55 protein-coding genes, 1 other RNA gene and 16 pseudogenes (2 of these 72 running past the window's edge) are annotated in these 55,346 nt (G+C 69.2%); 12 read left to right on the forward strand and 60 right to left on the reverse strand.

The window, feature by feature from the left end:
- Positions 1–390: the 3' portion of a DUF4916 domain-containing protein gene (locus QQK48_RS03685; protein ID WP_348523426.1), read on the forward strand. The gene continues 102 nt to the left of window position 1, outside the view; only the last 390 of its 492 coding nucleotides appear in the window; its start codon lies beyond the left edge, outside the window; the stop codon is at positions 388–390.
- 34 nt (positions 391–424) lie between these two features.
- On the opposite strand, the gene QQK48_RS03690 is transcribed toward QQK48_RS03685, so the two are convergent.
- The 14 genes and pseudogenes from QQK48_RS03690 to QQK48_RS03760 form a co-directional block, all read right to left on the reverse strand.
- Complete coding sequence (locus tag QQK48_RS03690) at positions 425–679, reverse strand: helix-turn-helix transcriptional regulator (RefSeq protein ID WP_284327514.1); 255 nt, start codon at positions 677–679, stop codon at positions 425–427.
- 13 nt (positions 680–692) lie between these two features.
- Entirely contained in the window at positions 693–1,541 is an 849-nt protein-coding gene (locus QQK48_RS03695; RefSeq protein ID WP_284327515.1) for an ABC transporter permease, read from the reverse strand.
- On the reverse strand, positions 1,538–2,344 hold the full coding sequence (locus QQK48_RS03700) for an ABC transporter ATP-binding protein (protein WP_284329298.1): 807 nt from the start codon (positions 2,342–2,344) through the stop codon (positions 1,538–1,540). The genes QQK48_RS03695 and QQK48_RS03700 overlap by 4 nt, the downstream gene beginning before the upstream one ends.
- A gap of 160 nt (positions 2,345–2,504) precedes the next feature.
- A pseudogene (gene rdgB, locus QQK48_RS03705) lies at positions 2,505–3,120 on the reverse strand (RdgB/HAM1 family non-canonical purine NTP pyrophosphatase).
- Entirely contained in the window at positions 3,117–3,848 is a 732-nt protein-coding gene (gene rph, locus QQK48_RS03710) for a ribonuclease PH (protein ID WP_284327516.1), read from the reverse strand. Before rph ends, rdgB begins: the two are co-directional and overlap by 4 nt.
- An 18-nt stretch (positions 3,849–3,866) precedes the next feature.
- Positions 3,867–4,670, reverse strand: a complete 804-nt coding sequence (locus QQK48_RS21170) for an MBL fold metallo-hydrolase (RefSeq protein ID WP_488798416.1) — start codon at positions 4,668–4,670, stop codon at positions 3,867–3,869.
- Positions 4,667–5,480: pseudogene (gene murI / locus QQK48_RS03725) on the reverse strand (glutamate racemase). Before murI ends, QQK48_RS21170 begins: the two are co-directional and overlap by 4 nt.
- Positions 5,473–6,033, reverse strand: coding sequence for a DUF2017 family protein (locus QQK48_RS03730; protein ID WP_284327518.1), 561 nt, complete (start codon positions 6,031–6,033; stop codon positions 5,473–5,475). The pseudogene murI and the gene QQK48_RS03730 overlap by 8 nt, the downstream one beginning before the upstream one ends.
- Positions 6,034–6,114: 81 nt before the next feature.
- Positions 6,115–6,382, reverse strand: a pseudogene (gene clpS / locus QQK48_RS03735) (ATP-dependent Clp protease adapter ClpS).
- 63 nt (positions 6,383–6,445) lie between these two features.
- Positions 6,446–6,734, reverse strand: a pseudogene (locus tag QQK48_RS03740) (DUF3039 domain-containing protein).
- Between the two features lie 98 nt (positions 6,735–6,832).
- Positions 6,833–8,410, reverse strand: coding sequence for a hypothetical protein (locus QQK48_RS03745; protein WP_284327519.1), 1,578 nt, complete (start codon positions 8,408–8,410; stop codon positions 6,833–6,835).
- Positions 8,411–8,427: 17 nt separating this feature from the next.
- Positions 8,428–9,210 (reverse strand): ABC transporter ATP-binding protein, encoded by a 783-nt coding sequence (locus tag QQK48_RS03750; RefSeq protein WP_284327520.1) that lies wholly within the window; start codon positions 9,208–9,210, stop codon positions 8,428–8,430.
- Positions 9,211–9,267: 57 nt separating this feature from the next.
- Positions 9,268–9,708, reverse strand: coding sequence for a sodium:calcium antiporter (locus QQK48_RS03755; RefSeq protein ID WP_284329299.1), 441 nt, complete (start codon positions 9,706–9,708; stop codon positions 9,268–9,270).
- Positions 9,630–10,232: pseudogene (locus QQK48_RS03760) on the reverse strand (sodium:calcium antiporter); the annotation flags it as partial. The gene QQK48_RS03755 and the pseudogene QQK48_RS03760, both read right to left, overlap by 79 nt.
- A gap of 147 nt (positions 10,233–10,379) precedes the next feature.
- Here QQK48_RS03760 and QQK48_RS03765 point away from each other — a divergent pair.
- Positions 10,380–11,446, forward strand: a pseudogene (locus QQK48_RS03765) (fatty acid desaturase family protein).
- 121 nt (positions 11,447–11,567) lie between these two features.
- Here QQK48_RS03765 and araA read toward each other — a convergent pair.
- The 7 genes and pseudogenes from araA to QQK48_RS03795 form a co-directional block, all read right to left on the reverse strand.
- Positions 11,568–13,096 (reverse strand): annotated as a pseudogene (araA, locus tag QQK48_RS03770) (L-arabinose isomerase).
- Positions 13,093–13,815 carry an L-ribulose-5-phosphate 4-epimerase gene (locus QQK48_RS03775; protein WP_284327521.1) on the reverse strand — a complete coding sequence of 241 codons (723 nt, stop codon included), beginning with the start codon at positions 13,813–13,815 and terminating at the stop codon, positions 13,093–13,095. Before QQK48_RS03775 ends, araA begins: the two are co-directional and overlap by 4 nt.
- The gene (locus QQK48_RS03780) at positions 13,812–13,937 is read right to left on the reverse strand and encodes a hypothetical protein (protein WP_284327522.1); all 126 of its coding nucleotides are present in this window, start codon (positions 13,935–13,937) and stop codon (positions 13,812–13,814) included. Before QQK48_RS03780 ends, QQK48_RS03775 begins: the two co-directional genes overlap by 4 nt.
- 165 nt (positions 13,938–14,102) lie before the next feature.
- Positions 14,103–14,567, reverse strand: coding sequence for an aldo/keto reductase (locus tag QQK48_RS18980; RefSeq protein ID WP_348523427.1), 465 nt, complete (start codon positions 14,565–14,567; stop codon positions 14,103–14,105).
- 4 nt (positions 14,568–14,571) lie between these two features.
- Positions 14,572–15,060 (reverse strand): aldo/keto reductase, encoded by a 489-nt coding sequence (locus QQK48_RS18985; protein ID WP_348523428.1) that lies wholly within the window; start codon positions 15,058–15,060, stop codon positions 14,572–14,574.
- An 87-nt stretch (positions 15,061–15,147) separates the two neighbouring features.
- Positions 15,148–15,515: a transfer-messenger RNA gene (gene ssrA, locus QQK48_RS03790) on the reverse strand.
- Positions 15,516–15,584: 69 nt separating this feature from the next.
- Positions 15,585–16,130 carry a TetR/AcrR family transcriptional regulator gene (locus tag QQK48_RS03795; protein WP_284327523.1) on the reverse strand — a complete coding sequence of 182 codons (546 nt, stop codon included), beginning with the start codon at positions 16,128–16,130 and terminating at the stop codon, positions 15,585–15,587.
- Positions 16,131–16,272: 142 nt separating this feature from the next.
- On the opposite strand from QQK48_RS03795, the pseudogene QQK48_RS21175 reads away from it, so the two are divergent.
- Together QQK48_RS21175 and QQK48_RS03805 are read left to right on the forward strand one after the other, a co-directional pair.
- Positions 16,273–18,842, forward strand: a pseudogene (locus QQK48_RS21175) (MMPL family transporter).
- A 113-nt stretch (positions 18,843–18,955) separates the two neighbouring features.
- Positions 18,956–20,005: a serine hydrolase domain-containing protein gene (locus QQK48_RS03805; protein WP_284327524.1), complete on the forward strand. Its 1,050-nt coding sequence runs from the start codon at positions 18,956–18,958 to the stop codon at positions 20,003–20,005.
- On the opposite strand, the gene QQK48_RS03810 is transcribed toward QQK48_RS03805, so the two are convergent.
- On the reverse strand, positions 19,998–20,597 hold the full coding sequence (locus QQK48_RS03810; RefSeq protein WP_348523431.1) for a formate/nitrite transporter family protein: 600 nt from the start codon (positions 20,595–20,597) through the stop codon (positions 19,998–20,000). The two genes, QQK48_RS03805 and QQK48_RS03810, sit on opposite strands and share 8 nt — an antisense overlap.
- Before the next feature lie 416 nt (positions 20,598–21,013).
- Here QQK48_RS03810 and QQK48_RS03815 point away from each other — a divergent pair, with 416 nt between their 5' ends.
- A complete protein-coding gene (locus QQK48_RS03815; protein ID WP_284327525.1) occupies positions 21,014–23,047 on the forward strand; it encodes an HNH endonuclease in 2,034 nt (677 codons plus the stop codon).
- A gap of 69 nt (positions 23,048–23,116) precedes the next feature.
- Here QQK48_RS03815 and smpB read toward each other — a convergent pair whose 3' ends face one another.
- From smpB to prfB, 9 genes are all read right to left on the reverse strand, one after another.
- Positions 23,117–23,581: an SsrA-binding protein SmpB gene (smpB, locus tag QQK48_RS03820; protein WP_284327526.1), complete on the reverse strand. Its 465-nt coding sequence runs from the start codon at positions 23,579–23,581 to the stop codon at positions 23,117–23,119.
- A gap of 132 nt (positions 23,582–23,713) precedes the next feature.
- Entirely contained in the window at positions 23,714–23,986 is a 273-nt protein-coding gene (locus QQK48_RS03825) for a M23 family metallopeptidase (RefSeq protein ID WP_284329301.1), read from the reverse strand.
- A gap of 172 nt (positions 23,987–24,158) precedes the next feature.
- Positions 24,159–24,716: a coiled-coil domain-containing protein gene (locus QQK48_RS03830; protein ID WP_284327527.1), complete on the reverse strand. Its 558-nt coding sequence runs from the start codon at positions 24,714–24,716 to the stop codon at positions 24,159–24,161.
- Complete coding sequence (locus tag QQK48_RS03835; protein WP_284327528.1) at positions 24,697–25,074, reverse strand: hypothetical protein; 378 nt, start codon at positions 25,072–25,074, stop codon at positions 24,697–24,699. Before QQK48_RS03835 ends, QQK48_RS03830 begins: the two co-directional genes overlap by 20 nt.
- A 22-nt stretch (positions 25,075–25,096) precedes the next feature.
- Positions 25,097–25,585, reverse strand: coding sequence for a permease-like cell division protein FtsX (locus QQK48_RS19005; protein WP_348523432.1), 489 nt, complete (start codon positions 25,583–25,585; stop codon positions 25,097–25,099).
- Positions 25,509–25,811, reverse strand: coding sequence for a hypothetical protein (locus QQK48_RS19010; protein WP_348523433.1), 303 nt, complete (start codon positions 25,809–25,811; stop codon positions 25,509–25,511). Before QQK48_RS19010 ends, QQK48_RS19005 begins: the two co-directional genes overlap by 77 nt.
- 1 nt (position 25,812) lies before the next feature.
- Positions 25,813–25,983, reverse strand: coding sequence for a hypothetical protein (locus tag QQK48_RS19015; RefSeq protein WP_348523434.1), 171 nt, complete (start codon positions 25,981–25,983; stop codon positions 25,813–25,815).
- Complete coding sequence (ftsE, locus tag QQK48_RS03845) at positions 25,983–26,675, reverse strand: cell division ATP-binding protein FtsE (RefSeq protein WP_084078805.1); 693 nt, start codon at positions 26,673–26,675, stop codon at positions 25,983–25,985. The genes QQK48_RS19015 and ftsE overlap by 1 nt, the downstream gene beginning before the upstream one ends.
- A gap of 140 nt (positions 26,676–26,815) precedes the next feature.
- Positions 26,816–27,929, reverse strand: a protein-coding gene (prfB, locus tag QQK48_RS03850) for a peptide chain release factor 2 (protein ID WP_284327529.1) whose coding sequence is annotated in 2 segments (ribosomal slippage) — positions 26,816–27,841 and positions 27,843–27,929 — 1,113 coding nt in all. Because the reading frame shifts where the segments join, the coding sequence is not laid out codon by codon here.
- Between the two features lie 194 nt (positions 27,930–28,123).
- Between prfB and QQK48_RS03855 the strand changes: the two are divergent.
- The 4 genes and pseudogenes from QQK48_RS03855 to QQK48_RS03870 all read left to right on the forward strand — a co-directional run.
- Positions 28,124–28,516: pseudogene (locus tag QQK48_RS03855) on the forward strand (chloride channel protein); the annotation flags it as partial.
- A gap of 181 nt (positions 28,517–28,697) precedes the next feature.
- A complete protein-coding gene (locus tag QQK48_RS03860; protein ID WP_284327530.1) occupies positions 28,698–29,309 on the forward strand; it encodes a chloride channel protein in 612 nt (203 codons plus the stop codon).
- A gap of 32 nt (positions 29,310–29,341) precedes the next feature.
- Entirely contained in the window at positions 29,342–29,992 is a 651-nt protein-coding gene (locus tag QQK48_RS03865) for an amidohydrolase family protein (protein WP_284327531.1), read from the forward strand.
- Positions 29,874–30,512: an amidohydrolase family protein gene (locus QQK48_RS03870; protein WP_348523435.1), complete on the forward strand. Its 639-nt coding sequence runs from the start codon at positions 29,874–29,876 to the stop codon at positions 30,510–30,512. Before QQK48_RS03865 ends, QQK48_RS03870 begins: the two co-directional genes overlap by 119 nt.
- 90 nt (positions 30,513–30,602) lie before the next feature.
- Here QQK48_RS03870 and QQK48_RS03875 read toward each other — a convergent pair whose 3' ends face one another.
- The 21 genes and pseudogenes from QQK48_RS03875 to QQK48_RS03965 all read right to left on the reverse strand — a co-directional run.
- Complete coding sequence (locus QQK48_RS03875) at positions 30,603–31,979, reverse strand: MFS transporter (protein ID WP_284327532.1); 1,377 nt, start codon at positions 31,977–31,979, stop codon at positions 30,603–30,605.
- Complete coding sequence (locus tag QQK48_RS03880) at positions 31,904–32,839, reverse strand: MFS transporter (protein ID WP_284327533.1); 936 nt, start codon at positions 32,837–32,839, stop codon at positions 31,904–31,906. The genes QQK48_RS03875 and QQK48_RS03880 overlap by 76 nt, the downstream gene beginning before the upstream one ends.
- A 300-nt stretch (positions 32,840–33,139) precedes the next feature.
- Complete coding sequence (locus QQK48_RS03885; protein WP_284327534.1) at positions 33,140–33,625, reverse strand: cysteine hydrolase family protein; 486 nt, start codon at positions 33,623–33,625, stop codon at positions 33,140–33,142.
- On the reverse strand, positions 33,510–33,749 hold the full coding sequence (locus QQK48_RS03890; protein WP_284327535.1) for a cysteine hydrolase family protein: 240 nt from the start codon (positions 33,747–33,749) through the stop codon (positions 33,510–33,512). Before QQK48_RS03890 ends, QQK48_RS03885 begins: the two co-directional genes overlap by 116 nt.
- Positions 33,746–33,892, reverse strand: a complete 147-nt coding sequence (locus QQK48_RS03895; RefSeq protein ID WP_284327536.1) for a hypothetical protein — start codon at positions 33,890–33,892, stop codon at positions 33,746–33,748. Before QQK48_RS03895 ends, QQK48_RS03890 begins: the two co-directional genes overlap by 4 nt.
- Positions 33,825–34,100 (reverse strand): cysteine hydrolase family protein, encoded by a 276-nt coding sequence (locus QQK48_RS21180; RefSeq protein WP_431308396.1) that lies wholly within the window; start codon positions 34,098–34,100, stop codon positions 33,825–33,827. Before QQK48_RS21180 ends, QQK48_RS03895 begins: the two co-directional genes overlap by 68 nt.
- Positions 34,084–34,395: a hypothetical protein gene (locus tag QQK48_RS03900; RefSeq protein WP_284327537.1), complete on the reverse strand. Its 312-nt coding sequence runs from the start codon at positions 34,393–34,395 to the stop codon at positions 34,084–34,086. The genes QQK48_RS21180 and QQK48_RS03900 overlap by 17 nt, the downstream gene beginning before the upstream one ends.
- A gap of 34 nt (positions 34,396–34,429) precedes the next feature.
- A complete protein-coding gene (locus tag QQK48_RS03905) occupies positions 34,430–35,365 on the reverse strand; it encodes an ABC transporter permease (RefSeq protein ID WP_284327538.1) in 936 nt (311 codons plus the stop codon).
- Positions 35,292–36,071 (reverse strand): ABC transporter permease, encoded by a 780-nt coding sequence (locus tag QQK48_RS03910; RefSeq protein ID WP_284329302.1) that lies wholly within the window; start codon positions 36,069–36,071, stop codon positions 35,292–35,294. The genes QQK48_RS03905 and QQK48_RS03910 overlap by 74 nt, the downstream gene beginning before the upstream one ends.
- Positions 36,072–36,294: 223 nt before the next feature.
- The gene (locus QQK48_RS03915; protein ID WP_431308287.1) at positions 36,295–36,639 is read right to left on the reverse strand and encodes an ATP-binding cassette domain-containing protein; all 345 of its coding nucleotides are present in this window, start codon (positions 36,637–36,639) and stop codon (positions 36,295–36,297) included.
- Entirely contained in the window at positions 36,542–37,558 is a 1,017-nt protein-coding gene (locus QQK48_RS03920) for an ATP-binding cassette domain-containing protein (protein WP_284327540.1), read from the reverse strand. Before QQK48_RS03920 ends, QQK48_RS03915 begins: the two co-directional genes overlap by 98 nt.
- Positions 37,494–38,018 (reverse strand): ATP-binding cassette domain-containing protein, encoded by a 525-nt coding sequence (locus QQK48_RS03925; RefSeq protein ID WP_284327541.1) that lies wholly within the window; start codon positions 38,016–38,018, stop codon positions 37,494–37,496. The genes QQK48_RS03920 and QQK48_RS03925 overlap by 65 nt, the downstream gene beginning before the upstream one ends.
- Positions 37,994–38,878, reverse strand: a complete 885-nt coding sequence (locus tag QQK48_RS03930; protein ID WP_284327542.1) for a periplasmic substrate-binding domain-containing protein — start codon at positions 38,876–38,878, stop codon at positions 37,994–37,996. The genes QQK48_RS03925 and QQK48_RS03930 overlap by 25 nt, the downstream gene beginning before the upstream one ends.
- 34 nt (positions 38,879–38,912) lie before the next feature.
- Positions 38,913–39,134: an ABC transporter substrate-binding protein gene (locus QQK48_RS19020; RefSeq protein WP_348523749.1), complete on the reverse strand. Its 222-nt coding sequence runs from the start codon at positions 39,132–39,134 to the stop codon at positions 38,913–38,915.
- On the reverse strand, positions 39,029–39,685 hold the full coding sequence (locus QQK48_RS03935) for an ABC transporter substrate-binding protein (protein WP_284327543.1): 657 nt from the start codon (positions 39,683–39,685) through the stop codon (positions 39,029–39,031). The genes QQK48_RS19020 and QQK48_RS03935 overlap by 106 nt, the downstream gene beginning before the upstream one ends.
- A gap of 91 nt (positions 39,686–39,776) precedes the next feature.
- On the reverse strand, positions 39,777–40,118 hold the full coding sequence (locus QQK48_RS03940; protein WP_284327544.1) for an allophanate hydrolase-related protein: 342 nt from the start codon (positions 40,116–40,118) through the stop codon (positions 39,777–39,779).
- Positions 40,033–40,788, reverse strand: a complete 756-nt coding sequence (locus QQK48_RS03945; RefSeq protein ID WP_284329303.1) for an amidase — start codon at positions 40,786–40,788, stop codon at positions 40,033–40,035. The genes QQK48_RS03940 and QQK48_RS03945 overlap by 86 nt, the downstream gene beginning before the upstream one ends.
- A 130-nt stretch (positions 40,789–40,918) precedes the next feature.
- Positions 40,919–41,584: pseudogene (locus QQK48_RS21185) on the reverse strand (amidase family protein); the annotation flags it as partial.
- Positions 41,524–42,129: an urea amidolyase associated protein UAAP2 gene (locus QQK48_RS03955; RefSeq protein ID WP_284329304.1), complete on the reverse strand. Its 606-nt coding sequence runs from the start codon at positions 42,127–42,129 to the stop codon at positions 41,524–41,526. The gene QQK48_RS03955 and the pseudogene QQK48_RS21185, both read right to left, overlap by 61 nt.
- Entirely contained in the window at positions 42,041–42,604 is a 564-nt protein-coding gene (locus QQK48_RS03960; RefSeq protein ID WP_284327545.1) for a DUF1989 domain-containing protein, read from the reverse strand. Before QQK48_RS03960 ends, QQK48_RS03955 begins: the two co-directional genes overlap by 89 nt.
- Before the next feature lie 31 nt (positions 42,605–42,635).
- Positions 42,636–43,061, reverse strand: a pseudogene (locus QQK48_RS03965) (DUF1989 domain-containing protein); the annotation flags it as partial.
- Positions 43,062–43,187: 126 nt separating this feature from the next.
- On the opposite strand from QQK48_RS03965, the gene QQK48_RS03970 reads away from it, so the two are divergent.
- The 3 genes from QQK48_RS03970 to QQK48_RS03980 are packed head-to-tail and all read left to right on the forward strand — an operon-like array spanning position 43,188 to position 43,829.
- The gene (locus QQK48_RS03970) at positions 43,188–43,508 is read left to right on the forward strand and encodes a helix-turn-helix domain-containing protein (protein WP_284327546.1); all 321 of its coding nucleotides are present in this window, start codon (positions 43,188–43,190) and stop codon (positions 43,506–43,508) included.
- Complete coding sequence (locus QQK48_RS03975; RefSeq protein ID WP_284327547.1) at positions 43,481–43,678, forward strand: hypothetical protein; 198 nt, start codon at positions 43,481–43,483, stop codon at positions 43,676–43,678. Before QQK48_RS03970 ends, QQK48_RS03975 begins: the two co-directional genes overlap by 28 nt.
- Entirely contained in the window at positions 43,626–43,829 is a 204-nt protein-coding gene (locus QQK48_RS03980; RefSeq protein ID WP_284327548.1) for a hypothetical protein, read from the forward strand. Before QQK48_RS03975 ends, QQK48_RS03980 begins: the two co-directional genes overlap by 53 nt.
- Here QQK48_RS03980 and QQK48_RS03985 read toward each other — a convergent pair whose 3' ends face one another.
- The 8 genes and pseudogenes from QQK48_RS03985 to pflB form a co-directional block, all read right to left on the reverse strand.
- Positions 43,830–44,645, reverse strand: a complete 816-nt coding sequence (locus QQK48_RS03985) for an N-acyl homoserine lactonase family protein (protein WP_284327549.1) — start codon at positions 44,643–44,645, stop codon at positions 43,830–43,832.
- Positions 44,642–46,750, reverse strand: coding sequence for a carboxyltransferase domain-containing protein (locus tag QQK48_RS03990; protein ID WP_284327550.1), 2,109 nt, complete (start codon positions 46,748–46,750; stop codon positions 44,642–44,644). The genes QQK48_RS03985 and QQK48_RS03990 overlap by 4 nt, the downstream gene beginning before the upstream one ends.
- A gap of 163 nt (positions 46,751–46,913) precedes the next feature.
- Positions 46,914–47,189, reverse strand: a pseudogene (locus QQK48_RS03995) (acetyl/propionyl-CoA carboxylase subunit alpha); the annotation flags it as partial.
- 97 nt (positions 47,190–47,286) lie between these two features.
- Positions 47,287–48,192: pseudogene (locus QQK48_RS04000) on the reverse strand (ATP-binding protein); the annotation flags it as partial.
- A 188-nt stretch (positions 48,193–48,380) separates the two neighbouring features.
- Positions 48,381–51,108 (reverse strand): annotated as a pseudogene (gene adhE / locus QQK48_RS04005) (bifunctional acetaldehyde-CoA/alcohol dehydrogenase).
- A 144-nt stretch (positions 51,109–51,252) separates the two neighbouring features.
- On the reverse strand, positions 51,253–52,434 hold the full coding sequence (locus tag QQK48_RS04010; protein WP_284327551.1) for a GGDEF domain-containing protein: 1,182 nt from the start codon (positions 52,432–52,434) through the stop codon (positions 51,253–51,255).
- Positions 52,435–52,544: 110 nt separating this feature from the next.
- Positions 52,545–53,324: pseudogene (gene pflA, locus QQK48_RS04015) on the reverse strand (pyruvate formate-lyase-activating protein).
- Positions 53,325–53,491: 167 nt separating this feature from the next.
- A pseudogene (pflB, locus tag QQK48_RS04020) lies at positions 53,492–55,346 on the reverse strand (formate C-acetyltransferase); it runs 420 nt beyond the window's last position.

Below are 55,346 nucleotides of genomic sequence, written 5' to 3' on the forward strand. Positions count from 1 at the left end.
CTGCGTGCGGACGACGACGCCATCTCGCGAGCGCTGATCGCCGGCCGGGTGCTCTATCACGAGCGGATCAGGGACGCCCTGATCCGCAACATCGAGAAGGACCTTGGCGGCGTCGCGCTCCCCCGCATCCCCGCCTCGCCCGTGCCGTTCGCGGTGGCGGAGTACTTCCCCACCAAGGGCGTCACGCCGTTCCACGACACGCGCCAGCACGCGGTCGCGCTCGCCTATGTGGTGCCCGTTGACGGCGACTGCGAGCCCAGCCAGAACGCCCTCGATATCGTCTGGCTCAGCCCCGAGGAGGCCGGCAGCGAGGAGGTCGCCTCGGACATGCTCGGCGGTCAGCACACGCTCTTGCGCCAGGCGCTCGCGCACTGCGGGCTCATCGCTTAGCAGCCTCCTGCATCGGCCGATGCTGGAGCGCCTCTCAGTGACCCTGGTCCCCCACCTGGGGAAACGGCCGCAGCGAGAACAAGGCTTCCACGGGCAAGTCAAACATCTCTGCCGCCCTCAGGGCTAGCGCGAGCGATGGGCTGTACTCCCCACGCTCGAGGTATCCCACGGTCTGGTAGTGGATTCCCAACGCGGAGGCCAGGTCGCGCCGCGAGATGCCTCGCTCGATCCGCGCTTGGCGCAACCGCGAAAAGACCTCATCTGACCGATCCCCTGCCGCCGGGGTCACGCGGCCGTTCCCGTCATCGGACAGCCGCCTGCGCGACGTCGTCCCGCGCGCGCGCCACTGCCGATCCGGACTGATGAGCGGCTACGTGTCGCAGGGCGAGGCGCGCGGCAATTACGGAAGCCACAGCCCACACGGCGAGCACGGCCACCGCAGCCACGGGGCGCCACTGACCCCCGACCTCGACGGAGGCAGCCTCGTCAGGCAACAGCGACCAGCGCATGCCGTGACCGAGCCAGTACAGGGGTAGCGATTGTGCGATCGGCTGCAGCCAGCCCCAGAGGTTCTGGACAGGGTTGAAGACGCCAGACACGACCATCATCAGGACCACCGGGATGAGCCCCCACGTGGCCGCTCGCCGCGCATCGGGAACCAAGCACCCCAGCGCGATGCCAAGCGACAGGAGCACCACGGCACCGAGCACAAGGAACCCCGCCGCGGCGATCCAGCCGACGGCACCATGCGCCGACTGCGCACCGAGAAATCCAACCGCGGGGACGATGAGCACCACCAGCATGGGCACCGCGCCAAGGATATTGAGGAAGACTTGCGCCGTGAGGTAGACGCTGAGGCCCCGCGGCGCGTTGCGCATGCGAAGCACCGTGCCATCCTCCCGTTCCTGTGCGATCGCGAACATGGGCCCCATGGTGAAGCCCATCGCAGCGATCATGGTCAAAATGGCGGGCATCGCGACCGACGCGTAGGCGATGTCGAGTCCCGCCACGTCTCGGTCGCGCCCCGTCCACAAGAATCCCAGTGCCACCAGCGCACCGATCAGATAGAACGTCTGATCCTGGGAGCCTTCGTGGCTCAGAATGAACTCTCTCCAGGCCCGATTCCAGGCGTGGGCATACACGGCGCTCATGCCGCCTCCTCCGTCGTGATCGACGCCTCGAGCGCCGAGTCGACCAGGGCGAGGTAACTGTCCTCGAGCGAGGGCCTGCGCACCTCGAGCCCGCCAATACGACTCCCCTCGGGCCCATTGAGCAGATCCCGCACAAAACGCGTCGCGGCGTGTGTCGCATGAACGTGAACGTGCCCGTCGAGGGACCACCGCACTTGCGTTTCACGGCCAAGGGTGTCGGCGAGGGCATCCGCGGTGGCATCGGCCACGATGCGCCCTCCGGCGAGGATGACCACCCGGTCCGCCAACCGCTCCGCCTCGCCAAGGTCATGCGTCGTCAGCAGCACCGTGGTCTCCTCCTCGTCCACCAGGGCATGAATGAGTTCGTGAAACCCGCGCCGGGCGTCTGGGTCGAGCCCCGCGGTGGGCTCATCGAGGAAGAGCACTTCCGGACGCCCGACGATCCCGACCGCGACATCGAGCCGGCGCCGCTGACCCCCGGACAGGGTGCGGATCTTCGCGTCCGCCTTGTCGGCGAGGCCCACGAGGTCGAGCAACGTGTCGGCGTCGCGCGGCCGCGGCCGTGCAACGGTCCCGTACTCCGAGTAAAGGCTGCCCATGAACGCGAGGAGATCCCGTGGACTCCAGCGAGCATGATCTCGCCACGACTGCATCACGATCCCCACCCGGGCACGCCACGCGTCCCCTGCGCGGAGGGGGTCCGACCCCAGGACGTCGACGCTCCCTGCCGATGGCCGTCGCATTCCCTCGAGGATCTCGATCGTGGTGGTCTTGCCTGCCCCGTTCGGCCCCAGCAAGGTCACGACCTCGCCACGCCCCACGGACAGATCAACGCCGTCGAGGACGGTGAGTTCGCCGTAGGCTCATGCGCAGTCCCTGCGCGCGGATCACGGGCTCCAGTGCGGTCGACGTCGCCATGTAGCATTTGTACTACATTTGTAGCATCTCTGCTACATCGCGATGTCAGCCGTCGAGCAACTGCGCCACGTGGGGTGCGAGCGCCCGGAAGGCGGCGCCACGATGCGACACCGCGTTCTTCGCGTCCGCGTCGAGCCTCGGCGTTCGAGAGGGTCTGCCCCTCGCCCATGAAGATGGGGTCATAGCCGAACCCGTGCTCACCCTGCGCGGCGCGCAGCAGTCGGCCTGGCTGGCGTCCCTCACACACGATCTCGCGGCCATCCGGCGTCACCAGGACGGCGGCGCACACGAAGGCGGCGGCACGGTGCCCGTCGGGGATGTCTTCCATCTGTGCCAGCAGCAGGTCGAGGTTTTCCTGGTCGGCGCCGTGACGGCCCGACCACAGCGCGGAGAAGATGCCCGGCGCGCCGCCCATGACGTCCACGGCGATGCCCGAATCGTCCGCGATCGCGGGCAGCCCGGTCGACGCGGCCAGCGCCCGCGCCTTGATGAGCGCGTTTCCGGCAAACGAGGTCCCGTCCTCGACGGGGCTCGGGGCGCCGGGCTCCTTGGCCGATGCCACGTCCTCCCTGGTCAGGCCAGGGACCTCGGGCGCGAGGATGGCCCAGATCTCGCCCACCTTGTGGGCGTTGTGGGTGGCGATTGCGAGACGAGCGGTCATCGGACCGGCCCGTCGGTGGCGTCGAGCGCGGCGTTCTGCAGGCGCGTCGCCTCCGCATTGCCTGCGGTCGCGAGCGCCAGGAGGGCGTCGAGCTCAGTCTTCGAGAACGGCTTGCCCTCGGCGGTGCCCTGCACCTCGACGAAGCCGCCGTCGCCGGTCATCACGACGTTCATGTCCGTCTCGGCGCGCACGTCCTCGACGTAGGGCAGGTCGAGCATCGGCGTGCCGTCGATGATGCCGACCGAGATGGCGGACACCGAGCCGGTCAGGGGGCTGCGACCGGGCTTGATGAAGCCCTGGGCTCGCCCGTAGGCCACCGCGTCCGCGAGCGCCACGTAGGCACCGGTAATGGCGGCGGTGCGGGTGCCACCGTCGGCGTCCAGCACGTCGCAGTCGAGCACGATGGTGTTCTCGCCGAGCGCCTTCACGTCCACGATGGCGCGCAGGGAGCGGCCGATGAGACGCGAGATCTCCATGGTGCGGCCGCCGATCTTGCCGCGCACGGACTCGCGGTCGTTGCGGGTGTGGGTGGCGCGCGGCAGCATCGCGTACTCGGCGGTCACCCAACCCTCGCCGGAACCCTTCTTCCAGCGCGGCACGCCCTCCGTGAACGACGCGGAGCACAGCACGCGCGTGCCTCCAAAGGTGACGAGGCAGGACCCCTCGGCGCTGCGCTGGAAGCCGCGCTCAAACGAGACGGGACGGAGCCTGGTCGGGGGTGCGCCCATCGGCGCGGGTGATGTCGCTCATGCGACGAGCCTAACGGCGAGGCTCAGGCCTCGATGCGCATCCCCGGACGGGCCAGGGCGATGTCTCCAGAAAAGCCCCGTGCCGCCTCCGCCTCGATGCTCGGACAGTCGGCCCACGGCGGAAGGTGCGTGAGGATGAGCCGCCCCACCTGGGCACGCTCCGCGACCTGACCGGCGGCGAGGCCCGTGAGGTGAATCCCCGGCGGGGCGTTCTCGGAGGTGAGGAACGAGGCTTCGCTCAGCAAGACGTCGGCGCCTGCGGCGGCCACGTCGAGGCCGTCGCATTCGTCGGTGTCGCCGGTGTACGTGAGGATGGCCGATGCCCTGGCACGGTGCTCGCTGGGGCCCTCGATACGCATCGCGTAGGCGGGGACGGGATGGTGGACGGCCTCCACGGTCACCGTCAGCGGGCCGATGCGGGTCTCGCCCGATGCCTGCCACACGGTGCAGGGCAGGCTTGTCGGTGACGTCATCCGCGCCAGCCATCTGTGCGATGCGGCCCGCGGTGCCGAAGGGTCCGTACACCGGCACGGGATCGAACGGGCCCTCGGGGTGGTACTTGAGATAGGTGTCGAGGTGGGCCAGGTCCGCGCAGTGGTCGGGGTGAAGGTGGCTGAGGAGGACCGCGTCGAGGTCGCGTGGGTCGCAGTAGCGCTGGAGCGCCCCCATCGCGCCTGCCCCCATGTCCAGGACCACCCTCCAGGTCCGGCCGGCCACGTCATCGGCCTCAAGGAGGTAGCAGGACGATGCCGAGGCCGGGCCGGGCACCGAGCCCGAGCAGCCGACGACCGTGAGCCTCATCGGGTCACGCCGAGCGAGTCGACAGACGTGACGACCGGGCCGAGGAACCGCTGCGCGAGCGCCTCGAATCGTGCGGTCTCCCCCGTCGCCGAGAAGCGGTGCTCGGCGAGCGAGCCCGTGTCGCGGGCCAGGCCGTGGCGGGTCAACGACCGGAACACGTCGATCGCCGTCTCGGTCGCGGAATCCACCAGCGTGACGTCCGGTCCCATGACATAGCCGATGGCGCCGGCGAGCATCGGATAGTGGGTGCAGCCCAGGATGAGGGTGTCGACATCGGCCGCCTGCAACGGTGCGAGGTACTCGCGTGCCACGTCGATGACCTCGGGGCCGGAGGTGACGCCCGCCTCGACGAGGCTCCACGAACCGGGGGCAGGCCTGCGAGAACACCTCGACGCCGGGGGCTGCGGCGAGGGCGTCGTCGTAGGCGCCGCTCGTGATGGTCGCGGCGGTGCCGATGACGCCGACGCGCCCCGACTTGGTCAGCGTCGCCGCGCGGCGCACCGCGGGCACGATGACCTCCACGACCGGCACCCCGCGCTCCCGCGCGAACCGCTCACGGGCGTCACGAAGGACGGCGGCAGAGGCGGTGTTGCAGGCGATGACGAGCATCTTGACGCCGTCGGCGACGAGGCCATCCATGATGTCGAGGGCGTGGGCGCGGACCTCCGAGATGGGGAGCGGACCGTAGGGGCCGAACGCGGTGTCTCCGACGTAGTGCACGGACTCGTGAGGAAGCATGTCCATGATCTCGCGGGCGACCGTGAGGCCGCCCACTCCCGAGTCGAACACCCCGATGGGCGCGTCAGACATCCTGCTCCTCTTCTCCGGTCATGAGGCAGTGCAGGAGGGATTCCTGCAGCCAGGTGAGGGCCTGATACAGCATGCCGAGCCACACTCGCTCGGGGTCCACACCCAGGTCCTCGTGGGCGTCGGTATCCATCGCATGGCTCGCGAGGTCGATCTCTGCGTGGAGCCTCTCGGCGTCCTCGTCCGTCTCGAGGCGCAGGCGCGCCGCGAGCACCAGACGCACATCTGTCAGGGCCGATGCGGTCGCGAGCGCCTCGTCGAGGCGCACGTGCCACTCGGCTCCCTCATCGCTCAACTGCTCCCACATCGTCCTGAGGCGCGCAACCTTGAGAGAGCGCAGGTCGGGCTCGGTGAGGCGGCGGAACTCGTCGGCGATCTCGTGGTCGTCACGCGAAGCGGAGGGCAGGACACGCCGGACGGCGGGGTCGCTGGGCTCCGCGAGGGACTCCTCGAGGCCCGCGAGCGCCCGGAACACATCATCGACGTGGTCGCGCGCGTCGCGGTCGAGCTCGGCTGGCGCCGCGAAGTCGTCGGCCCCCAGGAGCCTGGCCGACATCCGCGACGATGCGCGCGATGACCACGCGCTCCTCCGCCTCGAGCGTGGCGACCGCGTGGCCGTCGCGCGTCTCGAACGCCCTCACTCGCCGCTCCGCTGCAGGGTGGCCCACAGGCCGTAGCCGTGCATCGCCTGCACGTCGACCTCCATGCGCTCACGGCCGCCGGTGCTCATGACCGCCCGGCCTTGTTCGTGCACTTCGCGCATCTTGACCTCGGCCTGATCGCGGGTGAGCGCGAAGTACGTCTGGAACACGTGAGTGACATACCATGAGGTTGACGGGGTCATTCCACACGATGGTGACCCAGGCGTCGTCGAGGCGGGTCGCGACGGCACCTTCACGCTCCAGCCTGCTCCTCGGTAGACACGTGTCTAGCCTAGGCTCGCGCGGAGGCGAACCGTGGGAGGTGCGTCAGTCGTCGCCGTCCTCCGGACCAAACCGACCGTCGATGATCTCCTTGCACGCGGGACACACGGGGAATCGCTGCGGATCGCGTCCGGGGACCCACACCTTGCCGCACAGGGCGATCACGGGTTCGCCGGACAGTGCCGACTCCATGATCTTTTCCTTGCGCACGTAGTGGGCGAAGCGCTCCGCGTCACCGGGCTCGCTCAGGCTCGCGCTGCTCGACGCGCTCGATGGTCGTGGTGCCACCCTGGGGGGCGCCGGTGTCGGGCTGCGGCTCGAGGGTCTCGCTCATGCGGCCCATCCTACGTCGCCTCTCCCCCGCCCTCCCACTAATGGATTTTGGTCAATCAAGGGGCCTTCGTTGACCGAAATCCACCAGTCGGGCGGAGGTTAGGCAACGCGGGCGAGCAGGCGACCCGAGCGGGCGTCGTACAGCGCGCCCGCGAGCCGTGTCCCGCCCCACAGCAGCGTCGCGCCCAACCCAAGGCCGGTCACGAGGGCGACCCAGCCCCACCCCGTGTGCACGGTCAGCGCCAGCACCAGGGGCACCGTGACGAACGGCAGCACCAGCAGCGTCGCGGCCGAGGACAGCAACTGAGACCCGAGGGAGGCGCCCAGCGACCCCACCTCCGCGCCAAAGGGGTTCTCTCCCGGCGCCGGTGCACGGTAGGGCAAGAGAACGGACGCCACCGAGGCGACTCCCAGCGTCGCGCCGAGGGTGCCGAGCGTTGCGCCCAGCAGGCCCGGCGCGGCGGCCCACCTACCCGACCACGCGAGGATTCCGCACGCCGCGAGCACGCAGGCGGGCGCGGCCCACACCAAGGTCGCCTGCGCACGGCCCACCATGATCTGACGGCCGAGTCGCCCCGAGACGAGGTCGAGCCACAACGCGGTGTGGTCGTAGGCCACGTCGTTGTGGCGGCCCCAACCGATGGACGCGGCGAGCATCACGGGCGCGACGAAGGCCCAGCGGGTGTCGAGGCCAAGGATCGGCATCGCGATCGCGAAGAAGATGACGGGCAGCGCGACCACGCCCGATGCCGCCACCAGGTAGCGCGCATCGGTCCCCCACGACACGAGGAGGCGTGACCGGATCGCCCTGGTGGGGGCATCGGCCGTCCACCAGGACAGCAAGGGGACACGGCCGGACCCGTCGCCTGCCCCGGCGAGGACCGCATCGGCCCCCGGCGCCTGCCGCCGCCCCGATGTACCGGGTGCACGAGCGCATGCGCGATCGAGTCGCGCCACGCCAGCGCCAGCACGACGGCAGTGCCAGCCATGAGCACCAGCCGCCACGTCACCGACCACCACCGCCCGTACGCCGCGCCCTCGGCCGCCGCCATGCCCGCGCCGATCGGCGTGCGCCCGAGCCACTCCATGACCACTTGGCCCTCGTACTGGAGCGCGGAGTCGATGCCGTCGCGCAGCGCGAGCCACGCCACCGAGGCCAGCACCGCCGCGGCCAGTCCGATCGCGAGCAGCAGGACGCCACGGGCGCGGCGATCGTTGACCGCACGCGCCGCCCACGCCACCGCGACCCGTGCGCCGAGAACCATCACCATGAGCGTCAGCACCGCCCCGGCGAGCCCCACGGCAACGGCCGCGCCCCCGGCCGCCCTCCAGCCTGGCCGCGAGGACCACGAAGACGCCCGCGAAGAACAGTGCGGGAACCGTGAGGAAACCCGCGACGATGAGGCCGGGCGCAATCTGGCGCGCGGAAACCCCGAAGGTCGCGAACCGCCCCGGGTCGAGGGTGTCCTCGAGCCCCGTCACCAGCAGCGGGACCGTGATCCAGCCGCCGATGCAGATGGCAGCGACGACGACCAGGATGTCGGCGCGGACATCGGGCGTCTCGTCGAGCAGTCGATGACTCGCCCAGAACACCGCTGGGACCAGCGACAACGACCAGACCGCGCCGCCGATGAGGAGCAGTGCTCGCCACCATTCGCGCGCCAACTGATGACGCACGGTGGCGTATTTCAGCCTTAGGACTGTCGCAACCACGTGAGGTCCCGCTGATCCTCGATGTCGCCCACGAGTCCCACGAAGCGCGCCTCGAGGTCCTCACCGCCGCGCACCTCGTCAAGCGTGCCCGCGGCGAGGATTCGTCCGTGCCCCACCACCGCCACGTGATCGCAGAGCCTCTCCACGAGCGCCATCACGTGACTCGACATGACGACGGTGCCGCCGCTGGCGACGAACTCCTGAAGGATTCGTCGAATGGCGCCAGCGGAGACGGGGTCAACGGCCTCGAAGGGCTCGTCAAGCACCAGCACCCGTGGCGCATGCACCAGGGCACACGCGAGGCCGATCTTCTTGGTCATGCCCGCGCTGTAGTCCGTCACCAGGGTGGAGCCGGCCGCGTCGAGGTCGAGAGCGGCGAGAAGGTCATCCCGACGCTCGCGCACGGTCTCGCGCGGCAGTCCCCGCATGAGACCCGCGTAGGAGATCAACTCGCCACCCGTGAGGCGGTCGAAGCTGTGCAGCCCGTCGGGAAGCACTCCCACCATGGCCTTCGCGGCGGCCGGGTCGCGCCACATGTCGACGCCGTGAATCAGAGCATGCCCCGCATCGGGCTGCAGGAGCCCCGTCGCCATGGACAGCGTGGTGGTCTTGCCAGCACCGTTGGGACCCACCACGCCGTAAAACGAATGCGTGGGGATATCGAGATCCACGCGGTCGACGGCCAGCGTGGCGCCGAACCGCTTGGTGAGGCCCCTCAGCGACAGCGCGATGGCGCGCGGAGGGCCCGTGGGGGCGTCCGTCATGGCGTCAGCCTAGACCCGCGCATCGGCCAATCAAGCAGGGCCGATGCGTCGGATTTGTCACCCTCCGGCGGTCACCAGGTACACGGTGTAGGCCAGCCACAGCGCGATGAGGATGGCGCCCTCGAGACGGTTGATGCGCCCGTCCCTGCGCCACCGGAAGCCGAAAGCGATCAGCAGCAGGGTGAACGCCATGAGGATCGGCATGTCGCGGTGGAGGAGGTCTGCGGAGACCGCCGCGGGCTGAATGAGTCCCGCCACTCCCACCACGCCCAGCGAGTTGAACAGGTTCGAGCCGATGACGTTGCCGAGCGCGAGGTCGTTCTCGCCCTTACGGGCGGCCGCAATCGAGGACGCGAGCCCGGCGCAGAGGTACCGACCGCCACCACGGTGAGGCCAATGACGAGGTCCGACCAACCCAGGGCGGTCGCGATCTCCGTCGCGCCCCACACCAGCACGCGGCTGGCCACCACGAGGATGACGAGCCCCACCACGAGCCATGTCCACGCGGCGCGGCGGCTCAGCGGATGGTCGGCGGCATGGTGCTCGACGTCTTGCTCGAGGCGGTCGCCCTGCTGGCTGCGCGCCTGCAGGATCTGCCACGTGAGGAGCACGGCAAGCAGGAGCAGCATTGCGCCGGCGTCGCCGCTGGAGAGTTCGCCGTCGCTCATGAGTAGCCAGGCGATCGCCGTGACCACCACGAGCAGGGGAAGCTCGGTGCGCAGGACCCCTCGCTTGACGACGATGGGGAGCAGGATTGCCGTGACACCGAGGATGAGGCCGATGTTCGCGATGTTGGAGCCGAAGGCGTTGCCCAGCGCGATCTCGGGGGCACCCTCCGCCGCAGCGAAGGCCGAGACCACAAGTTCCGGCGCCGACGTCCCGAAGCCGATGACGATCATGCCGATCAGGAGCGGGGCCATCCCGAGGTAGCGCGCCACGGTCGAAGCGCCCAACACAAATCGATCGGCGCTCCACGCGAGCACCACCAGGCCAACAAGGGTCGCGATGATGGGGACGAGCATGACCAGAGCCTAATCGTGGGATATCCCCCGGAAGGGTGGTGACATCCAACCTACGGTCGCGTAGGGTTGCGCGAAACGTCCAACGGACGCTCGGCATCGACTTGGTCGACACCTCGCGCCGCGCCGCCCGCTAACAAAGGACCGCTCATCCCTACGTCCCCCGCACCCCGGTCCCACGTCAATCCCTTCACCCTGTCCTTCACGGAGGTCGCGCGCACGGTGCGCGATACGGGTCTGCTGCGCCGCTCCTATCACTTCTACGGATGGTTCGGCGGCGCGCTCGTGCTCGCATTCGCTGGCGTGGTGACCGGCTTTGTGCTGCTGGGCGACTCGTGGTTCCAGTGCTGATCGCCGCGGCCCTGGGCGTGGTGTTCACCCAGGTCGCGTTCCTGGGCCACGAGGCATCGCACCGCACCGTTTTCTCTTCCGGTCCGGCCAATGACCGCCTGGGCCGGGTGCTGTCCGCGCTCGTGGTCGGCATCAGCCACCAGTGGTGGATGACGAAGCACTCGCGTCACCACGGCAACCCCAACAAAGTGGGCTCCGACCCGGACATCGAGCCGGACACCATCACTTTCCTGGAGGAGGACGCCGCGAAGACGCGTGGCGTCATCCGCTGGATCAACCAGCGCCAGGGCTGGCTGTTCTTCCCGCTGCTCACGCTTGAGGGCCTCAACCTGCATTACCGCTCCGTGGTTTCGCTGGTCACGCAGGGCACGCGCAAGCAGCGCTGGACCGAGTTGCCCATGATCGCCCTGCACTTTGGCCTCTACCTGGTGCCGGTGTTCCTGTTCCTTCCATTGGGTCTCGCCTTCGCGTTCATCGGCGTGCAGATGGCCGTCTTCGGCGTCTACATGGGTGCCTCGTTCGCGCCCAACCACAAGGGCATGATGATCGTCCCCTCCGACATGAAGATGGACTTCTTCTCCAAGCAGGTGCTCACCAGCCGTAACATCCGCGGCGGTTGGGCGATGTCGATCCTCATGGGTGGCCTGAACTACCAGATCGAGCACCACCTGTTCCCGAACATGGCGCGCCCGCACCTCGCGAAGGCGCGCGAGATTGTCCGCGAGTACTGCGCGGCCCACGACGTGCCCTACACCGAGACCTCGCTCATCGAGTCCTACGGGATCGTCATCGAGTACCTCAACCGCGTCGGGCTCGCTGCCCGCGACCCGTTCGACTGCCCCGAGCGGATGGCGTTGGGGCGCTGACCCGACCCGCGCTCCACACGCACGTCCCGCTTCATACGCAAATGCGGGATCGAGTGGCAACTTCCTGTGGAAGTGCCACTCGATCCCGCATTGCGGTGGTGGTGCGGCGTGCCGCCCGGTGCTACAGCCCCTGCGCGAGGCGGTAGTACGCGGCGTTCGCGCGCATCTCGGCCGCGAAGCCGGTCAGCGTGGTGTCCTCGTCGATGACGAGCAACTCGATCTCGCTCACGGTGGCGAAGTCGCGGAACACCTCGACGCCGATCTGGTTCGACATCACCGTGTGGTGGGCGGCACCCGCCTGGATCCATGCGGTCGTCGACGTCGTGAAGTCGGGCGCGGGCTTCCACACCGCGTGGCCCACGGGCAGGCTTCGGCATGGGCGCGGGGAGGTTCACGTTCTCGACCACGTTGGCGACCAGACGGAAGCGCTCGCGCATGTCGGACATCGCGACCACGACGGCGGGGCCAGCGTCGGCCGTGAAGACGAGGCGGACCGGGTCCTCCTTGCCGCCGATGCCGAGCCTCGGCAATCGTGAGACGCGCCTTCTTCGACGACAGGGCCGGGTTCACCTCGAGCATGTGGGCTCCGAGGATCAGGCTCGTTGCCGGGCTCCAGGTGGTACGTGTAGTCCTCCATGAGGCTCGCGCCGCCGGGAAGGCCGGCACCCATGACGGCTGCCGCACGGACCAGGACGGCGGTCTTCCAGTCGCCCTCGGCGCCGAAGCCGTAGCCATCGGCCATGAGGCGCTGGACGGCGAGGCCGGGGAGCCTGGCGCAGGTCGCCCAGGTCCTCGAACGAGTCGGTGAACGCCGTGAAGCCGCCCTCCTCGAGGAAGGAGCGCAGGCCCAGGCTCCACCGCGGCGCCGTAGCGCAGCGACTCGGCGCGCTCGCCGCCGGGCAGCAGTTCGGCGTCGACGTCGTAGGTCTCGACGTACTCGGCGACCAGGGCGTCGATATCCGCATCGGCCTGGGCGTGGACGCGCTCCGCGAGCTCGTTGACCGACCAGGTGTTGATCTGGACGCCCATCTTGATCTCGGCCTCAGTCTTGTCACCCTCGGTGACGGCGACGAAGCGCATGTTGTCGCCAAAGCGCGCGACCCGCATGTTCTGCGTGGCGTGACGGCCGGCGGCGGCGCGCACCCAGGTGCCCACGCGCTCCTGCGTCGTGGCGTGCGAGGCGTGACCAGACACCGTGGTGCGCGGGATCGCCATGCGGGTCTCGATGTAGCCGAACTCGCGGTCGCCGTGCGCGGCCTGGTTAAGGTTCATAAAGTCGAAGTCGATCTCGCCCCAGGGCAGGTCCACATTCGCCTGCGTGTGCAGGTGCAGCAGCGGCTTGTCGAGGACGTTGAGCCCGGTGATCCACATCTTCGCAGGGCTGAAAGTGTGCATCCAGGCGATGACCCCGATGACCTTGTCGTTCGCGTTGGCCTCAAGCATGGCCGCGCGGATGCCGTCGCGCGACTTCACGACGGGCTTCCACACGATGCGCGCGGGGACCGCGTCAGCGCCATCAAGCAGCGCGGCGACCTGCTGTGACTGCTCGGCGACCTGCTTCAGGGTCTCCTCTCCGTAGAGGTCCTGGGACCCGGTGAGGAACCAGACCTCGTACTCGGCGAGGTTGGGGATGACGGAACGGGCGCTCACTTGCTGTCTCCTTCTCCGGCGGCGGTGCCGGGCTGTCCGTAGACGTTCTGGTAACGATCGAACAGGGCGTCGATCTTGTCCTGGGGGATGTCGATGAGGGGGCCGCCCTGGAGGGCGATGTGGGTGGTGCGAGCCACGTCCTCGCACATGACGGCCGCCTTGACGGCGTCCTTGGCGTCCTTGCCGATGGTGAAGACGCCGTGGTTCTGCATGAGAACGGCTCGCGAGCGGTGGCCGTCGAGGGTCGCCACGATGCCGCGGCCGATGCTGTCGTCGCCGATGATCGCGAAGGGGCCCACGGGGATGGGGCCGCCGAACTCGTCCGCCATGCCGGTGATGTGGCACGGGATCTCCTGGCCGCGGGCGGCCCAGGCGGTCGCGTAGGTCGAGTGGGTGTGGACCACTCCCCCGACGTTGTCCATGTTGCGGTAGACGTAGGCGTGAGCGGCCGTGTCCGAGGACGGCGAGCGGTCGGAGCCGGGGGTGCCGGGCACCACCTCGCCGTCGAGCGTGCACAGGATCATGTTGTCCGCGGCGAGGTCGTCGTAGGCGACGCCGGAGGGCTTGATCACGAAGAGGTCCTCGCCAGGAATGCGGCCCGAGACGTTGCCTCCGGTCCACACCACGAGTTCGTAGCGGGTGAGTTCGCCGTGCAGGCGTGCCACGTCCTCGCGAATCTTGTCGATGGCCTCCTGGACGGAAGCGCTGAACTGGCTCACTGCGTGTCCTCCTTGCGGACTCGGTGCGGTCGCGGGATGACGCACATCGCGGCGCCGCGCGGCGCGGGCCGAGCGTCGTCGAGGGCCGTGGCGGCGTCGGTGCCGCCAGCGTCGAGCGTCATGTGTTGAACGTTAACATGCGGCCGATGCGCCGGGCCAGTCACAAGGTCCCGTTTCGGTCGCGCACCGCACCACGCCACCGCGCACCGCGCCCTGGCGGGACATGAGTGTCACAAACCCCACGAAAGTGACCGCCATGTCCCGCTAGCCGACTCGGAGGGCCTCCGCTACGCCGGGAACAACTCCTCGATCAGGGCCACCTGATCCGCGCTGGGCCTCCAGCCGGCCGATGCGGCGTTCTGCCGGATCTGCTCGGGCCTGGTCGCACCCGCGATGACGGACGCCACGGCGGGACGGGACAGGAACCACCCGAACGTCGCCTCGAGCATGGTCACTCCCCAGTCATCGCACAGCGCCTGGAAGGCCTCCATGGCGTCCCAGTCGGCGTTGTCGGCAATGTGGGGGCGCTGGCGCGCGATGCGCGAGTCCGCAGGGCGGTCGGTGCGGGTGAACTTGCCCGTGAACAGGCCATTGGCGAGCGGGAAGAACGGCAAGAACCCCGCGCCGAGGCTCTCCGCCGCCTCGAACCGACCGTCCTTCTCGACTCCGCGGGCAATGAGCGACAACTCGTCCTGACTCGTCGCGAGCCGGGGCCACCCGTGGGAGCCAGCCACCGCATCGGCCGCACGCAACTGCTCAGCGGAGAATTGTGAGACGCCGTAGGCGAGAATCTTGCCCTCGTCGACCAGGCTCAGCGAGCGCGCCGAGGGTGTCCTCGATCGGCACCGACGGGTCGGGCTGATGCTGCTGGAACAGGTCGATGCGGTCGGTCTGGAGTCGGGTGAGCGATGCCTCGCAGGCGGCGCGGAGGTAGGCGGGCGAGCCCTTGGCGCCGCGCTCGTCGAGGGGCGTCGCGACCTCGGTGAAGCCAAACTTGGTCGCGAGGATCACCTCGTCACGGCGCCCCTTGAGCGCGTTGCCCATCAACGTCTCGCTCAGCCCCCACTGACCTCCATAGAGGTCCGCGGTGTCGAGGAACGTGACGCCTGCGTCGAGCGCTGCGTGAAGGACCGCGTCCGTGCCGCTCTGGGACTCGGACGCCGTGCCTGCGCGCCCGAAGTTGTTGCACCCGAGCCCCACGGCGGAGACGGTGAAGGGGGCGTGAGCGAGGCGTCGCAGTTCCATATCGACACCGTAGCGCGGGCAGACCAAAGGCCGCCGGCACCCTTGCGGGAAGCCGGCGGCCTTTCGGTCACCTACCAGGGATGATAAACGTGGAGATGGCGGGAATCGAACCCGCGTCCGCATGTACGACGACAGGTATTCTCCGGGCGCAGTCTGAATGCTCATTGTCTCGGACCCGCACGACCTTCAGACGAGCCTGTGCGATAGCCCCAGTCGACTAAGAGTCCCCCACCCCCGTCGACGAAGGAGTGGAGCCAGTTCCCTAGATGACGCCAGGGACCAGGTCGGGATCTAGCCTGGGCTGACGGACTTCGGGGCTCGCTTAGGCAGCGAGGGCGAAGTCGGTGCGCTTGGAATCGGCACCTATTGGTTTGCCACGAGCGTTAACGAGATAACGTGACGTCCTCGGCCCGCTTCCCCTGAGGAAAGCACACACGTCGAAACCGATCATCCCCTGTGCAGTTGTGATCACCAGTCTACGGGACACACCGACATGCTCCAAGGCCTCGAGGCTCGCGTGCCGCCTACCCGCCCGGCGGCCCCAGGATGACCTGCCAGACCCACAGCGCCGCATCGGCCGACGGTGGACGTGGATCGCGCTCAAGCCAGGCACCAATGACACCGACGATGGACCCGGCCACGCCTGCCGCGAGGATGTCCGCGGGGATGTCGGGCGCCAGCCCCTTGGACTCCGCCGTGGACACGATCGCCTCGTAGACGTGCGCACGCAAGCGCGCGAGCACCACCCCATACCCCGGCTCCGTGAAGACGCGATGGTAGAGATCCGCGTGCGCCTCGATGTGCGCGAGGAAGTCGATCAGGACGGTGGGGGCACCCAGCGCATCGATGTCGATGCCGTCGAGGTTCGCCCCCGCCTCGCGCGCCACCACGTCGAGGGCATCGGCGAGCAGCGTCTCCTTGTCGGAGTAGTGCTGGTAGAAGGTCGAGCGGTTGACGCCCGCGCGCTCGGCGATGTCGGACACGGAGACCTCATCGAGGCCGCGCTCGCGCGCGAGAGCGAACAGCGCCTCCTGAAGGCGTGCTCGGGTCTTCACGATGCGGGCGTCCATGGAGCCATTGTGCCGGGCCGATGCCTCGGTCGCCAACCATTAACCAACAAGTGTCGTTTTACTCGCGTCGGCGGGGTTAGACTGACGCGCAGGCAACGACGCCCCCTGCCCTGCTCCCCGACACCCCTGTGAAAGGCACGACGTGGCCAACTTCCTCTTCCGGCTCGGGCGCGGCTCCGCGCGCCGGCCGTTCATCGCGATCGTGGCCTGGTTGGTCGCGCTTGCCGCAGCCGCCGGCTCCTTCCTCGCCTTCGGCGGCACGCTGACCGACTCGTTCTCGATCCCCGGAACCGAGACCGACCGCGTCGCGAACCAACTCACCGAGGAGATCCCCGACGCTGGCGGCACCACCGCCCGCATCGTCTACCAGACGCAGGACGACTCGGAACTGACGGAGGCGCAGCAGCAGCAGATCTCCGACTCCCTCGCCACGGTGGGTGAGTTCGACTTCGTCACCGCCGTCATCGACCCGTTCGAGACCGCGCAGCAGGCACAGGATCAGGCCGCCCAGATCGAGGACGGCAGGACGCAGATCGCGGACGCGAAGGCGGAACTCGACTCGGGGCAGGAGCAGGCTCGACGCCGCGCTCGACGAGGCCGAGTCCGGCCAGGCTCAGGCTCGACGAGGCCCAGGCCCAGGCTCGATGCCGCCATTCAGCAGGCGAAGGACGCGGGCCAGTACGACGCCGCGCAGGCTCAGTTCGACGCCCAGCAGGCGACCATCGACACCCAGCAGGAGCAGATTGACGCCGGCCTCGCGCAGATCACCGAGCAGCAGGCGCAGATTGACGCGGGCCGCGAGGAACTCGCCACGCAGGAGCAGCAGTAGAACTCGGCTCGCAGGCTCGCCGAGAACGCCTCCGCCATCTCGTCCCTTTCGGAGGACGGCACCACTGCGCTGGGCGCCGTCCAGTTCCAGGACGACGCGCTGACGCTGTCGCAGGAGGACAAGGACGCCGTCATGGAGTCCATCGAGTCCGCACCGCTCGACGGCCTCGACGTCTACTTCTCCTCGGACATCTCCACCTCCGTCGCCGGCCTGCTCGGCGTCGGCGAAATCGTGGGCGTCCTGCTCGCGCTCGTGGTGCTGTTCGTCATGATGCGCGTGGTGTGGCCCGCGCTGACCCCCATCATCACGTCCGTCGTGGGCGTCGGCGTCGGCGTCGCGGCATCGCTGGCACTCTCCGGCTCCGTGGACATGTCGTCGGTGACGCCGGTCCTCGGCGTCATGCTCGCGCTCGCGGTCGGCATCGACTACGCGCTGTTCATCATCAACCGCCACCGCACCAACCTCAAGCGCGGCATGGACGTCCACGAGAGCATCGGCCTCGCGAACGGCACCGCGGGCAACGCGGTCGTGTTCGCGGGCACCACCGTCCTCATCGCCCTGCTCGCGCTCAATGTCACGGGCATCCCGTTCATCGGCGTCATGGGCAACGTGGCCGCGTTCTGCATCCTCATCGCGGTGCTCGTGGCCATCACGCTCGTGCCCGCGGTCCTGGGGCTCGTCGGCATCAAGGCGATCTCGAAGCGCTCCCGCGGACGCATCGGCCAGGCGGCCGAGCCCGAGGCGCCCTACACCCCGATGAAGACCGGCCGCGCGTGGCTCAACGTGCTCGCGGGCGTCGCTGTCCTCGCGGTGTTCGCGATCCCGTCGTTCTCGATGAGGCTCGGCCTGCCCTCGGGTGACCAGGACACCCCCGATTCGACGTCATACCAGGCGTACAGCACCATTGACGAGAAGTTCGGCGAGGGCCTGAACGGCACCATCCTGGTGACCGCGTCGCTGCCCGAAGCCCTGGAGGGCAACGACCTCCTGGCCGCCCAGGTGGAGGTCGAGAACGCCATCATGGCGAACGACGACGTCTCTGCGGTCGCTCCTGCAGGCACCAACGAGGACGGCTCGTTCCTCGCCTTCCAGGTGATCCCGCTCGAGGGCCCCAACGCGGAGTCCACCGAGCAGTTGGTGCACGACCTGCGCGACCTGTCGCCGCTGGAGGACGGCACCGAGATCGGTGTCGCGGGTAACGCCTCGGGCAACATCGACATCTCGGAGAAGGCTCTCCGACGCCCTGCCGCTCTACCTCGCGGTGGTGGTGGGTCTGTCGCTCGTCATCCTCATCGTGGTGTTCCGCTCGCTCCTGGTGCCCGTCATCGCGACGCTCGGCTTTGTGCTGAGCCTCTTCGCGGCGTTCGGCGCCGTCACCGCCGTGTACCAGTGGGGCTGGCTGTCCGACATCTTCGGCGTCCATGCACCGGGACCGATCCTGTCGTTCCTGCCGATCATGCTGACAGGAATCCTGTTCGGTCTGGCGATGGACTACCAGGCTCTTCATCACCTCCGGTATGCGAGAGGCCTTCGTCCACGGGTCTAATGCACGCGAGTCCGTCACCGCGGGCCTGCGCCACGGACGCGCGGTCGTGACCGCTGCCGCCATCATCATGGCGTCCGTGTTCGGCGGCTTCGTGTTCTCCCACATCACGATGATTCGCCCCATGGGCTTCGGCCTCGCCGTCGGCGTGCTGTTCGACGCGTTCGTGGTCCGCATGCTCATCGTCCCGTCCCTCATGCACCTCGTGGGCGAGGGCGCATGGTGGATGCCGAAGTGGCTCGACAAGATCCTCCCGAACGTCGACGTGGAGGGCGCCGCCCTCGAGCGCGACCACCCCGTGCCCGCCGCGGCGACCGAGGCGGACAAGCCGACCGCCTGATCGCCCGACTGCCCGCACCGCTCGATGCCCCCGGACTCCACACGGAGTCCGGGGGCATCGTCGTTCACATGGCCGATGCGGCACGCGCCCGGGCGGCGATAGCGTCGGTGACCATGGAAGCCGAGCTCGACGCCCTCCAGGGCCTCCTCCCCCGCCGCCACCGCATCGTCCTCACGGCCGTCGCACGCCACGACGAGTCCGCCTCTCGCGCCATCGGCTGCGAGGACACGGCCGCTGCCGAGATGGGTTCGGTTTCCAAGGGCCTCACCGGCATGCTGTTCGCCGATGCGCTCGCGCGAGGCGAGGTGCGGCTCGACACCCGCCTGGGCGACCTCCTCGACCTGGGCGAGGCTCCCGCGGCCGCCGTGACGCTCGGCGCCCTCGCGGCGCATCGGTCGGGGCTTCCCCGGCTGGGACAGCCCGTGGACGGCCCGTCGCTCCTGGCGCGCACCTGGGCCATGTGGCGGCGCGGCGAGAACCCGTACGGCGAAGACCTCGCCGGTCTCCTCGAGCAGGCGCGAGCGGCCACGCTCGGCAAGCAGCGATTCGAATACTCGAACCTCGGCTTCTCGCTGCTCGGCCACGCGGTCGCGGCGGGCATCGGCCAACCGTACGGCGACGCGCTGCGCGAACGGGTGCTCACGCCGCTCGGCATGACCGGCGCGTACGTCGCCGGCGACGAGTCGGAGTTGAGCGCCCAGGCGCTGCGCGGGGTCAGCAAGCGCGGCCTCCCTCACCAGGCGTGGGTGGGCGAAGGCGTGGCCCCTGCTGGCGGCATCCGGGCCACTGCCGCGGACCTGGAAGCGCTCGTCGGCGCACTCGCGCGCGTGGGAACGGCCGAGGCGGGCATCGTCCCCGGCGGGCTGCCGGTCGACCCGCTGGACGCGCCTCCTGGCGCCGCCCCGTGGGTCGGTGCGCTCGTGCCTCACGAAGCGGTGAGACGGCGCGCCATGCCCGGCACACGCATCGGCTATGCCTGGATGACGTCAGCGGCCCGCGGCCGCCACGTGACCTGGCACAACGGCCAGACCGGCGGCTTCGCGGCGTTCGTCGGAGTGGACCGCGCGGCGTCAGTGGCGGTCGGGATCGTATCGGCGTGCGCCTCCGGCATCGACCACCAAGGGTTCGTCATGCTGGAGAAACTGCGCGACGGCGTCAACTGACCCGCTCGACCTCAGGGACGGCGTCCTGCTGCACCGCAACATCGGCGGCGTCGATGGAGTCCGGGACGGCCGCATCGGCCTTCCGCCGTCCCGCGATGAAGTGGTAGCCCATCCCCATGATGACCATGCCGCCCACGAGGTTGCCAAGCCCCGCCCACAGCATGTTGGTGCCGAAGTCTGCCCACGTCACGTCGACGGTGCTGCCTCCGAGGACTCCCGCGCCAAAGATTGTCATGTTTGCGACGACGTGCTCGAACCCGGAGGCGATGAAGCCGAACACGCCCCAGAAGATCACGATCGCCTTCGCCGCCTCGCTCTTGACGCGGCCCGCGGCCCAGATCGCGACGCACACCAGGATGTTGCACATGACGCCGCGGAACAACACCTCAGTCGGGCTGTGACTCATCTTGGACGTCAGGATGCCGTCGAGCATGCCTCCGGTGGCCGCGTCGTTGAAGATCCCCGACTGGATCAGCACCCACGCGAGCACAAGGGACCCGAGCAGGTTGCCGACGAGCACGAAAGCGAGCGTCCCCGCGCCCTGCAGCCAGGTAATCCTGCGGCGTAGCGCGCCCATGGGCAGGATCATCATGGCGCTCGTGGCGAGCCTCGGAGCCCGCGAACACCACGAAGGTCAGCGCGATCGCGAAGACTGCGCCCGAGACCAGCCGGGTCGCCGGGTCACCCGCGATGAAGAACGGGCCCGCCGCGGAGAACATCACGTAGACACCACCGCCCACCCAGAGGCCGGCGAGCATCGACGAGACGAGAAAACGCAGCGGGCGGCGGGTGGCAGCCACCTTGACGGCGGCGGCATCGGCCTGCGCGTCGACGGCTTCGGGAATGGAAAGCATGACTACGACGGTAGGCGGGGCGCAGGGCGCGAAGCAGGGCCTTTGGTCCGGTGCAGGAGGTGTGGCGAGACGGCTTTGCCGCCATATCGCCGCACTGTCGCCGCGACATCGTCGCAATGTCAGAGGGGCGTGACGAAGTAGCGATATGGCCGAAATGCCCGCTTCCCTCGCCTCGTGGCAGGAGCGCGTGCTCGCCGTCCTTGGCTCGGGTCACGAAGTACGGTCCACCCACGTCCCGCAGATGGCCGATGCGGACCTGATCGCCCTCGGCACCGCCGCGGGCGCGGTGCGGCGCGGCATCGACCGCATGCTCGCCGTGGTGGCGGCCGAGCAGGCGACCCGGTCGCGCAGCGCGGTGGGGCGATCCGGCGCGGGGCTCGCGCGGCGTCAGGGCCGCGGCGACGAGCGCGGGCTCGTCGCGGGACAGACCGGCGGGTCGGCGGCCGAGGCCGGCCGCCTCATCGACATGGGCGAGGCGCTCGCCGCCGCGGACGCCGCCGTGGACGGGACTCATGTCGGCGGGCGCGTGGGGCCGGAGGAGCGCGTGGGGCGTCAGGGTGGCGCTGGTCACGACGGTGGCATGGTGCCTGACGGTGGCGTTGCGTCCGAAGGCGACGCCGCACCCGAAGGCGGCATGGACGCGCCGAGCCCGGGAGACGAGGCGGTCGCGCGGCCGCTGGTGTTCCCCCATGTCGCCGCCGCGGTGCGCGAGGGCCGTCTGGGCGTCGAGGCCGCGACCGCCATCACGCGGATGCTGTCGCGCGTCGCGTCCCGCTGTGCCGATGAAGAGCGCAGCCGCAGCGAGCAAGACCTCGTGGTCGCGGCCACGCACATGAGGCTGGAACGCCTCCATCAACTCATCAACCGGCACGAGGCCCGACTAGACGCCGCCCACCTCGAGGAGTTGGCGGAGGCTCGTCGCGCCCGCCGCTTCCTGCGGCTCGGCGAGAACGCGGACGGCATGATCCGTCTCACGGGTCAACTCGACCCCGAGAACGGCGCGCCTCTCGTCGCGGCCATGGAGGCGATGGTCAATCAAAACTTCCGCGCCCGCAAACGAGCGCAGGACGCCGTCAAGGCAGGGCACACGGTGACGGTCGACGACCGCACTCCTGAACAGGTGCGTGCCGACGCCATCGGCGCCTTTGCTCGACACATCAACGGGTGCGACGTCGAGGTACTGCCGCGAGCGGGCGTCACCGTGGTGGTGCGAATGGACTACAACGACCTGGCATCGCTCGCGGAGGCTCCCGCGACAGGCGGTTCCCGTGGGCTGCGCGGTTCCCGTGGCCTGGGCGGTCCACGTGGTCTGCGCGGCACACGCGGTGCATACGGTCCACGCGGCGGCGTCCAGGTCGACGGACTGTCCACCGCGCCGTCGGCCGGCGAACTGCGACGCCTCCTCGCACGCGCGCAGATCATCCCCCAGGTCCTCGGCGACCGCTCCGACGTGCTCGACCAGGGCCGCAGGCGGCGCCACTTCACCGAGGCGCAGAAGACCGCCTTGGTGGCACGCGATGGCGGCTGCGCGATGTGTGGCGCGCCACCTTCTTGGTGCGACGCCCACCACATTGAGCACTGGGCACGTGGCGGCGCCTCGGACCTGGCTAACGGCGTCCTGCTGTGCGTGCGCTGCCATCACGATCTTCACCGCGACGGTTGGTTCGTCGACGCCTCGGCCACCGAGGTGTGGTTCACCCCACCCGCCAGCATCGATCCGGCGCGGCGAAGACGACCTGGCGGCAGACGCCTCTTCGACTCCCTCGCCTTCGGCGATGAAGCGCTCGGCGGGCCACCGCAGTCCAGCGACGACGCCATGCCATGCCTAGCCCGCCGTGCCCCGAGCGTCTCGTGCCCCGTTCCCGCAGAGTCGCGAACGACAGCAGCCGACACGGAACCGGTCGCTGCGGTCGCGCGAGGCAGGGAGAAGGCGGCCAGTGCCACGGCGCCGGTCAGCGGTGCGGTGCCTGCAGGAGAGGCGGAGATGGGACCGGCTGAACAACACCTGGCCGCGTGGCGGGCGGAGTGTCGCCCTACCCCACGGCGCTACGGAGTTCACCTCGTCGCGTTTGGCTCACACTGCCGGCTCAGACCGGATCGCGCGCGAGCCGCATCTCATTCACGGCGCGGCCCGCCGGATATCACAATGCGGCGCAGGAGTGCGACCGGCGTGAGTGAGACCGCGTGACCGGCGTGGGTGAGACCGCGTGACCGGCGCAAGTGAGACCTCGCTACCGGTACGAGTGAAGCCGCGAGGTCAGTCGTGTCGACGCAGGCTCATCGCCCGCTCGGCCTCGCGGTTGTCCTGCTGCTCACGCAGGGTCTGCCGCTTGTCGTAGTGCTTCTTACCTCGGCCGATCCCGATCTCCAGCTTGGCGCGCCCCTTCACGAAGTACAGGCGCAGAGGCACGATCGTGAAACCCTTTTCCCGGGTCTTGATCAGCAACTGGTCAATCTCGGCATGGTGCAGCAGCAACTTCCTGCGACGCCTCGGCGCGTGGTTGTTCCACGTTCCCTGCGTGTACTCCGGAATGTGCACGTTCTCGAGCCACGCCTCGGTGCCCTCGACGTGGACATACCCGTCGACGATCGACGCCCGTCCCGCCCGCAGGGCCTTCACCTCGGTACCCCACAGCACGAGACCCGCCTCGAACGTGTCGTCGATGAAGTAGTCGTGACGCGCGGCGCGATTGGTCGCGATCACCTTCTGCTCGTCCGCCATGACTCACCTCCTCGATCCGTGTCTGCCAGGGCAAGGTTCGAGTCTAGGCGACGATGCTCTACAGCACCGACATCGGGTCGACGGTGTCGCCGTTCACATACATCTCGAAGTGCAGGTGGCAGGCCGTCGAGCCTACCGGTCGAACCCGAGTAGCCGACTAGATCGCCGCGGTCGACCCACTGGCCCGAGGATACAGCGAAGGCTCGTGAGGTGGTTGTAACTCGTCATGACGTAGTCACCACCCACCTCGCCGTGGTCGATCATGACCTGGTTGCCGAAGCCGCCCACGACCGTCGCCCACTCCACGGTGCCGGGAGCCGCCGCATAGATCGGCGTGCCGCAGTACGCACGGAAGTCCGTACCGGCGTGGAGGCGCCAGTAGTGGAAGATCGGGTGATAGCGCATGCCATACGACGACGTGATGTACACGTTCGACGTCGGGTAGTCGAAGTACCCCGACGCCGAGGCGGCTCCGCCGGAGCTCCCGCCCGAGCCCGAACCCGACGAACCACCGGACTGCGCGGCCTCCTCAGCGGCCTTGCGCTCCGCCTCGGCCTTCGCGTCCTCGGCATCGGACTTACCGTCCTCGGCAGCCTTCTTGGCCTCGTACAGGTCCGCGACCTTGTCCAGGATGTCCTGACGCTGGCGCTCGTTCTCTTCCTGCTGAGCGAGGAAGGTGGCGCGCTGCGACTCGAGGTACTGCTTCGCGTCCTCGGCCTCCGCCGCCTTCGCATCCAAGGCGTCCTTGGCGTCCTGCGCCTCGGCCTCCTTGTCCTTGCGCTCGACCACGAGCGCATCGGCCTGCTTCTTGAGGCTCCGTGATGTAGTCACGCACCGCCTCCTGGCGGGCGCCACGGTTGCGGTTGACGGCGGCGATCTCATCGAGTTCGGCAAGCGTGGACGCCTGAACTCGCGACGCCGACTGCTGCGCCGTGAACTCGTCCACGAACTCGTCCTCGTCGGCCGCACCAAACACGATGCCGAGGCTTTCCTCGGCGGATCCGCCCTTGTAGGACTCGCGCGCGATCGCAGCCACGAGCGACTGGAGTTCCTCAACCCTGTCCTCGTCGGACGCGATCTGCTCGGTGATGGCGGCGTCCTGCGCCTCAGCAGCCTCAAGGCTTGTCGGCCACAATTCCCTGCTCGACGATGGCGGCATCAACCGCCGCCTGAGCCTCATCGAGCGCCGTCTGCAGCGCAGGCACCTGCGACTCGAGGTCGTCGACCTTCTGCGCAGCATCGATGATCTTGGCGTCGGTGTCCTCCAACGCCGTATCGAGTTCGTCGGCCCGCTCTTCCGCGGCCTTCTTGTCGGCATTCGCATCCGCGAGGCCGTCCTCGGCCTCATCGATCTGGTCCTGGTACTTATCGATGTCGTCGTCGTAGTCGTCGGCGCGGGCCGACCCCGCGAGGCCGATGGCCAGACCACCAAGAATCGCCGCCAACATCACGGCGACGATGAGGATGAGGGGGCGTCGAGTCTCGTTTGTCATGCGCGCGTGTACCTGTTCAGCGTCAGCAGGAGGCGGCGCCCGCGAGGCCTACCGCGATGAGGATCAACCATGGCGCAACCGACCACACGTCGTCACGGCTGATGTAGTCGACCCACGAGATCGAACCCGTCAGCCAACCTTCCACGAGGTACTGGACCCCAAACCACAAGCCCGCGATCGCCAACAACGCTCCGCCGGTCGCCGCGACCGCGCCCTCAAGCATGAACGGCAACTGGATCAGCGAACGCGACGAGCCGACCATGCGCATGATCGTCGTCTCCTTGCGTCGACTCAGCGCGGACAGCCGGATGGTCGTGGTGATGAGCAGCATCGCCGTCACCATCATCACGATGGCCAGCGCAGCCGCCACGATGGTGGCCGCGTTGAGGAAGTCGAACAGATCATCGAACACTTCACGCTGGTCGTAGACGGATTCAACCCCTGCGAGCCCCGCCGTGGCATCGGCCACCACCTGGAACTCCTCCGGGTCCGTGAGCTTCACGCGCAGCACGGGAGCCAGGTCCTCCGGCTCCAGCCTGCGAATACACGCCGGAGTCGTCGGCGGCCACGATGTTGTCGTAGACCTCCTCGCGCGTCTCGACGTAGACCGACTCGACGAGATCGGAGACGTTGCCCTGTTCAAGCACCGCCACGATGTCGTCGGTCTGCGCATCAGTCACGGGCCCGGCAGCACAGTTCTCCTCATAGGAGTCCGGCGGGCACAGGAAGATCGACACCTCAACCTTGCCGTACCAGGCGTCTTTCAGCCTGCTGGACCTGCATCTGCGTCAGTGCCGCAGCACCCACGAAGGTCAGCGACACAAAGGTCACGAGCGCCACCGAGAGCGCCATCGTCGAGTTACGACGGATGCCGTTGAAGACCTCGCCGAAGATAAACCTCAGCCGCATCAGACGGTCTCCAGCCCGTACACGCCGCGGTCCTGGTCTCGCACCAACTGTCCGCCCTTGAGTTCGATGACGCGCTTGCGCATCTGGTCCACGATCTCGTCGTCGTGCGTCGCCATGAGCACCGTGGTACCCGTGCGATTGATGCGGTCCAGCAGGCGCATGATGCCGACGGACGTCCCAGGGTCGAGGTTTCCTGTGGGCTCGTCACACAGCAGGATCGGCGGCCTGTTGACGAACGCGCGAGCGATCGCGACGCGCTGTTGCTCACCGCCGGAGAGTTCATGCGGCAGGCGCCGCTCCTTGCCCGCGAGCCCGACGAGCTCAAGCATCTCGGGGACGTTCTGCTGAATGTCTCGCTTGGACTTGCCGATCACCTGCAGCGCAAAAGCCACGTTCTGGTAGACGGTCTTGTTCGGCAGCAGCCGGAAGTCCTGGAACACCGCTCCGATCTCGCGACGCAGGTGAGGCACGCGCCAACTGGAGAGGCGGTTGAGATGACGGCCCGCGACCCAGATGTCGCCGCTCGTCGGCCGCTCCTCGCGCAGCACCAACTTCAGGAAGGTGGACTTGCCCGAGCCGGACGAGCCGACCAGGAAGACAAAGTCGCCGCGCTCGATCTCCACGTCGATCCCGTCGAGCGCCGGACGGGCACCTCGCGTGTAGACCTTGGAGATGTTGTCGAGTCGAATCATGTGTTCACTTGCGCGAGGGGTAGTCACGCGCTTCCGCCAGCATCGTAAGAACGTGTCAAGCGGGATCTCGGGAGGCGCGCCGCCCGCGGAGTGTCGCGTTCGTCACGGCCCAACGGCCGTATCAGCGGCCGATGCCGGGCCTAGTCCTCCTGCGTCTGCTGCTGCTTGCGCCAGCGGATGCCCGCATCGATCAGGCCGTCGAGGTCACCATCGAAGACGGTCTGGGGGTTGCCCACCTCGTAGCCGGTCCGAAGGTCCTTGACCGCCTGCTGCCCGTACAGGAAGTAGGAGCGCATCTGGTCGCCCCACGACGCCTTGATGTCTCCGGCGAGTTCCTTCTTCTGCGCCGCCTCTTCCTCCTTTTTGAGGAGCAGCAGGCGGGACTGGAGGACGCGCATCGCGGCCGCACGGTTCTGGATCTGGCTCTTCTCATCCTGCATCGACACCACGATGCCGGTGGGAAGGTGCGTCAGGCGCACCGCGGAGTCGGTGGTGTTGACCGACTGTCCACCCGGGCCAGAGGAACGGAAAACGTCAACCTTGATGTCGGCCTCGGCCACCTCGATGTGGTCGGTGGATTCGATCTGCGGGATGACCTCGACCGCCGCGAAGGAGGTCTGACGCTTATCGGCCGAGCCGAAGGGGCTGATGCGCGCGAGTCGGTGGGTTCCCGCCTCCACCGACAGGGTGCCGAACGCGTACGGGGCGTTGACCTCGAAGGTCGCGGACTTGATGCCCGCGCCCTCCGCGTAGGACGTGTCGAGCACCTTGGTCGAGTAGCCGTGGCGCTCAGCCCAGCGCAGGTACATCCGCAGCAACATCTCCGCGAAGTCGGTCGCATCGTCGCCGCCGGCGCCCGAGCGGATGGTGACGACCGCGTTGCGCTCGTCCCACTCTCCGGACATGAGGGTGCGCACCTCCATCGACTCGAGATCCTTCTTCAGGCCGACGAGTTCCGCATCCGCCTCGGCGAGGGTGTCCTCGTCATCGCCCTCGGTGCCAAGTTCCACGAGAACCTCAAGGTCCTCGATGCGCTGACGCATCCGGTCGAGGCGATCCTTCTCGGAGTTCACGGCAGACAGGGCACTCGTCACGGCCTGCGCGTTCTCCTGGTCGTCCCACAGGTCCGGCGCGGCGGCCTGGGTCTCGAGCTCGGCGATGCGCGCCGCGAGCCTTCTCGGGGTCGCTGACGGCCTCGATCTGGTGGAAGGTCGCGTTCAGCGCGGAGATCTCTGCAGGAAAGTCGGTGGCCACGACCGACCAGTCTAGTCGCGCCGGTGGGTCCTATGCTCGGGCCCATGAGCGACGCGACCCTCACGCACGATGAGCGCAATCCGGCCAAGGCGAGGACTCTCCTCAAGATCACGGTCCCAGCGATCGCCGTGGGCGCCATGTGTGCCGTGGTGCTGTGGGCCATCGACGTCGCGGCCGAGGGCGTCACGCACGTCATGTGGGACTGGATTCCGGAGGTTGCTGGATTCGACGCGGAGGCGTGGTGGTGGCCCATCATCGTCCTCGGACTCGCGGGCACCGCCGTCGGCACCATCGTCCGGCACGCGCCCGGCCATGCGGGCTACGACTCGGCGACCACCGAACTCGTCGCTCCTCCGCTGCCGTTGAAGGCGCTTCCTGGCATCGCTGCGGCTCTCATCGTGTCGCTCGGCGCGGGCGTCTCGCTCGGCCCGGAAAGCCCCATCATCTCTATCGCCGTCGGACTTTCGGTGTGGGGGCTCGCGCGCATCCTGCCGAACGCGCAGGCGGGCCAGATCCTGTTGGTCGCGGGCGCGGGCATGTTGGGCGCCATGTTCGGCTCGCCCGTCGCCGCCGCCCTACTGCTGACCGAGATGGTCGCGGGCATCAAGGGCCCCGGCCTCCTATGGGACAAGGCTCTTCGCTCCCGTCGCGGCCGGCGCATCGGGAGCCCTTGTCGCCAACTGGCTCGGCATCGCCTTCATCCCCGGCGGGCTCGACGACTACTCGGGGCCGGGATGGGCGGACATCTACGTCGGCATCCCCATCGCTGTGGGCGCGGCCGCCCTGTCGCTTGCCGGCGCGTGGGCGATGCCGTACCTGTGGCACGCCCTGCGGCGCTTCCCGAACCCCATCGTCTTCACCACGCTTGGCGGCATCCTGGTCGGCATCCTCGGCGCCGTCGGCGGCACCATGACGATGTTCAAGGGCGCGGAGCAGTCGGGTGAGTTGGTCGCGACCGCGGCAGAGTACTCGTTCTGGGCCCTGCTCGGATTCGCCGTCATCAAGGTGGCCGCCCTCACGGTCTCAGCGGCCGCGGGCTTCCGCGGCGGCCGGATCTTCCCCGCCGTCTTCATCGGCACCGCCGTGGGACTCGCGGGCCACTCCCTGGCCCCAGAGACCTCGCTGGCCATGGCGCTGGCCGCGGGCGCCGTCGGCTCGATCCTGGCGATCGGCCGCGACGGCTGGCTTGCCATCTTTATGGGCATCGCGCTCGTGGGCGACGTGTCGATCCTGCCGTCGATCTGCGTCATCGTGCTGCCGGTCTGGCTCCTCGTGACCTCGGCCCCCGAGATGCTCGTGCACGGCGCCAGACTCCCCCGAACGCAGGCCACCAGCCGCCGGAGTAGCGCACAAGGCAGTACCAATCTCGCGATAGGCTGAGGCAACCCCGGACCGTCCTCGAGGAGCCCGCCGTGAGCCCTGCCCGTCTTCCCCTCACCCCCACCGGCCAGGGTGTCCTGCGCATCGTCGGCGCCACCATCATCGACGGCACCGGCGCCGAGCCCCGGACGGGAGTCGACGTCGATGTCGTCGACGGCACCATCGCGCGGATCGGCCCCACGAGCCCCGCCGCCAGCCGCGCGGACATCACGCTCGACGCCCGCGGCGCCCACCTCTTGCCCGGCTTTGTCGACGCCCACGTGCACCTCACCATGCCCAACGGCGCCCGCACCGAAGACGAACGCCTCAAGTTCGCCGAGGAGCACGCGTTCGCGACGGCCGAATCGATGCGGATCACCGTCGAGGCCGGCGTCACCACCGCCCGCGACCTGTCCGGCCTTACCCCCGGCTTCCGCAACGCCGTCGCACGCGGCTGGATCACCGGCCCGCGCATGCACCTTGCGATCGCACTCCTGTCCCCCACCGGCGGCCACGCCGACCCTGTCAACGCCAATGGCAGCCTCGCCGCCTACACGGCCTACGAGCCGATCCCCAGGCTGGGCAGTGGTCGACACCGACGAAGAGGTCATCAAGGCGGTCCGCACGCTCCTGCGCACGGGCGCCGACGTCATCAAGGTGTGCACCACCGGCGGCATCTCGACGCCCACCGACAGCCCCGATGACCTCGGCCTCAGCGAGCAGCAGGTGCGCCTCATCGCGTCGGAGGTCGCCAGGCGCGGCGGCCGCGCCATCGCGGCACACGCCCAGGGGCACGAGGGCGCGATGGCCGCCGTGCTCGGCGGCACCACCAGCCTCGAACACGGCTACGAGATGTCCGATGCCCTCATCACCGAGATGCTCGCGCGCGGCACGGTCCTGGTACCGACCCTGTCCACCCTGTCGATGACGCCCGACCCGGCGGTGAAGCCCGCTGAGGTCGTGGCGAAGAAGCTCGAGTGGCAGGTCCGCGGCCGCGACGCCGCGGCCAGGGCCATCGCCGCCGGGGTGCCGGTCGCGCTCGGCACGGACGCCGGCATCCACCCGCAGGGTCAGAACCTCGCGGAGCCTCGGCCACCTCGTCAACGCGGGCATGTCACCTCTGGCCGCCATTCATGCGGGCACTCTCGCCGGTGCCCGCCTCCTGGGCCTCGAGGACCACCTCGGGACCGTCGCCGAGGGCAAGGCTCGCCGACCTGGTCCTGACGAGCGTCGACCCGCTCGACGACATTCACGCGCTGGCCGATGCGGCCACCGTCACGGCCGTTGTCCAGGGCGGGCGCCTCGTGAAGGATCTCAGCGGGCGCTCTCGCTGACACCCTGCGTGGCGGGCTCCGCGAGCCGGTTCTTTCGCTCGGCGCTGCGACGCTCACGGACTTCCGCCTCGAGACCGCGCGCCGTGACGGCCATCGTCGTCGCCACCGCGGCAAGGAGCCCGGCGCACCCCCACCACAACACCGCACTGCCCGCGTGGGCCAACACCAGCCCACCCAGCATCGGCGCCATCATGTGCGCTCCCGACCAGGTCAGACCGTAGATCCCCTGGTAGGTGCCGCGCCAGCGCGCAGGTGCGAGCGCGGCCACCATCGCCGCGGCCACAGGGAACGTCGCAAGTTCGCCCAGCGTCCACGTCACGACCGCCACCACATAGGTGGTGGTGTCATCGGCCACGGCCTGGAGCGCGTAGCCGATGGCCGTCACCCCGACCCCGACCGCGAGCGCCACCGATCCCGGCACGCGTTCGATGAGGCGCATGGCGGGCACCTGGAGGACGCAGAGGAGGGCACCGTTGACGGTCAGCAACGCGGCATACGCCTCCAGCGACAGGCCCTGCTCCCCCATCACGATGGGCAGCGTCGAGGTGGCCTGGAAGTAGACCACCGTGAAGACGAGCATGAGCGCCACCAGGACGAGCATCGGCCGATCGGCCAGCGCCCTCCGATAGCCACCACGTCCCGCGCGGCCATGCTCGTTGGCATCTAGCGCGGGGTCAATGGCGAAGGCAGGCGGGCCGAAGCGGCCACCCGAGCGCAGCAGCCTGCCAAGGAACACCGCGACCGCCACGCAGACCGCTGCCTCCACCACGAAGATCAGCGTGAAGGAAACGGACTCGAGCCGCACGGCGACGATGGGACCAATCGCGAAGCCAAGGTTCATCGCCCACACCTGAAGGAGGTAGGCGCGCGGCCGCAGGTCGGGGGCCACGCGGTCCGCGATCATCGCGCCGAGGGCCGGGCCGCCGAGATGCCCCACGATGCCGTACGTGAAGAGCACCGCCGCGATGCTGAGCGCCGACTGCGCCAGCGGGATCGCGAGCAGCATCGCGGCGCCACCAAGGAAACTCACCATGAGCACGGGCAGGCGGCCGATGCGGTCAGACAGCGTCCCGCCGAGCAGTGACGCGACCACGCCGCCAGCACCATAAGCGGACACCACCGCCGTCGCGTGCGTCACCGACAGCCCCGGCTCGGAGACGAGGTACGTCGACAGGAACGGCACCACGAAGCGCCCCGTCCACAGCACGAGGATGCCCACCCAGATCACCCAGAAGGCGCCGGGAAGACCCCACGGCGACCGCGGCCGCCACACCCCGCGACTCACGGCACGGGGGTACCGGCAGGCACCGCGGCATCGGCCACCGTGGCGCGCGCCGTGCGCGACGTCACCACCCACGCGACCGATGCGGTGGCGGCGCACCCCAGGAACAGGGCTGCGGCCACCAGCGGCAGGCTCGCAAGACCACCGGCATCCACCCGTGCGCTCGCCACCGCCGCACCGAGCGACGTGCCGGTGTAGATCAGGGACGAGTTGATGCCCACGACGACGTTCACGTGGCGGCCGGCATGAGACACGATGAGGGCCTGCAGCGGTGGGTTGATGGCCCACGAGCAGAACCCCCAGGCCAGCAGGATCGCCGCGACGCCGACGGGGTGGGAGACGTAGGCGAGTCCCGCCACACAGACCGCCGCCGCGACCCCAAGGCCCGTCAGGGCGCGGGCGGGACCGATGCGATCCGCCACGACTCCGAAGACGCCGTTGCCCGCCAGCCCCGCGAGTCCGTAACACAGCAGGAGGCCGGACAGCAGGGCCCCGGTGGCACCAGTGGACTGTGCAAGGAACGGCGTGATGAAGGTATTGAGCCCACCCGTGGCGGCTCCCTCAAGGAGAGCGGTCGCGAGGGTGGCCACGAGCACCACGAGGGCCGAGACTCCGACCGCCGCCGCCACGCCTTCGCGTCCACGGGCCGCCTCGCCGTCGCTGCGCAGTTCCGCCTGCCACGGCCGGAGCGCCACGATCACGGCGGCCACGATCACGGCCACCGCCGCACAGAGAAGGAAGGTGGCACGGGCGCCGATGGTCTCGGCCAAGAGATTGCCCAGCGGCGCGCCCAGCAGGGACGACAGCACCATGCCGGTGAACGAGATCGACAGGGCACGGGAGCGGTGCGCGCCGGCCACGATGGACCCGGCGTGCACGGTGCACATGGGCACCACGCCCGCGACGGCAACCGCCTGGATCACGCGGGCAATCATGAGCCTGCTCCACGGTGTCGACCTGCGACACCGCGACCGCGGTCAGCGCCACCAGCGGCAGCGCGGTCATCATGACCGAGTAGGGCCGCCGATGCCTCACGAGCCATGCGATGACGGGCGCAGCCACGGCATAGGCCAGCCCGAAGACCGCGTTGGAGCGACCCACATCGGCCAGCGAGATCCCGGTCTCCTCGGCGAAGACGGGAAGCACACCCGGGACCAGCATCGACCCCAGGGTCGCGGCGAACACGGCCGCGGCGAGCGCCCACAGTGTCAGCAGCGCGCGCCGCGACACCCCGCTCACTCGGCGACCGCGACGGCCACGTCCTCGAGGGACGCGAGCCACTGCATCGTGTCGTCGCTCGTCACGAGGGAGTCCCGCTGGAGGTAGCGGATCATCTCGAGCGCATCGTCGTGGGCCTGCAGCGACGACCCCATCACCACGTCGGTGACGACGTTGAGGTAGAAATCGCGCTGGTGGGCGTCGACCGCCGTGTAGAGGATGCAGATGTCGGTGAAGCCGCCGATGAGGACCACCGTCTCGGCCTTGTAGGCCTTCAGCACCAGGTCGAGTTCGGTGCCGAAGAAGCCGCTGTAGCGGCGCTTGCGGATGTGGAACTCCTCGGGAAGCGGCTCCAGGCCCTCGGCCAGTTCGGTGTACTTGTTGCCCTCAATGCAGTGCGGCCCCTCGGAGCCGTCGAGCCTCGCGGCCGATGTCCGTGAGGTGGGGCTTGTGGACCTCCTGGATCCACACCACCGGCACGCCCTTGGCGCGAGCCTGCGCAACCATGGCGACCGCCTTGTCACGCTGGGCGGGGATGTCGAAGGGGTCGTCCTTCGACATCGGGCCGTCCATGGGGCCGCCCTGGAAATCGACGACGACGAGGACCGTGTTGCCGTGGATGTTCATGCGTCCTCCTCATTGGTGGCGGGGGTGGGGAGCGCGTCGAGCCACGTGTCGACGGCTTCGAGGGTGACGAGGGCGTCACGCTGGAGGTACTTCATGGCGCGCAGCGCCGCATCGTGGGCGCGCTGCGAGGAGCCGATGACCATGTCGGAGACGGTGCGGAAGCGGTAGTCGAGCCTGGTGGGCGTCGACCGCCGTGTAGTGGATGCACACGTCCGTCATGCCGCCGATGAGGATGAGGGTGTCCGCCCGATAGCCCTTGAGAACGATGTCGAGCTCGGAGCCGAAGAACGCGCTGTAACGGCGCTTCTGGATGAGGTACTCCTCCGGGCGGGGCTCAAGCCCGGAGTGCAGCGCGGTGCGCGGGTCGCCCTCGACGCAGTGGACGCTTTCGGCTCCGTCGAGGCTCGCGGCCGATGTCCACGAGCGACGGCTTGTGCACCTCCTGGATGAACACCACGGGCACGCCCTTGTCGCGGAAGCGCGCGACCATGTCGACGGCCTTCGCGTTGCGCTCGGGCCGTCCCGCCATGTAGCCGGGCTTGTCCGCGCCGAAGGAAGTCGGCTGGCCCCCGCCCTGGATGTCGACGACCACCAGGACCACGTTCCCGTGGGGCTTGAGATCTGACGACGGGGTCGTATCGGTCACCTGGAGTGGCATGGGGAGAGTTCCTTCTTTCTTGTCAGGACAGGCGGACGCGCGGGTCAACGGCCGCGAGGACCACGTCGACGAGGGCGTTGAGGAGGACGTACACGGTGCCGAGGATGAGGCAGACCGCGGCGATGGCCGGGAAGTCGCCCACGCCGATGGCGGAGGACAGATACGAGCCGAGGCCGTTCCACGAGAAGACCTGCTCGATCACCACCAGGCTCGACACCATGAAGCCCGCCTGGACCGCGAGGAGTGACAGCGCGGGGGATGACGCATTGCGCAGGGCGTGCCGGCGCAGGATGGTGCCTTCTCGCTCGCCCAGCGCCCGTGCGGTGCGCGCCCAGGGCGACTTGAGTGACGAGGTGATGCCGTCGGCGAGCACGCGGGCGAGCGCAACTCCCGATCCCACCGCGGCGGCGAAGGCAGGCAGGATGAGGTGCTCGATCGCGTCCCAGGTGTAGGTGGGGCTTCCGTGCAGGATGCCGTCGAGGACATAGAACCCCGTGCCGTCCTCGTAGGGCCCGTACGAGGACCGTCCCGCGGCGGGGAGCGCTCCCCCAGCCACTTGTAAAACACCAGGACCGACAGCATCGCGATGAGGAATGACGGCGCGGAGGCGGCGGAGAAGAACACGAACCGCATGAACGCGCCGAACTTGCCGGGTCGCGAGTACACGGACGCAAGCGAGACGCCGATGACGACGGTCAGCGCGAGCGCCCAGCCCGCGAGTTCGAGGGTCGCGGGAAGGCGGGTCGACAGGCTCGTCGGAGATGGGCCGCTTCGAGGACAACGACACGCCGAAGTCGCCCTGCACTGCGCCGGACACGAACGAGCCATACTGCGCGATGACCGGGTCGTCGAGGCCCAGTTCCTCGCGCGCCTGGGCAACGGCCTCAGCGCTGGCGTTGACACCCACGTACGTGCGCACGGGGTCCGAGTCCGCGACCTTTCCCAGGGTGAAGACCAACAGCGTGAGGCAGAACAGCACCACCACGAGCGAGCCGAGGCGCTTGGCGACGAAGGCTCAGCATGGTCACACTCCCGTCCGCCGGAGCACGACGCGGAGCGCGTCGCCGGCGTAGTTGAAGACGAAGGCCAAGAGGCCGATGGCGAGGCTGGGGAGCACGGCCACCCACCAGGCGTTGAGGAAGTACTGCATGCCGTCCGATGCCATACGGCCCAGTTCCGGCGCGGGCGCCGGAGTGCCGAGGCCAATGAACGACAGCGCCGCGAGGGTCATGACGACCGCGCCGATGTCGAGGCTTGCCGTCACGACGACGGTGGGGGTCACGGCGGGGACCACGTGCCTGGTCAGCGAGCTTCCAGCCCTTGACCCCCGAGACCCGAGCGGCTTGAACATGGGGCAGGGCGACTACGCGGCGCACCTCGCCGCGCACGAGGCGGGCGTACAGCGGCCACCAGACCACGATGATGCCCACCATGGCGGCGCCGAGGGACTGGCCGATCGCCGCGGCGATGGCCATCGCGATGATCATGGCGGGGAAGGCGAGGAAGATGTCGGTGAAGCGCATGAGCGCCGAGTCGATCCAGCCACCCTTGAAGCCCGCGATGACGCCGATGGCGGTGCCGATCACAGCGGAGATGCCGGTGACGACGACCGCGGCGAAGAGGCTGCGCTGCATGCCGGACACGAGGCGCGTGGCCATGTCCATGCCCAACACGTCGGTGCCCAGGAGGTGGCCGTCGGACAGCGGCGGCTCGAGCCTGGCCGCCCGAAGGAATGATGGGGCTGTAGGGCATCAGCCACGGCCCCACGGCCGCGATGAGCACCACGAGAGCGACGCCGATGAGGGACGCCTTCTCCCCCACCCCGAGTGCCGACCAGGCGGTGTCGCGGGGGCCGCTGCTGCTTGCTGCGCCCGTTCGAGAGTGGCCTTACGCGAGAACGGCATCGACGAGCCTCCGTCCGTAGTCGGTGGTGATGTCATGGGCGAGGCGCTCGGCGGCGACCGTCTCGACGATTTCTCCGCCGGTCATCACCAGGACGCGGTCCGCGATGAGACGGGCCGCGGCAAGGTCATGCGTCACGAACATCACGGAGATGCCGAGCGAATGCCGCAGGAGGTTGATGAGGTTGAGCACGGAGCAGGCGACCGAGACGTCGAGCGCGCTCGTGGGCTCGTCACACAGGAGCACCGAAGGCGGCACGACCACCGCTCGCGCGATGGCGACGCGCTGCTGCTGACCACCGGAGAGTTGGGTGGGGCGCGCCTGCAGCACGGAGGCGTCGAGTCCGACGAGCCTCGAGGGTTTCGAGCGCTTTCGCGCGGCACTGCTCGCGCGTCCAGCCGCGTCCGGTCGTGGTGTGTTCGATGCGCTCGCGCAGAAGTTCCTCGACGGTGCGCCACGGGGTCAGGGAGGCGCCCGCATCCTGGAAGATCACCTGCGTGCCCTCGCCTGCGACGCCCTGCGCGTCGACCGCGCCGGTGTCCGCCGTCTCGATCCCGCCTGCGATGCGCAACAGCGTCGACTTGCCCGAGCCAGACTCGCCGACGAGCGCGACGGCCTCGCGGTAGCCGATCTCGAAGGACACATCCTTGAGCACGTGGTTGTCGACGCGGCGACCCTTGACGCGCGCCGAGTAGGTCTTGTTCACCTCGTTGACGGTGAGCGAGGCCCTCGTCACGTGTTCGACGAGCGTCACATCGTCCAGCCCTGTCGCGGCACCCACCGCGGCCGTGGGACCGGTGAAGTCCTGCCACGTGAGGTCGCCAGACGACCACGCGGCGGCGACGTCGAGCGCGGGCTTGTCGAGGCCGTCGAGCACATCGGTCATCGACGCGACCACGGCGGTCTCGGGAGTACCGACCGGCCGTGACCGGTCGGTCTCGAGCGTGATGCGGGAGGCCATGAGCCTCCGCGTGTAGGCATCGGACGGGCGGCCGATGACGTCGTCCGCGGGCCCGGACTCGACCACGCGCCCGTCCTTCATGACGGCGATGTCGTCGCACATGTGACGGGCAACGCCGAGGTCGTGGGTCACGAAGAGCACCGCACACCCGGCGTCCTGGATGGACTCCCTCAGTACGCCGAGAACCTCGGACTGGACGGAGACGTCGAGCGCCGTGGTCGGCTCATCGGCGATGAGGAGCCGAGGCTCGGGCGCGAGGGCGAGCGCGATCATCACGCGCTGGCGCATGCCGCCCGAGAGCCTGGTGGGGGTACTTCTTCAGCACCTCGCCCGCGCGGCGGATCTGCACCCGCTCGAGCGCTGCGACGGAGGCCTCTGCGGAGCCGGTGTAGCGGTTGAGCATCCGGCCGATGGTCATGGTGGGGTCGAGAGACCGCATCGGGTCCTGGAACACGGACGTGACGTCCGAGCCCCTTACCTGCGACCACGCCGGATCCGTGATCGGCGTGAGGTCGCGGCCCGCGATGGTGATCGCGCCGCTGGCCTGCGCGGTGCCATCGGCCGGGATGATGCCCTGCACGGCGGAGCCGATGGTCGACTTTCCGGAGCCCGACTCGCCGACGAGACCGAGGCATCGGCCGGCGTCGATCGAGAGCGAGACGTCGGACACCGCGGCGACCACGCGACCACGGGCGCGGTAGGTGATGCTGAGATCAGAGACGGTCAGGACCGTGGAGGGCTCGGCCATGCGGGGCTCACTTTCGAAAGGGGTGGGTGCCTCGTGGCGGCGAAGAGGGAGACGCCGCCACGAGGCACATCACGTGTCGTGCGGGTTACTCCGCGGGCGACAGGCTGGGTGAAGTCGAAGGTGATGCCGAGCAGCGGGTAGTGGCGCCCTCGACGCCGGTGACGTCCTTCTGGAAGGCCGACGAGACCTTGAGGTCGGCGATCGTGTGCCACAGACCCGTGGAGGCGACGACCTCGGCGATGTCGCCGTAGAGTGACTCGTCGCCAGTGGTCACGGCCTCGTCGATGAGCTCGTCGAGCCCGTCCGTGGTGCCGCCGAACAGGTTGAGGCCACCAGAGGTGTAGTAGAACAGGCGGGCCCAGGTGTCCGGGTGGTCGGCGTCGGGGAAGCCGGTGAACAGCGTGATGTCGGGAGCGGCCTCGGGGTCGTACACGGTCGACCAGTAGGCGCCGGACTCCAGGCCCACCGACTCCGCGGTGATGCCCGCGGTGTTGAGCCTGTGCCGCGACGTTGTCCGAGATGTCCTTGGCGCCGGGCACGAAGGACGGGTAGGCGATCTCGATGGACTCGCCCGCCAGCGCACCGTCGGCCACGCCTGCCAGCGCGTCGGCGTCGTACGCGATGACGCTCTTGTTGTCCTCGTCGGCGATCATGCCGGTCGGGAACACGCCCGTGGTCGTGGTCCCGAGCTCGCCGTAGACCGCGTCGACGATCGAGGCCCAGTCGATGCCCTCAAGGAGCGAGACGCGGGTCTCCGCCTCGGCGAGCACGCCGCCGGGGTTGAGGAACACCACGGGCGACATCACCGCGGGGTACGTGGTCGTCGTGAGGTCCGCGTTCTCGGACAGCGCGTCGAACATGGTCTTGTTCGCGGAGCCGATGTACCCGTCGAGGTCACCGCTCTCCGGCTGGAGCCTGGATGGTGTTGGCCGAGTCGAGAACCGTGTACTTCACCGCGGCGTAGCCACCGGTGTCACCCCAGTAGCCGTCGTAGGCGTCCAGGGTGTAGGTCACGCCGGGCTCGAACGATCCGTACTGGAAGGGGCCGGTGCCGGCGTCGTTGTTCGCGAACCAGTCCGCGTCGTCACCGTGTTCTGCGAGAGCATCGGGCGAGATGAGCAGAGCCCGAAGGGCGACGCGAGGTAGTCGAGGAAGGCTGCGTTGGGGGCGTCGAGCGTGAAAACCACCTCGGTGTCCGACGGCGTCTCCACGGAGGCGATGCCCGCGACCATATAGCCGGGGCCGTTGGCACCCTCGGTCAGCATGCGGTCGATCGACGGCTGAACCGCGGCGGAAGTGAGCGCGGTGCCGTCGTGGAAGGTGACGCCCTCACGCAGCGTGAACGTGTAGGTCAGGCCGTCCTCGGAGACGGTCCAGTCGGTGGCGAGCGAGGGCACGATCTCGGGCTCGTCGGCTCCGACCTGGTACTTGAGGAGGCCCTCGTAGGCGGCGTTCACGACCGTCACCTCGGTGCCGTCGTAGGCCGACGAGGGGTCGGGCGCGGACATGTCGGAGGACAGCCCGATGTCGAGCGTGGTGTCGACGGCGGCGGCATCGGAGCCACCAGAGGACTGGCCGGGGAGCGCCTCGTCGGCGCTCGAGCACGCGGACAGGCCCAGGGCCAGAGCGGCGGCTGAGGCGAGGGCGAAGGTGGTGCGGCGGTTCACTGCTGGCTCCTTCAGTGGGGGAAATGAGGACCGTCGGGGGAACGGTACAGCGAACCTATCGGTCAATAGTTACACAGAGTCGCGGGGTGCGTTACGGGCACGTTTCGTGTGCCCGCGAGGCGAGCCATGAGACCCAATCGCCGCTGCTCGTGATGTCGAGCGCACCGTCGGTCGCGTAGGGCTCGCAGAGGAATCCGCTGACCACGTCGCCGCCGTCGAGGGCGACGCTGCCGATAGCCATCGGGGCGGGAAGGTCGTCGACAAAGGACCCGAAGCCCGCCGCGGTGAGGCGCCAGATCTCTCCGACAATCGCGCCGTCAGAGGCGGTGTCGCGGATCAGACCTGGCTTAGGAGGAACCGTGTTCAGAGCGTACATCCGGTAGCCGGGAGCGGTTGACGTGCGACGCACCAGCACGGCACCCCGCGAGGCCAACTGATGGTGCAGCGGCTGGCCCTCGCGGTGGGCGCCGATCACGAACACGTCCACCTCGTCCACCTCCGCCGCTGGCGTGCGGGGCGCCGAGGCCCCATCGAGGCTCCGCGCGGATCGCGTGAGCGATCCCCAAGAGACGATCGTCCGAGAAGGCGTGCCCCGTCAGCATGGCGCCGAAGTGCCCCGGAGCGCCCGTCCCGGCCACGCGACCCGCAGGCAGCGCGAGCGCCGCCATGTCGAGCAGGTTCGCGTAGTTGGTGAAGCGCCCCATGCGTGAGTTCGCGCCGACCGGGTCGGCGGCCACCTCGGCAAGCGTGGGATGCCACGTGGTGGTGGGGGTGAGCACGGCAGCGGCATCGGCAAGCAACTCGCGCGCCGCGGCGCGGTGACCCTCAAGCGCGCGCTGGTCGGCGAACAGGCGGGCGGCGCTGTGGCCCGCCCCGGCGAGCACGATGCCCGCCACCGTGGCGTCAAGGTCGCCGCCGATGGCGTCGCAGTGCGCCTCGAGGTGCTCCCCCACCGCCGCGTAGCGCTCGGCGACGAACGACGACTCGTACAGCATGCGTGCCGCCTCCAGCAGCGGGGCGATCGAGCGCTCCACGATCTCGTAGCCCGCGGCTTCGGCCGCCTCGACGCTGCGCTCGAACGCCGCGTCCCATCCGGGTGCCAGGTCGCCGAGGCTCGCCTCGCGGCGGCACCACGAGGCGCCTACGTGCCCGCGGCGTCAGGCTCTCAGTCACGGCAGCGCGACGAGACACCGGATCGCCAGCATCGGGGCCGGACATCACGGCCACGGCACGGGCGGCGAGGTCCGCGTCCCGGCCAAACACGGTGACACAGTCAAGGGAAGCGCAGGCGGGCACCACGCCCGTCGTCGGCACCAGGCCACGCGTCGGCTTGAGGCCCCACAACCCGTGGAGCGCCGCGGGCACGCGGCCCGAGCCCGCGGTGTCCGTGCCGAGTGCAAGGTCCACCAGGCCTTGGGCGACCACCACCGCCGAGCCCGACGACGAGCCTCCGGAGATGCGAGTCGCATCGGCCGCGTGGCGCACCGCGCCGTACGGCGACCGCGTCCCCACGAGCCCCGTCGCGAACTGGTCCATGTTGGTCTTGCCCACGATGATGGCGCCGGCCTCGCGCAGGCGTGCCACCGCGGGTGCGTCCACGCCAGCCGCATAGGCGTAGGTGGGCGCGCCGGCGGTCGTCGGGCAACCCGCGACGTCGATGTTGTCTTTCACCGCCACCAGGACGCCCGCGAGCGGGAGGTCGTCGCCGGCCGCGAGCGCGGCATCGACCCGCTGCGCCGCCGAGACGAGGCTGTCCGCGCCGACGAGGTGAATCCACGCCTCGGGCCTGTCGGTCGTGGCGACTGCGGTGAGGAACCGCTCCACCGCATCGGCCGCACTCACAGCGCCTCCGGGGCGGTGACGATCACGCGCAGCGGGGTCGGGTTGAAGTCGTTGCACGGGTTGTTGACCTGCGGGCAGTTGGAGATCACCACGAGGACGTCGCGCTCGGCACGCAGGGCCACGCGCTTCCCCGGCGCGGACATGCCGTCGACGATGCCGAGGGTGCCGTCCGCCTCCACCGGAACGTTCATGAACCAATTGATGTTGGACACCAGGTCGCGCGGGCCGAGCCCGTGGGCCGCCCCCTCGAGAAGGAAGTTCTCCCTGCACGCGTGATGGAACATCGTGTGATGCCCATAGCGCAGGGTGTTCGATTCCTTCGAGCACGCGCCGCCAATGGTGTCCTGGCGCTCCACCTCGTTCGCGACGATGGTCATGAGCGGGTTGTCCTCATTCGACAGGAGCACCGACCCCTCCACGAGGTACGCGTTGCGCTGGGCGGTCAGCGTGGTCTGCACGGAGTAGCGCTCGGCGTGATCGTGGGCATCGAAGATGAGGCAGTCGCCGGACTGGTTACCGCCCACGTCGACGAGCGTCAGGACGTTCCCCGCCCGCACCACGGCTGACCAACCCGCCCTGGGGGCGATCTCCTGGTCGAGAATGACGGCTCCCGCGACGCTCGGCTCCGAGCGGTCGAAGTAGTCGGCTTCGTAGGTGGCCCAGGTGACGGTCATGCGACCCCCTCGTGAGGACGTGAGCGTGGGTGTTGAGGTAGGCGCGGGTGCGCTCGGGCGTGGCGCCCCACCAGGGATCGGCGGGGGCCGATGCGGCAGCGGACCACGCGTGGACCCTGAGGGGGCTCACGGTGTAGTCGTCGCGCGGGTCAAGGGGGTGCGCCGCATTCGCGATCAGGATGGTCAGCGGCATCTCCGCGACCAGGTCCACGCTCGCGCCGGGCCCGGCGGAGCCGGTCCAGGTGAGCGAGCCGTCGCCGTCCACGCGCACGCCCTTGAAGAAGGACACGGTGGGCGGGAGGTCGCGGGGTTCGAGCCCCTCCTTGGTTCCCGCGAGCCTCAGCAGGCTCGCGGCCTGCGGCGGTCGCGCTATGTGCCTCGCCCGCGCCGTAGCGGCGGGCATTGCCGGCGAGGGTGGTGACTCCGCAGAACGCGTCGTGGTGGCCGTCCGCGGTGTCGCTCACGATGGTGGCGAGGACGCGCCCGTCCCCGGACAGGAGCGGATGCCCCGCTCCGAGGTAGGCCTGCCACGGGATCTTCTGCGTGTCCGCGACGTTGAGCCGCTCGGCGGTGTTCAGGGCCGAGTAGATGGCGACGTGCGCACAGGCGTTCCCTCCGACGTCCTCGAGCCGCAGGCGCGTCCCGCGGGCCACGGTGAGATGTGTGTAGCCGGGTCCCGCGACCGTCTCGGCCCACGTGAGCGAGGCGGGTTCGACGTCGACGGGGACGTACGGCGACGAGGCCGCCGGAAGGTAGGGCATCGCCTCGACGGCGGCGTCGGATCGCCCACGCGCGTCATCCCGCGCCTGGGCCAACGTTGCCGTGCTCGCGCGGCGGCCGGCTCCTGCATCGTTCGTCATCACTCACCTCACCTTTCGGTCGATAGGTACAGGGCGAGTGTAGGGCGGCATTGTTACGTCTCGATTTCGCGTCTCGCGCCGCCATTCGACCCCGGGTCGGAAGCGCTACTGTGGGGGCGATTCGCCATGACCGACGACACGACCGCCACCCCGAGCCCCGCTCCCACCCGCCGCTCCCGCCCTCACGGCAAGGACCCGGTGGGACGCGAGCGCATCCTCGAGGCTGCCGCACGCCTGTTCGTCGAGCAGGGGTACGCCGCGACCACCACCCGCCAGATCTCCGCGGCTGTGGACATCAAGCAGCCGTCGCTGTACTACCACTTCCCCAACAAGGCCGCGATGCTCAATGAGCCTCCTCATCGAGACGACGAAGCCGTCCATCGAGAAGGCCCGCGAGCTTCTCGCGCAGCGCGACAGGGATGGCCTCGAGCGCCTGCTCGAGCCTGATTCGCTTTGACGTCCACCTGCTGGGAGCGGGCCCGTCCAACATCGGCGCCCTGTATCTGCTGCCCGAGACCAACGAGCCGATGTTCGGCTCCTTCCAGGCGCTCCGCCTCGAGCCTGGTGGCCGCCTACGGCGCGCTGCTGCGACGCGCCATCGCGGAGGGACGCGCTGACGTCGACGATCCCGCATCGACCGCAGCGCTCTTGTTCTCCCTGGTCGAGGGAGTCATCCTGCGCCGCGCCGACGACCGCAACCTCGATGCCGCCCGCGTGGCGGACGGCATCGAGCAGGCAACGCTGCGCATCCTCGGCGCGAGCCTCTAATTACCGAACGGTCACGAGGCCCGTCTCGATAGCCGTCACCCACGGCCCCCAGGCGGGGTCGTGGCCCGGCCACACGTCTTCCCCTGCCGCCGCAAGGTCGGCAAGCCTGTCAATCGACCGTTGTGCGAGCGCAAATCCTTCGGAGGCGTCCGCCGAACCACACGGCGTCCGGGTGTCGATGTTGACCCGCAGGTCCGCGGCATCGCATGCGAGCACCACGACCGTGCCGGAGGGCAACTCCACCCTGAACGACTGGTGTCCTGGCGTGTGTCCCGCCGTGTCGATCGCCGTGAGGCCGGGCGCCAGCGGCGCGTCCCCGTCGAGGAGCACCACGCGCTCACTCGCCTCCAGCAGGTCCGATGGCAACACCACCTCGGGGAAACCCGCTCCGTCGACGACCCACTGCCACTCGCGCCGCTGCACCACCACGGGCGCCTCTCCCGTCAGGCGGATGCCTCCCGTGTGGTCCACGTGGGCGTGGCTGATCGCACAACCGCGCAGGTCGCCCCAGTCGAGTCCGGCACGCTCCACCGCCTCCGCGAGCGGGTCGCCCGGCGGCACCACCGCGGTGTACGAGTCGTAGTTGAACGTCTCTCCGCGGAGGCGCGGGTCGCGGATCACGGGCACGTTGAAGCCCGCGTCGAGGAGGACCCAGCCGTCCTGGTACTCGACGGCGGCGGCCGTCACCGGCTCCAGCAGGTACCGGTGGTCGGAACCGCCGTGAAGCGAGATCGACTCCCGGATGGGCTCGTAGCCCACGATGAATCCGTGCAGGGCCACCGGCATGCCGGACAGGCCGTTCAGGATGGTCGTCATGCCGCCACCTCCGTACGAATGGCGACGATCGGGTCGCCCGGCGCGACCGTCGCGCCCGCCGCGGCCAGCACGGCATCCACGGTGCCCGCATGCGGCGCGAGCACCCTGGTCTCCATCTTCATCGCTTCGAGCACGGCCACGGCATCTCCCACCTCGACTCGCTCGCCCTCGGCGACCAACACCTTCCACACGTTCGCGGCGAAGGGCGCCTCGGCACCCACGCAGCCCTCGGCAAGTGCCGCGGGGGCTGCTGCCACCACGGGCTCCACCACGCGGGTGAACTCACCCGCGGCGTGCCACCTCTCACGCTCCTCGCCGAACGCGGCCCGCTGCGTCGAGCGGAAGGCCGCGATCTCCTCAGCATTGTCGTCGAGGAACGCCGCGTGCTCGCGCATGGACAGCGTCCCGTCGACGATCTCGGGGCGCCACAGCCCCGCCGTGAAGTCGGCGCGCAGGCGCAGCAACTCGTCGGCCTCGACGGGGTACCAGGAGATGCGGTCGAAGAAGTCGAGCAGCCACGGACGGGTACCGTCCACGGCGCGATCGTCTCCGGCGAACGATGCCCAGCGGTCCCACACCTGGGTGGTGCGGCCCACGAACTGGTATCCGCCGGGGCCCTCCATGCCGTAGATGCACAGGTACGCACCGCCGATGCCCACGGAGTTCTCTGCCGTCCACGTGCGGGCGGGGTTGTACTTGGTGGTGACCAGGCGATGGCGCGGGTCAAGCGGCGTCGCGACCGGCGCGCCGAGGTACACGTCGCCGAGCCCCAGCACCAGGTACTCGGCGTCAAAAAGCGTGCGGTAGACGTCATCGACGCTGTCGAGGCCGTTGACGCGCCTGATGAACTCGATGTTCCACGGATTCCACGGGGCGTCGTCGCGTACGCCGGCCTCGTAACGGGCGATGGCCTCGCGCGTCGCCGGGTCGTCCCAGGACATCGGCAGGCGCACGTGACGGCTGGGCACCACCAGGTCCTCCGCGTCCGCGACGTCGGCCGCCAGCGCGAGCAGGCCGTCGAGCGCCTCGCGGGTCACGTCCGAGGGTTCCGAGAAGGTGACCTGAAGCGAACGAATCCCCGGGGTGAGGTCACGCAGTCCGGCTGGCGGATTCTCGCGCAGGGCGCGGTGCAGCACGTGAATGCGGGCGCGCAGCATCAGGTCGAGCCCGGCTCTCCGAGGCTCGATGAGGACCGAGTCGTCCCCCTGGCGACGCAGCACAAGGCCGTCGCGCTCGGCGAGCACGCCGCGCGCGGCACCGACGGGCTCGGGATGCGCGGGCTCCAGGCGCACCAGGTTCACGGTGTCCCCCGGCGCCAGTTGGCCGAGCCTCCAGCGCTCACCCTTGGCGATGGTCACGGGAGTCACGAAGCCGCCGAGGCTGGGGCCGTCTGGGCCGAGCAGCACCGGTGTGTCTCCTGTGAAGTCCATGCCTCCCACCGAGTACGGCGTGTCATGGATGTTGGAGGGGTGAAGCCCCGCCTCGCCGCCGTCCTGGCGCGCCCACTGCGGCTTGGGACCGACCAGGCGCACGCCGGTGCGGTCGGAGTTGAAGTGGACCTCGTACGGCGTCGAGAGCACGGCTTCCACGTCGTCGGGAGTGAAGAAGTCGGGGGCGGAGTGGGGTCCGTCGAGGACCCCGATCTCCCAGGTGCGGCCGATGCTCGGGCGAGCCTCGGACGGCACTGGTGCCACCGCATCGGCCGGCTGGACGGCCTCGCCGAGCGCGAGCACATCGCCGATGACGAGGGCGCGGCCAGCATGGCCGCCGAAGCGGCCGAGCGAGAAGGTGGCCTTGGACCCCAAATAGTCAGGCACGTCGATGCCGCCCTCGAGGAGCAGGTATGCGCGCAGGCCCGCCTCGACCTGGCCCACCTCGACGGTGGAGCCGGCCGGAATGACGAAGGGCTCCCACATGGCCACGGGCTCGCCGTCGACGCTCACGGCCGCCGGCGCGCCGGTGACGATGGCGCGGCGCGCGACGCCGAGGCGGAGGCGCGGACCGGAGACGGTGCACTCGAGGCCCGCGGCCTGCGGGTCGTTGCCGAGCGCCTCGTTGCCCAGGCGGAAGGCTGCGGTCGTCCATGGGGCCCGACGGCGGCACACCGATGTGCCACAGACCCGTGCGCCCGCCCAGTTCCTGGACCGTGGTGAGGAAGCCGGGCGCCTCGACGCGGATATGGTCGATGGCGGCGATGGTTCCCGCGCCGAGCGTGGCGGTGGTGTGCCGGCCCGCGGCGACGAGGGGGTCCGTCGCGATCGCGCTGAGCAGCGCGAGGTTGGTCTGGATGCCGTCGATCCGCGTGGCGCCCAGCGCGGCGGCCTGGCGCTCCCAGGCCTCTGCCCTGGTGGCGCCCGCCGTGATGACCTTGGCGATCATGGGGTCGTAGCGGGTGCTGACCTCGGTGCCGGAGGAGACCCAGGTGTCGACGCGCGCGTCGGCGGGGAACACGGCGCGCGTGATGGTGCCGGGGCTCGGGCGGAAATCGGCGCCCGGGTCCTCCGCGTAGACGCGGGATTCGACGGCGTGGCCGGTGACGGGCACCTCGCCGGTGGCGCGGTACGGGTCGAGAAAGCCTTGCGTCGCCCGCGCCGAGGGTCAGCATCCACTCCACCAGGTCCACGCCCGTCACCGCCTCGGTGACGGGGTGTTCCACCTGGAGACGGGTGTTGATTTCGAGGAAGGACGCCGCGCCGGTGCGTGCGTCCACCACAAACTCCACGGTGCCGGCACTGCGGTAGCCGACGGAGGCCGCCAGAGCACGGGCGGTGGCATGCAGTTCGGCGCGGACCGCAGGGTCAAGGTCGAACGCCGGGGCCTCCTCCGCCACCTTCTGATTGCGGCGCTGAAGGGTGCAGTCGCGGTCGCCGAGGGTGACCACGCCGCCGGCTCCGTCGCCGAAGACCTGGACCTCCACGTGCCGGGCGTCGTCGATGAAGCGCTCGGCGAAGACTCCTCCGCCTGCGACGTCGGCGACGCGCCGCACGGTCGCGAAGGCCGTGTCGACATCGGCGAGGTCGCGCAGCACCGCCATGCCCTTGCCGCCGCCTCCTCCCGCCGCCTTGATGATGACGGGCAGGCCGATGCGCGCGATCTCGGTGCGTGCGTGCGCCGCATCGGCGAGGTCGTCGGTGGCGGCCGCGAGCGGCACCCCAGCCGCCACGGCGTGGGCGCGGGCGGCCTGCTTGTCTCCGAAGGCGTCGATGTGGTCGGGGCTCGGCCCCAGGAAGACGATGCCTGCCGCCTCCACGGCGCGGGCGAAGGCCGCGTTCTCGGACAGGAAGCCGTAGCCGGGGTGGATGGCCCACACGCCGTGGGTGAGCGCCACCTCGACGATCTGCTCGATGTCCATGTAGGGGTCGATGTCGCCGCGGCGTTCGAGGGCGACGGCGGCATCGGCCGCGTGGACGTGCGCCGAGGCACCGTCGTCATCGGCGTAGATCGCCAGCGAGGTGCCGCCGAGCGCCGAGACCGACCGCGAGACGCGGACCGCAATCTCCGCCCGATTGGCGATCAATACCTTGCCGATACCGCTGCCGCTGCCCATCCCTGCCGCCCTTCATCGTGTGCGAATGACGGCGACTCTATCGGGCGATAGTTACTAGCGTGTTTCGGCGAGGAAACGTTGCGTGCGACGCGCGCTGCACCGAAAGTGGCGGGCCCCACCAAGACACGACGAGGCCCCGATCCCTCCAGGGGACCGGGGCCTCGCCGTGTGTGGTCTTGCGGTCAGCCTTACTTGGCTGCCTTGCGGCCCTTACGCGGAGCCTTCGCCTCGTCCTCGACCTTGGCGGCCTCGGCCTCACGGGCGGCGACGTCCTCGTAGCGGATGCCGTAGTACGCGGCCTGCATCATGACCTTCATGTCGGCCAGCATCGGCAGACGCGGGTTGGCCGGCGCGCACTGGTCCTCGTAGGCGTTCATGGCGAGGGTGTCGAGCGAAGCCAGGAACTCGGACTCGTCGATGCCGACCTCCTGGAACGATCCCTCGATGCCGACCGCGGCGCGGAGCTCCTCGACCGCGGTGGCGTAGGCCTCGACGGCCTCGTCGGGGGTCGAGTGCGCCAGGCCCAGGATCTTCGCGATCTCCTGGAAGCGCTCGGGAGCCACGTAGGACTCCTGCTTGGGCCACGAGGTGGGCTTGGTGGGCACCTTGCCGTTGTAGCGAATCACGTGCGGCAGGTAGATCGCGTTGGTGCGGCCGTGGGCGACGTGGAAGGTCGAGCCGGTGACGTGCGACATCGCGTGCACCAGACCGAGGAACGCGTTACCGAAGGCCATACCGGCGATCGTTGCCGCGTTGTGCATCTTCTCGCGCGCCTTCTCCGCCTCGGGACCACCCTCGACGGACTTCGCGATGTTCTCGAACACCAGGCGGATGGCCTGGAGCGCGAGACCGTCGGTGAAGTCGTTCGCGTACACCGAGACGAAGGCCTCGGTGGCGTGGGTGAGGGCGTCCATGCCGGAGTCGGCCGCCACCCGCGAGGGCAGCATGCGGGTCAGCACGGGGTCGACGATCGCGACGGACGGGGTCAGCGCGTAGTCCGCCAGCGGGTACTTGCGGCCCGTGTCGGTGTCCGTGATGACCGCGAACGGGGTGACCTCGGCGCCGGTGCCCGACGTGGTCGGGATGCACACCAGGCTGGGCGAGGCTCGCCGAGCCTGCGGGAAGGTGAAGGCGCGCTTGCGGACGTCGAAGAACTTCTCCTTCAGGTCGCTGAAGACCACGTCCGGGTGCTCGTACATGAGCCACATGACCTTCGCGGCGTCCATGGGTGAGCCGCCACCGACCGCGATCAGCGTGTCGGGCTTGAAGGCACGCAGCACCTCGGCGCCTGCGGTGACCGTCTTGATGGACGGCTCGGGCTCGACGTTGTCGATGATCTGGACCGACACCTTGTTGTTGCGGCGGTGCAGGACGTCGAGGATCTTGTCGACGATGCCGATGCGGGTCATGGTGGCGTCGGTGATGATCGTCACGCGCTCCACGTCGGGCATCGACTTGAGGTAGCGGATCGAGTTGGGCTCGAAGTAGGTCTTCGCCGGCACCTTGAACCACTGCATGTTGTTGTTCCTCCGGCCGATGCGCTTGACGTTGATCAGGTTGATCGCGGACACGTTGTTGGAGACCGAGTTGTGCCCGTAGGAGCCGCAGCCAAGGGTGAGGGAGGGCAGGAAGGCGTTGTAGATGTCGCCGATGCCGCCCTGCGACGAGGGCGAGTTGCAGATGATGCGGACGGCCTTGACGCGCTGTCCGAACTCCTGGATCACGGCCTGGTCGGTCGCGTGGATCGCGGCGGAGTGGCCCAGTCCGTGGAACTCGACCATGCGCTCGGCGTAGTCGAGGCCCTGCTCCGTGGTCTCGGCGCGCAGGACGGCGAGGACGGGGCACAGCTTCTCGCGGGTCAGGGGCTCGGACTCGCCGACGGTCGACACCTCGGCAAGGATGATCGAGGTGTCGGCGGGGACGGAGAATCCGGCCTGCTCGGCGATCCACGTGGGGTGCTTGCCCACCACGTTCGGGTTGAGCTTCGCACCGGCGCAGTTCTCGCCGTTGGCGCTGACGCCGAAGATGAACTCCTCGAGCAGGGCCTTCTCGGCAGGGTTGACGCGGTAGGCGTGGAGGCGGTCGAACTCGCTCAGCGCCTCGTCGTACAGCGACGAGTCGAGGATCACTGCCTGCTCGGAGGCACACACCATGCCGTTGTCGAACGCCTTGGAAATGACGATGTCGTTGACGGAGCGCTTGAGGTTCGCCGAGGCGTGGATGTAGGCGGGGACGTTTCCGGCGCCGACGCCGAGAGCGGGCTTGCCGCACGAGTAGGCCGCCTTCACCATGGCGTTTCCACCGGTGGCGAGGATCAGCGCGATGCCGTCGTGGTTCATGAGAGCGCCGGTGGCCTCGAGCGAGGGGTGCTCGACCCACTGGATGCAGTGCTCGGGGGCGCCTGCCGCGATGGCGGCGTCACGGACGGCCTTGGCGGCGGCGACGGAGGACTGCTGAGCGCTCGGGTGGAACGCGAAGACGATGGGGTTGCGGGTCTTCAGCGCGATGAGTGACTTGAAGATCGCGGTCGAGGTGGGGTTGGTCACCGGGGTGATACCGGCGATGACGCCCACGGGCTCCGCGATCTCGGTGATGCCGAGCAGGCTCGTCCTCGTGAATGACGCCCACGGTCTTCATCGGGCCCATGGAGTGGGTGACGTGCTCGCACGCGAAGATGTTCTTCACGGCCTTGTCTTCGAAGACGCCACGGCCGGTCTCGGTGACCGCCTGCATCGCGAGGTCGCCGTGCTGGCTGAGCGCCGCGACCGACGCCTTCTTGACCAGCATGTCAACGTCTTCCTGGGTGAACGCGGAGTATGCCTGCAGGGCACGCTGGCCGTTCGCGACGAGTCGGTCGATCTCGGCCGCGATGGGCGACGAGGCTTCCTGGACCGAGGTTTCCTGGGTGGCGGTCATGGTGTTTCTCTCCCTTGACGGGGGCCCCTGTCGGTGCCCTGATATCTACGAAACTACGGGAGCACCCAGATGTATACATGAGGCCTACGTCCCATAGGACCAATGTCCTACCAGGGGTTTCGTGCGTGTTTCGAGCCGTTGCCCCTAGGAGGAGGCTGGCTCTTCGCCGTGCACCACGGCGCGGTCTCGACCGGCGGCCTTGGCGAGATAGAGCGCCTCGTCGGCGCGTTCGAGCACGTCCACCAGCGCCTCCCCGGCGAGGCCACCGCGAGCCCAAAGCTCACCGTGGTGCCCGCCGGGGCATCGGCCGCATGGACCGCCATCAGGCGGGCGAGCCTCTCCAGCGACGGCGACCGCGGCCTCCGCATCGACGCCTTCGAGCACGGCCGCGAACTCCTCGCCACCCCAGCGGCAGGCGAGGGCATCGGGCCCCAGGACCTCGCGGCAGGCGGCCGCGAAGGCCACCAACGCGGCGTCGCCCTCGGCGTGCCCAAAGGTGTCGTTGAGCTCCTTGAAGCGGTCGAAGTCCGCCAGCATGACGCTCGTGGGAGCGCCGGGGGTCGCCGCGAGCGCCACGGCACCCTGACGCAGGAAGGGGTCGCGAGTCAGGAGCCCCGTGAGATCGTCGCGCTCGGCGCGCCTTCGCCACGCCTCGGCCACCTCGAAGCGGCTGATCTCGGTGACCGAGTAGGTGACCGTCACCATGGCGAGCATCACGACCACGGTGGTCGCGTCCGGCCCTGCCCACACCGTGTAGGCCTTGGACTCGGGCCCCAGGGCGACGTACGCCACCGCGCGGATCGCATAGAAGCCGGCGAGGACGGAGGCGGCAAGGGCCACGGAGGACAGGGCGGCACGGATGCCCGCGCGCGGGTCGCCGGTCTCGGCGCCCTCCTGCTCAGACCTCAGGATCCACAGGCGGCGCGCCGCGAGTCCAAACTGTGCCGCCATGCCCGCCACGAGGAACCCGGTTCCCGCCACCACGGCATCGGACCTCGGGCTGAGCAGGGTGGCGACTGCGATCACCGCAGGCACCACGGCCAACTGGAGTGCCGAGACGGTGAGCCCGCGCAGCGACCGTGCGGCGGCCCACGCCATGCCACCGCTGAGGACCGCGAGCGCGTTGCCGAGCGCATCCGCGACAGGAACTCCAGCACCGGTGTCGAGGAGGTAGAGCGTGGAACTCACGGTGGAGAACACCACCACCAGGCTCCACCAGCGCGCGTAGGCGGCACGGGTTGACCGGTACGTGCCGAAGTACACGAGCACGAAAGTGAGGGCGCCCACGGACGCTTGCACGATGCGCAGCGTCTCCAGATCGAGCATGGCCAGAGCCTACGGCGTGCCCGCAGCCGGAGGAACCGCGAAAGCCCTGGTGAACAACCCACCAGGGCCTTGCATGGTCACCGTCACCACGGCATCGGACTCACGAGCGGTCAATACGTCAGGATGCCCCGCGAGCGGAACTGCTCGCGCACCCGCTCCACGAGCTCGGGCGAGGGCGGCTGGGTGTCGTCGAGCGCGTAGGGCTCGTTCAGCAGCCTTCCACTTCTCGCGCCCCATCTGGTGGAAGGGCAGCACCTCGACGCGCTCGACGGTGTCGAGGCTCGCGAGGTAGTCGGCGACCTGGTCCACGTTGCGCTCGTCGTCGGTGAGGCCAGGCACCAGCACGAACCGGGTCCAGATCTTCACGCCGTGCGCCGAGAGGCGACGACCGAAGTCGAGCGTGGGGGCCAGCGGCCTGCCCGTGACCTTCTTGTAGGTGTCAGGGTCGCCCGACTTCACGTCGAGCAGCACCAGGTCGGTGTCGGCGAGCAGGCTCGTTGGAGGCGCGGGCGCCGAGGAACCCGGAGGTGTCGAGCGCGGTGTGGATGCCCATCTCCTTGGCACCGCGGAAGATGCGGGCCACGAAGTCGGGCTGCAATAGCGGCTCGCCGCCGGAGATGGTCAGGCCGCCGCCCGAGGCGTTGAGGACGTGGGAGTAACGGCGCACTCTGGTGAGCACCTCATCGGCCGTGGCCCTGGTGCCGCGGCGCATCTGCCACGTGTCGGGGTTGTGGCAGTAGAGGCAGCGCAGGGGGCAGCCGGCTAGGAAGTAGGTGAGGCGGGTGCCGGGACCGTCGACGGCGGTGACGAGCCTCCCACGAGTGGACGGTGCCCTCTTCACCCTTGGTGTGACCGACTCCAGCGCGCATCTCCTCGTCGGCGGTGGCCATCGAGGCGGGCGTCGGCCCCGCCGCTCCCACGATGGGGAGCGACGGGCCGGCGATGGTGATCGGCTCGGCCGCCGGGACTGCCTCGACGGGCGAGGTGGCCGCGGTGGTGTCGGTGGCCGATGCGTTGACCACCCGGGCGGGGACGGTGGCGGTCATGGCTGCTCTCCTTAGAGGGAACCGTGGAAGGTGCGGGACAGGACGTCGAGCCTGCTGCTCGCGGGTGAGCCGCACGAAGTTCACGGCGTAGCCCGAGACACGAATCGTCGGTGGGGGTAGTTCTCGGGGTGCTCCATGGCGTCCTCGAGGGTGTCCCTGTTCAGCACGTTGACGTTCATGTGGAAGCCCTGCTCGATGGCGTAGGCGTCCAGCACTCCGACCAGGTTCTTGATCTGCTCGGTCTTGTCGCGACCAAGGCCCGCGGGCACCACGGTGGTGGTGAGCGAGATGCCGTCCTGGGCGTCGTCGTAGGGCGGCTTGGCGACGGACAGGGCCGAGGCGACGATGCCGTGGGTGTCGCGGCCGTTCATCGGGTTGGCACCGGGGGCGAAGGGCTCGCCTGCGCGGCGGCCGTCGGGGGTGTTGCCCGTGGCCTTGCCGTACACGACGTTCGAGGTGATGGTCAGCACCGACTGGGTGTGCTTCGCGCCACGGTAGGTCTGCTGCTTGCGGACCTTGTCCATGAAGCGGTGCACCAGGCTCGACGGCGATGGAGTCTGCACGGTCGTCGTCGTTGCCGTAGGTCGGGAACTCTCCGGTGACCTCGTAGTCGGTGATGAGACCGGTCTCGTCACGCACGGGGCGGACCTGCGCGTACTTGATGGCGGACAGCGAGTCGGCCGCGACCGAGAGGCCGGCGATGCCGCAGGCCATGGTGCGCAGGATCTCCTTGTCGTGCAGCGCCATCTCGATGCGCTCGTACGCGTACTTGTCGTGCATGTAGTGGATGCAGTTGAGGGCGTCCACGTAGGTCTCGGCCAGCCAGTCCATCGTCTTGTCGAACGCGGCGACCACCGTGTCGAAGTCGAGGACCTCATCGGTCATGGGCGCGGTGGCGGGCGAAACCTGCTTGCCCGAGACCTCGTCGCGGCCTCCGTTGATCGCGTAGAGCATCGCCTTGGCGAGGTTCACACGAGCACCGAAGAACTGCATCTGCTTGCCGACCTCCATGGCGGAGACGCAGCACGCGATCGCGGCGTCGTCACCGCACTGGGTACGGATCAGGTCGTCGGACTCGTACTGGATCGACGAGGTGTCAATCGACACCTGTGCGCAGAAGTCCTTGAAGCCCTGCGGCAGCGCGGCGTTCCAGAACACGGTGAGGTTCGGCTCGGGGGCCGGGCCGAGGTTGTAGAGCGTCTGGAGGAAGCGGAACGAGGTCTTGGTGACGAGCGTGCGACCGTCGTCGCCCATACCGCCGATCGACTCGGTGACCCACGTCGGGTCGCCCGAGAAGAGGTTGTCGTACTCGGGGGTGCGCAGGAAGCGGACGATGCGGAGCCTTGATGACGAAGTCGTCGACGATCTCCTGGATCTGCTCCTCGGTGACGGTGCCCTCGGCGAGGTCGCGCTGGGCGTACACGTCGAGGAAGGTCGAGGTGCGTCCGAGCGACATCGCGGCGCCGTTCTGCTCCTTCACGGCGGCGAGGTAGCCGAAGTACAGCCACTGCACGGCTTCGCGGAAGTCCTTGGCGGGGCCGGAGATGTCGTAGCCGTAGGCTCTTCGCCATCGTCTTCAGGCTCGTTCAACGCCTTGATCTGCTCCGAGTTCTCTTCGCGGTCGCGAATGATGTCCTCGGAGGAACGCTCCATGTCGAGCAGGGCGCGCTCGCGCTTCTTGCCTGCGATGAGGGCGTCGACGCCGTACAGGGCCACGCGGCGGTAGTCACCGATGATGCGGCCGCGGCCGTAGGCGTCGGGCAGGCCGGTGACGATGTGGCTCGAGCGGGCGGCGCGCACGTTCGGCGGGTAGACGTCGAAGACGCCGTCGTTGTGGGTCTTGCGGTAGGTCGAGAAGATGGTCTC

The organism is Demequina litorisediminis (assembly GCF_030161615.1).
GTDB classification, from domain to species: domain Bacteria; phylum Actinomycetota; class Actinomycetes; order Actinomycetales; family Demequinaceae; genus Demequina; species Demequina litorisediminis.

Bases quoted from the DNA above. Each gene is read 5' to 3' on its own strand.
- QQK48_RS03985 (WP_284327549.1), bottom strand. From the start codon at position 44,645: ATGACGACCATCCTGAACGGCCTGTCCGGCATGCCGGTGGCCCTGCAC.
- QQK48_RS03695 (WP_284327515.1), bottom strand. From the start codon at position 1,541: ATGAGCGCCGTGTATGCCCACGCCTGGAATCGGGCCTGGAGAGAGTTC.
- QQK48_RS03835 (WP_284327528.1), bottom strand. From the start codon at position 25,074: ATGACAAACGAGACTCGACGCCCCCTCATCCTCATCGTCGCCGTGATG.
- QQK48_RS18985 (WP_348523428.1), bottom strand. From the start codon at position 15,060: ATGGAACTGCGACGCCTCGCTCACGCCCCCTTCACCGTCTCCGCCGTG.
- QQK48_RS03810 (WP_348523431.1), bottom strand. From the start codon at position 20,597: ATGATGATCCTGCCCATGGGCGCGCTACGCCGCAGGATTACCTGGCTG.
- QQK48_RS03975 (WP_284327547.1), top strand. From the start codon at position 43,481: ATGGCCTCGAGCGCCTGCTCGAGCCTGATTCGCTTTGACGTCCACCTG.
- QQK48_RS03825 (WP_284329301.1), bottom strand. From the start codon at position 23,986: ATGCGCTATCACCCGATCTTCCACTACTGGCGCCTCCACGCCGGTACG.
- QQK48_RS03805 (WP_284327524.1), top strand. From the start codon at position 18,956: ATGGAAGCCGAGCTCGACGCCCTCCAGGGCCTCCTCCCCCGCCGCCAC.
- QQK48_RS03890 (WP_284327535.1), bottom strand. From the start codon at position 33,749: ATGAACATCCACGGCAACACGGTCCTCGTCGTCGTCGATTTCCAGGGC.
- QQK48_RS03880 (WP_284327533.1), bottom strand. From the start codon at position 32,839: ATGATTGCCCGCGTGATCCAGGCGGTTGCCGTCGCGGGCGTGGTGCCC.
- smpB (WP_284327526.1), bottom strand. From the start codon at position 23,581: ATGGCGGACGAGCAGAAGGTGATCGCGACCAATCGCGCCGCGCGTCAC.
- QQK48_RS03795 (WP_284327523.1), bottom strand. From the start codon at position 16,130: ATGGACGCCCGCATCGTGAAGACCCGAGCACGCCTTCAGGAGGCGCTG.
- QQK48_RS03970 (WP_284327546.1), top strand. From the start codon at position 43,188: ATGACCGACGACACGACCGCCACCCCGAGCCCCGCTCCCACCCGCCGC.
- QQK48_RS03930 (WP_284327542.1), bottom strand. From the start codon at position 38,878: ATGTTCGACGCGCTGTCCGAGAACGCGGACCTCACGACGACCACGTAC.
- QQK48_RS03925 (WP_284327541.1), bottom strand. From the start codon at position 38,018: ATGGCCGAGCCCTCCACGGTCCTGACCGTCTCTGATCTCAGCATCACC.
- ftsE (WP_084078805.1), bottom strand. From the start codon at position 26,675: ATGATTCGACTCGACAACATCTCCAAGGTCTACACGCGAGGTGCCCGT.
- QQK48_RS03895 (WP_284327536.1), bottom strand. From the start codon at position 33,892: ATGGTCATCGGCTCCTCGCAGCGCGCCCACGATGCGGCGCTGCGCGCC.
- QQK48_RS03920 (WP_284327540.1), bottom strand. From the start codon at position 37,558: ATGCGCCAGCGCGTGATGATCGCGCTCGCCCTCGCGCCCGAGCCTCGG.
- rph (WP_284327516.1), bottom strand. From the start codon at position 3,848: ATGGGCGCACCCCCGACCAGGCTCCGTCCCGTCTCGTTTGAGCGCGGC.
- QQK48_RS03815 (WP_284327525.1), top strand. From the start codon at position 21,014: ATGCCCGCTTCCCTCGCCTCGTGGCAGGAGCGCGTGCTCGCCGTCCTT.
- QQK48_RS04010 (WP_284327551.1), bottom strand. From the start codon at position 52,434: ATGCTCGATCTGGAGACGCTGCGCATCGTGCAAGCGTCCGTGGGCGCC.
- QQK48_RS03910 (WP_284329302.1), bottom strand. From the start codon at position 36,071: ATGGACATGGCCACGCGCCTCGTGTCCGGCATGCAGCGCAGCCTCTTC.
- QQK48_RS21170 (WP_488798416.1), bottom strand. From the start codon at position 4,670: ATGAGGCTCACGGTCGTCGGCTGCTCGGGCTCGGTGCCCGGCCCGGCC.
- QQK48_RS03960 (WP_284327545.1), bottom strand. From the start codon at position 42,604: ATGCCCGCCGCTACGGCGCGGGCGAGGCACATAGCGCGACCGCCGCAG.
- QQK48_RS03780 (WP_284327522.1), bottom strand. From the start codon at position 13,937: ATGACGCTCGACGCTGGCGGCACCGACGCCGCCACGGCCCTCGACGAC.
- QQK48_RS03730 (WP_284327518.1), bottom strand. From the start codon at position 6,033: ATGTCGGCCAGGCTCCTGGGGGCCGACGACTTCGCGGCGCCAGCCGAG.
- QQK48_RS03755 (WP_284329299.1), bottom strand. From the start codon at position 9,708: ATGGCTCGTGGTGGGGCTCGTCATCCTCGTGGTGGCCAGCCGCGTGCT.
- QQK48_RS03750 (WP_284327520.1), bottom strand. From the start codon at position 9,210: ATGACGGACGCCCCCACGGGCCCTCCGCGCGCCATCGCGCTGTCGCTG.
- QQK48_RS19015 (WP_348523434.1), bottom strand. From the start codon at position 25,983: ATGCGGCTGAGGTTTATCTTCGGCGAGGTCTTCAACGGCATCCGTCGT.